The 56,614-nt window shown below is 74.6% G+C and carries 47 protein-coding genes and 7 tRNA genes (2 of these 54 only partly in view); 28 read left to right on the forward strand and 26 right to left on the reverse strand.

The annotated features are described in order from the left end of the window. On the forward strand, positions 1 to 74 hold the 3' end of the coding sequence (locus GA0070603_RS01705) for a hypothetical protein (protein WP_091306091.1). It extends 319 nt beyond the left edge of the window; only the last 74 of its 393 coding nucleotides appear in the window; its start codon lies off the left edge, out of view; the stop codon is at positions 72 to 74. Here the strand turns inward: GA0070603_RS01705 and GA0070603_RS31045 are convergent. Continuing rightward, entirely contained in the window at positions 62 to 211 is a 150-nt protein-coding gene (locus tag GA0070603_RS31045; RefSeq protein ID WP_244282348.1) for a spore photoproduct lyase family protein, read from the reverse strand. The genes GA0070603_RS01705 and GA0070603_RS31045 overlap by 13 nt on opposite strands. Before the next feature lie 364 nt (positions 212 to 575). Here GA0070603_RS31045 and GA0070603_RS01710 point away from each other — a divergent pair, with 364 nt between their 5' ends. Beyond that, the gene (locus GA0070603_RS01710) at positions 576 to 2,576 is read left to right on the forward strand and encodes an elongation factor G (protein WP_091306093.1); all 2,001 of its coding nucleotides are present in this window, start codon (positions 576 to 578) and stop codon (positions 2,574 to 2,576) included. On the opposite strand, the gene GA0070603_RS01715 is transcribed toward GA0070603_RS01710, so the two are convergent. After that, positions 2,560 to 3,165, reverse strand: coding sequence for a DUF6058 family natural product biosynthesis protein (locus GA0070603_RS01715; RefSeq protein WP_091306095.1), 606 nt, complete (start codon positions 3,163 to 3,165; stop codon positions 2,560 to 2,562). The genes GA0070603_RS01710 and GA0070603_RS01715 overlap by 17 nt on opposite strands. Positions 3,166 to 3,517: 352 nt before the next feature. On the opposite strand from GA0070603_RS01715, the gene GA0070603_RS01720 reads away from it, so the two are divergent. From GA0070603_RS01720 to GA0070603_RS01745, 7 genes are all read left to right on the forward strand, one after another. Continuing rightward, positions 3,518 to 3,589, forward strand: a tRNA-Trp gene (locus tag GA0070603_RS01720). A 106-nt stretch (positions 3,590 to 3,695) separates the two neighbouring features. Next, positions 3,696 to 3,768, forward strand: a tRNA-Pro gene (locus tag GA0070603_RS31360). A 29-nt stretch (positions 3,769 to 3,797) separates the two neighbouring features. Then, positions 3,798 to 3,870, forward strand: a tRNA-Glu gene (locus GA0070603_RS01725). A 28-nt stretch (positions 3,871 to 3,898) separates the two neighbouring features. Next, positions 3,899 to 3,972 (forward strand) — tRNA-Gly (locus tag GA0070603_RS01730). A gap of 30 nt (positions 3,973 to 4,002) precedes the next feature. Then, on the forward strand, positions 4,003 to 5,202 hold the full coding sequence (locus GA0070603_RS01735) for an RtcB family protein (RefSeq protein WP_091306097.1): 1,200 nt from the start codon (positions 4,003 to 4,005) through the stop codon (positions 5,200 to 5,202). 41 nt (positions 5,203 to 5,243) lie between these two features. Then, positions 5,244 to 5,316, forward strand: a tRNA-Arg gene (locus tag GA0070603_RS01740). Positions 5,317 to 5,340: 24 nt separating this feature from the next. After that, positions 5,341 to 5,413: transfer RNA gene (locus GA0070603_RS01745), tRNA-Gln, on the forward strand. Positions 5,414 to 5,419: 6 nt separating this feature from the next. Here GA0070603_RS01745 and GA0070603_RS31365 read toward each other — a convergent pair. From GA0070603_RS31365 to GA0070603_RS01755, 3 genes are read right to left on the reverse strand one after another with little or no spacing between them, the layout of a single operon-like run. Beyond that, positions 5,420 to 5,584, reverse strand: coding sequence for a hypothetical protein (locus GA0070603_RS31365; RefSeq protein WP_167544465.1), 165 nt, complete (start codon positions 5,582 to 5,584; stop codon positions 5,420 to 5,422). After that, entirely contained in the window at positions 5,581 to 5,802 is a 222-nt protein-coding gene (locus GA0070603_RS01750; protein ID WP_091306100.1) for a helix-turn-helix domain-containing protein, read from the reverse strand. The genes GA0070603_RS31365 and GA0070603_RS01750 overlap by 4 nt, the downstream gene beginning before the upstream one ends. Next, on the reverse strand, positions 5,802 to 6,281 hold the full coding sequence (locus tag GA0070603_RS01755) for a DUF2975 domain-containing protein (protein WP_091306103.1): 480 nt from the start codon (positions 6,279 to 6,281) through the stop codon (positions 5,802 to 5,804). Before GA0070603_RS01755 ends, GA0070603_RS01750 begins: the two co-directional genes overlap by 1 nt. 57 nt (positions 6,282 to 6,338) lie before the next feature. Between GA0070603_RS01755 and GA0070603_RS01760 the strand changes: the two genes are divergently transcribed. After that, positions 6,339 to 6,411: transfer RNA gene (locus GA0070603_RS01760), tRNA-Arg, on the forward strand. Positions 6,412 to 6,444: 33 nt separating this feature from the next. Here GA0070603_RS01760 and GA0070603_RS01765 read toward each other — a convergent pair. The 5 genes from GA0070603_RS01765 to GA0070603_RS01785 form a co-directional block, all read right to left on the reverse strand. Then, positions 6,445 to 7,341 (reverse strand): Gmad2 immunoglobulin-like domain-containing protein, encoded by an 897-nt coding sequence (locus GA0070603_RS01765; protein ID WP_091306106.1) that lies wholly within the window; start codon positions 7,339 to 7,341, stop codon positions 6,445 to 6,447. Continuing rightward, positions 7,329 to 8,720, reverse strand: coding sequence for an ATP-binding protein (locus GA0070603_RS01770; protein ID WP_091306109.1), 1,392 nt, complete (start codon positions 8,718 to 8,720; stop codon positions 7,329 to 7,331). The genes GA0070603_RS01765 and GA0070603_RS01770 overlap by 13 nt, the downstream gene beginning before the upstream one ends. 7 nt (positions 8,721 to 8,727) lie before the next feature. After that, entirely contained in the window at positions 8,728 to 9,408 is a 681-nt protein-coding gene (locus GA0070603_RS01775) for a response regulator (protein WP_091321391.1), read from the reverse strand. Between the two features lie 92 nt (positions 9,409 to 9,500). Further along, positions 9,501 to 10,055: an AMIN-like domain-containing (lipo)protein gene (locus tag GA0070603_RS01780; protein WP_091306112.1), complete on the reverse strand. Its 555-nt coding sequence runs from the start codon at positions 10,053 to 10,055 to the stop codon at positions 9,501 to 9,503. 108 nt (positions 10,056 to 10,163) lie between these two features. Beyond that, positions 10,164 to 11,423, reverse strand: coding sequence for an MFS transporter (locus GA0070603_RS01785; protein WP_091306115.1), 1,260 nt, complete (start codon positions 11,421 to 11,423; stop codon positions 10,164 to 10,166). A gap of 73 nt (positions 11,424 to 11,496) precedes the next feature. Here GA0070603_RS01785 and GA0070603_RS01790 point away from each other — a divergent pair, with 73 nt between their 5' ends. Further along, positions 11,497 to 12,492 (forward strand): ArsR/SmtB family transcription factor, encoded by a 996-nt coding sequence (locus tag GA0070603_RS01790; protein WP_208862778.1) that lies wholly within the window; start codon positions 11,497 to 11,499, stop codon positions 12,490 to 12,492. 8 nt (positions 12,493 to 12,500) lie between these two features. On the opposite strand, the gene GA0070603_RS01795 is transcribed toward GA0070603_RS01790, so the two are convergent. Next, positions 12,501 to 13,094 (reverse strand): HD domain-containing protein, encoded by a 594-nt coding sequence (locus GA0070603_RS01795; RefSeq protein ID WP_091306120.1) that lies wholly within the window; start codon positions 13,092 to 13,094, stop codon positions 12,501 to 12,503. Between the two features lie 135 nt (positions 13,095 to 13,229). Between GA0070603_RS01795 and GA0070603_RS01800 the strand changes: the two genes are divergently transcribed. From GA0070603_RS01800 to GA0070603_RS01830, 7 genes are all read left to right on the forward strand, one after another. Then, complete coding sequence (locus GA0070603_RS01800) at positions 13,230 to 14,183, forward strand: TolB family protein (protein WP_091321393.1); 954 nt, start codon at positions 13,230 to 13,232, stop codon at positions 14,181 to 14,183. A gap of 199 nt (positions 14,184 to 14,382) precedes the next feature. Further along, positions 14,383 to 15,339, forward strand: coding sequence for a TolB family protein (locus GA0070603_RS01805; RefSeq protein ID WP_244282349.1), 957 nt, complete (start codon positions 14,383 to 14,385; stop codon positions 15,337 to 15,339). Positions 15,340 to 15,479: 140 nt separating this feature from the next. After that, on the forward strand, positions 15,480 to 16,271 hold the full coding sequence (locus GA0070603_RS01810; protein ID WP_091306126.1) for a class I SAM-dependent methyltransferase: 792 nt from the start codon (positions 15,480 to 15,482) through the stop codon (positions 16,269 to 16,271). Between the two features lie 55 nt (positions 16,272 to 16,326). Continuing rightward, complete coding sequence (locus GA0070603_RS01815) at positions 16,327 to 17,328, forward strand: hypothetical protein (RefSeq protein WP_091306128.1); 1,002 nt, start codon at positions 16,327 to 16,329, stop codon at positions 17,326 to 17,328. Continuing rightward, positions 17,325 to 17,978, forward strand: a complete 654-nt coding sequence (locus GA0070603_RS01820; RefSeq protein ID WP_091306131.1) for a hypothetical protein — start codon at positions 17,325 to 17,327, stop codon at positions 17,976 to 17,978. The genes GA0070603_RS01815 and GA0070603_RS01820 overlap by 4 nt, the downstream gene beginning before the upstream one ends. Positions 17,979 to 17,999: 21 nt before the next feature. Next, complete coding sequence (locus GA0070603_RS01825) at positions 18,000 to 18,896, forward strand: inositol monophosphatase family protein (protein WP_244282350.1); 897 nt, start codon at positions 18,000 to 18,002, stop codon at positions 18,894 to 18,896. Between the two features lie 16 nt (positions 18,897 to 18,912). Beyond that, positions 18,913 to 19,551 (forward strand): M23 family metallopeptidase, encoded by a 639-nt coding sequence (locus GA0070603_RS01830; RefSeq protein WP_091306135.1) that lies wholly within the window; start codon positions 18,913 to 18,915, stop codon positions 19,549 to 19,551. Between the two features lie 12 nt (positions 19,552 to 19,563). Here GA0070603_RS01830 and GA0070603_RS01835 read toward each other — a convergent pair whose 3' ends face one another. Then, positions 19,564 to 20,025 carry a hypothetical protein gene (locus GA0070603_RS01835; RefSeq protein ID WP_091306138.1) on the reverse strand — a complete coding sequence of 154 codons (462 nt, stop codon included), beginning with the start codon at positions 20,023 to 20,025 and terminating at the stop codon, positions 19,564 to 19,566. Between the two features lie 267 nt (positions 20,026 to 20,292). Between GA0070603_RS01835 and GA0070603_RS01840 the strand changes: the two genes are divergently transcribed. Beyond that, on the forward strand, positions 20,293 to 21,024 hold the full coding sequence (locus tag GA0070603_RS01840) for a dienelactone hydrolase family protein (RefSeq protein WP_091306140.1): 732 nt from the start codon (positions 20,293 to 20,295) through the stop codon (positions 21,022 to 21,024). Positions 21,025 to 21,151: 127 nt separating this feature from the next. On the opposite strand, the gene GA0070603_RS01845 is transcribed toward GA0070603_RS01840, so the two are convergent. Then, positions 21,152 to 21,946 carry an SDR family oxidoreductase gene (locus tag GA0070603_RS01845; protein WP_091306142.1) on the reverse strand — a complete coding sequence of 265 codons (795 nt, stop codon included), beginning with the start codon at positions 21,944 to 21,946 and terminating at the stop codon, positions 21,152 to 21,154. 159 nt (positions 21,947 to 22,105) lie between these two features. Between GA0070603_RS01845 and sigJ the strand changes: the two genes are divergently transcribed. Further along, a complete protein-coding gene (gene sigJ, locus GA0070603_RS01850; RefSeq protein ID WP_091306144.1) occupies positions 22,106 to 22,984 on the forward strand; it encodes an RNA polymerase sigma factor SigJ in 879 nt (292 codons plus the stop codon). Positions 22,985 to 23,036: 52 nt separating this feature from the next. Here the strand turns inward: sigJ and GA0070603_RS01855 are convergent, their stop codons facing one another. Together GA0070603_RS01855 and GA0070603_RS01860 are read right to left on the reverse strand one after the other, a co-directional pair. Further along, the gene (locus GA0070603_RS01855) at positions 23,037 to 23,933 is read right to left on the reverse strand and encodes a GNAT family N-acetyltransferase (RefSeq protein WP_091306147.1); all 897 of its coding nucleotides are present in this window, start codon (positions 23,931 to 23,933) and stop codon (positions 23,037 to 23,039) included. Positions 23,934 to 24,030: 97 nt separating this feature from the next. Further along, on the reverse strand, positions 24,031 to 24,741 hold the full coding sequence (locus tag GA0070603_RS01860; protein ID WP_091306150.1) for an SDR family oxidoreductase: 711 nt from the start codon (positions 24,739 to 24,741) through the stop codon (positions 24,031 to 24,033). A gap of 58 nt (positions 24,742 to 24,799) precedes the next feature. On the opposite strand from GA0070603_RS01860, the gene GA0070603_RS01865 reads away from it, so the two are divergent. Next, complete coding sequence (locus tag GA0070603_RS01865) at positions 24,800 to 25,162, forward strand: MerR family transcriptional regulator (protein ID WP_091306153.1); 363 nt, start codon at positions 24,800 to 24,802, stop codon at positions 25,160 to 25,162. A gap of 69 nt (positions 25,163 to 25,231) precedes the next feature. Here the strand turns inward: GA0070603_RS01865 and GA0070603_RS01870 are convergent, their stop codons facing one another. Genes GA0070603_RS01870 through GA0070603_RS01880 form a run of 3 tightly spaced genes read right to left on the reverse strand, consistent with a single transcriptional unit; the run spans position 25,232 to position 27,284 of the window. After that, positions 25,232 to 25,894 carry a methyltransferase domain-containing protein gene (locus tag GA0070603_RS01870; protein WP_091306156.1) on the reverse strand — a complete coding sequence of 221 codons (663 nt, stop codon included), beginning with the start codon at positions 25,892 to 25,894 and terminating at the stop codon, positions 25,232 to 25,234. Next, the gene (locus GA0070603_RS01875; RefSeq protein WP_091306159.1) at positions 25,891 to 26,613 is read right to left on the reverse strand and encodes a TIGR04282 family arsenosugar biosynthesis glycosyltransferase; all 723 of its coding nucleotides are present in this window, start codon (positions 26,611 to 26,613) and stop codon (positions 25,891 to 25,893) included. Before GA0070603_RS01875 ends, GA0070603_RS01870 begins: the two co-directional genes overlap by 4 nt. Next, the gene (locus tag GA0070603_RS01880; RefSeq protein WP_091306162.1) at positions 26,610 to 27,284 is read right to left on the reverse strand and encodes a glycosyltransferase family 2 protein; all 675 of its coding nucleotides are present in this window, start codon (positions 27,282 to 27,284) and stop codon (positions 26,610 to 26,612) included. Before GA0070603_RS01880 ends, GA0070603_RS01875 begins: the two co-directional genes overlap by 4 nt. 145 nt (positions 27,285 to 27,429) lie before the next feature. Between GA0070603_RS01880 and GA0070603_RS01885 the strand changes: the two genes are divergently transcribed. Further along, positions 27,430 to 28,992, forward strand: a complete 1,563-nt coding sequence (locus GA0070603_RS01885; RefSeq protein ID WP_091306165.1) for a hypothetical protein — start codon at positions 27,430 to 27,432, stop codon at positions 28,990 to 28,992. Positions 28,993 to 29,199: 207 nt separating this feature from the next. Here GA0070603_RS01885 and GA0070603_RS01890 read toward each other — a convergent pair whose 3' ends face one another. The 3 genes from GA0070603_RS01890 to GA0070603_RS01900 form a co-directional block, all read right to left on the reverse strand. Continuing rightward, positions 29,200 to 30,261 (reverse strand): NAD-dependent epimerase/dehydratase family protein, encoded by a 1,062-nt coding sequence (locus GA0070603_RS01890; RefSeq protein WP_091306168.1) that lies wholly within the window; start codon positions 30,259 to 30,261, stop codon positions 29,200 to 29,202. 97 nt (positions 30,262 to 30,358) lie between these two features. Further along, the gene (locus tag GA0070603_RS01895; RefSeq protein ID WP_208862779.1) at positions 30,359 to 31,441 is read right to left on the reverse strand and encodes a questin oxidase family protein; all 1,083 of its coding nucleotides are present in this window, start codon (positions 31,439 to 31,441) and stop codon (positions 30,359 to 30,361) included. Between the two features lie 10 nt (positions 31,442 to 31,451). Then, positions 31,452 to 32,033 carry a dihydrofolate reductase family protein gene (locus GA0070603_RS01900; protein ID WP_091306173.1) on the reverse strand — a complete coding sequence of 194 codons (582 nt, stop codon included), beginning with the start codon at positions 32,031 to 32,033 and terminating at the stop codon, positions 31,452 to 31,454. A 101-nt stretch (positions 32,034 to 32,134) separates the two neighbouring features. Between GA0070603_RS01900 and GA0070603_RS01905 the strand changes: the two genes are divergently transcribed. The 3 genes from GA0070603_RS01905 to GA0070603_RS01915 all read left to right on the forward strand — a co-directional run bounded on the left by GA0070603_RS01905 (position 32,135) and on the right by GA0070603_RS01915 (position 35,010). Then, entirely contained in the window at positions 32,135 to 33,166 is a 1,032-nt protein-coding gene (locus tag GA0070603_RS01905) for an ArsR/SmtB family transcription factor (RefSeq protein ID WP_091306175.1), read from the forward strand. Between the two features lie 82 nt (positions 33,167 to 33,248). Beyond that, positions 33,249 to 34,568: a molybdopterin-dependent oxidoreductase gene (locus tag GA0070603_RS01910; RefSeq protein ID WP_091306177.1), complete on the forward strand. Its 1,320-nt coding sequence runs from the start codon at positions 33,249 to 33,251 to the stop codon at positions 34,566 to 34,568. After that, entirely contained in the window at positions 34,561 to 35,010 is a 450-nt protein-coding gene (locus GA0070603_RS01915; RefSeq protein WP_091306179.1) for a hypothetical protein, read from the forward strand. Before GA0070603_RS01910 ends, GA0070603_RS01915 begins: the two co-directional genes overlap by 8 nt. Positions 35,011 to 35,019: 9 nt before the next feature. On the opposite strand, the gene GA0070603_RS01920 is transcribed toward GA0070603_RS01915, so the two are convergent. Both GA0070603_RS01920 and GA0070603_RS01925 read right to left on the reverse strand, forming a co-directional pair. Next, the gene (locus tag GA0070603_RS01920; RefSeq protein ID WP_208862780.1) at positions 35,020 to 35,343 is read right to left on the reverse strand and encodes a nuclear transport factor 2 family protein; all 324 of its coding nucleotides are present in this window, start codon (positions 35,341 to 35,343) and stop codon (positions 35,020 to 35,022) included. A gap of 87 nt (positions 35,344 to 35,430) precedes the next feature. After that, entirely contained in the window at positions 35,431 to 36,663 is a 1,233-nt protein-coding gene (locus GA0070603_RS01925; RefSeq protein WP_091306181.1) for an ArsB/NhaD family transporter, read from the reverse strand. Positions 36,664 to 36,771: 108 nt separating this feature from the next. On the opposite strand from GA0070603_RS01925, the gene GA0070603_RS01930 reads away from it, so the two are divergent. Beyond that, positions 36,772 to 42,567, forward strand: a complete 5,796-nt coding sequence (locus tag GA0070603_RS01930) for a WD40 domain-containing protein (protein WP_091306183.1) — start codon at positions 36,772 to 36,774, stop codon at positions 42,565 to 42,567. A 281-nt stretch (positions 42,568 to 42,848) separates the two neighbouring features. Then, complete coding sequence (locus GA0070603_RS01935; RefSeq protein WP_091306185.1) at positions 42,849 to 52,514, forward strand: calcium-binding protein; 9,666 nt, start codon at positions 42,849 to 42,851, stop codon at positions 52,512 to 52,514. Between the two features lie 52 nt (positions 52,515 to 52,566). On the opposite strand, the gene GA0070603_RS01940 is transcribed toward GA0070603_RS01935, so the two are convergent. The 3 genes from GA0070603_RS01940 to GA0070603_RS01950 form a co-directional block, all read right to left on the reverse strand. Then, entirely contained in the window at positions 52,567 to 53,406 is an 840-nt protein-coding gene (locus GA0070603_RS01940; protein ID WP_091306187.1) for a PhzF family phenazine biosynthesis protein, read from the reverse strand. 16 nt (positions 53,407 to 53,422) lie between these two features. Then, entirely contained in the window at positions 53,423 to 53,941 is a 519-nt protein-coding gene (locus GA0070603_RS01945; RefSeq protein ID WP_091306189.1) for a GNAT family N-acetyltransferase, read from the reverse strand. Between the two features lie 97 nt (positions 53,942 to 54,038). Further along, entirely contained in the window at positions 54,039 to 55,277 is a 1,239-nt protein-coding gene (locus GA0070603_RS01950) for a glycoside hydrolase family 16 protein (protein ID WP_091306191.1), read from the reverse strand. A 223-nt stretch (positions 55,278 to 55,500) separates the two neighbouring features. Between GA0070603_RS01950 and GA0070603_RS01955 the strand changes: the two genes are divergently transcribed. Further along, positions 55,501 to 56,614, forward strand: partial view of a glycoside hydrolase family 3 N-terminal domain-containing protein gene (locus GA0070603_RS01955; protein ID WP_091306193.1) — the beginning only. 1,532 nt of this gene lie beyond the right edge of the window; 1,114 of the gene's 2,646 nt are visible here — the first part of the coding sequence; its start codon is at positions 55,501 to 55,503; the stop codon falls past the right edge of the window.

Consider the following 56,614-nt stretch of genomic DNA (forward strand, 5'->3'; position numbering starts at 1 on the left):
CGCTCGCCGAGCTGGCCGCGCGCTACCCCTTCATGGAGGAGATGAAGCGCCGCCCGGTGGCTCAGGTCCAGTAGAGCACCCGGCAGGTCGGCAACCGCGCCGCCAGCTCACGGTCGAACCAGGACCGCAGCTCCGCCATTGTCTCCGGCGGGTAGACGTACTTGACCGCGCCGAATTTGCCGTGCCTGCGGGTGCGCGACGCCTCGTCCATCGCCAGCCGCGTCCAGCGCCGCGGGCCCGGTCCTCCGCCGGGCCGGCCGCGGGGGCGGCGCCAGGCCCGACAGGTCGCGGGTGGGCACGCGTTCGCCGCTCGCGTCGTGCGGCGCCGCCGGTACGCCGACCGCGAGCGGCTCGTCGACGTCCACCGGCCCCGCGTCGTCCCGACTCATCCGGGCCGTCTACCCGCTGTGCCGCCGATGCAACGCCCCACCCGGCCGGGTTAATCGGTTGCCGGCGCAGGCGCCGGTTGCTGCAATCGACCACGACGTCCACCGAGGGGAGGAGCCCGAGAATGCGAGCCGCGTCGATGTCCCACCCGATGGCACTGATCGCCTACCCCGAGGACATGACGCTTCGTGAAAACCCTCAATCTCGGCATCCTCGCCCATGTCGACGCCGGTAAGACCAGCCTGACCGAACGGCTGCTGCACAGTGCCGGGGTCATCGACGAGCCCGGCAGCGTCGACGCCGGCAACACCCGCACCGACACGCTGGCGCTGGAGCGGCAGCGGGGCATCACCATCCGCTCCGCGGTGGTCTCGTTCGCCGTGGCCGGCACCACGGTCAACCTCATCGACACCCCGGGCCACCCCGACTTCATCGCCGAGGTGGAACGCGTGCTCGGCGTGCTCGACGGCGCGATCCTCGTGGTCTCGGCCGTCGAGGGCGTCCAGGCCCAGACCCGCCTGCTGGCCCGCACCCTGCACCGCCTCGGCATCCCCACCCTGTTCTTCGTCAACAAGGTGGACCGGGCCGGCGCGGACCCGGACCGGGTGCTGCGCCAGATCGCCGACCGGCTCACCCCGGAGGTCGTGGCCCTCGGCCGGGTCGACGCCACCGGCACGCCGGCCGCCCGCTGGATCCCGCACCCGCCCGGGGACCCCGGCCACCGGGCCCGCCTGGTCGACCTGCTCTCCGCGCACGACGACGCGCTGCTGGCGGCCTACGTGGCCGACGAGCGGGCGGCCACCCCGGACCGGCTGTGGGAGGCGCTCGTCGCGCAGACCGCCCGGGCCCGGGTGCACCCGGTGCTCGCCGGCTCCGCCGTCACCGGGGCCGGGGTCGACGCGCTGATCGACGCCGTCACCGCGCTGCTCCCCGCCACCGCGGGCGACGACCACGCCCCGCTCTCCGGCACCGTCTTCAAGGTCGAGCGCGGCCCGGCCGGGGAGAAGGTCGCGTACGCCCGGATCTTCGCCGGCACCCTGCGGGTCCGCGACCGCATCCGCTTCGGCGGCGGCCGGGAGGCCCGGATCACCGCCCTGGCCGTCTTCGACGGCGGCGACGCCACGCCCGGCGACGCGGCCGGGGCCGGCCGGATCGTCCGGCTGCACGGGCTGGCCGACGTCCGCGTCGGGGACGTGCTCGGCGTCCCGCCCGAGCGGCCGGCCGGCCGGCGGCACTTCGCCCCGCCCACGCTGGAGACGGTTGTCGAACCGGTGCGCCCGGCCGACCGGCCGGCCCTGCACGCCGCCCTGGCCCAGCTCGCCGAGCAGGACCCGCTGATCAACCTGCGCCAGGACGACCGGCGCCGGGAGATCGCCGTGTCCCTCTACGGCGAGGTGCAGAAGGAGGTCATCGAGGCCACCCTCGCCGGCGACTACGGCGTGCCGGTCACCTTCCGGGAGACCACCACCGTCTGCGTGGAGCGGGTGGTCGGCGTCGGCGCCGCCGTCGAGTGGATCGGCCGGGACCCCAACCCGTTCCTGGGCACCGTCGGCCTGCGCGTCGAGCCCGGGCCGGTCGGCGGCGGCGTCGAGTTCCGGCTGGGCATCGAACTCGGCTCGATGCCACTGGCCTTCCTCAAGGCCGTCGAGGAGACCGTCCGGGAGACCCTGGGGCAGGGCCTGCACGGGTGGGCCGTCATCGACTGCGTGGTCACCCTCACCCACGGCGGCTACTGGGCCCGGCAGAGCCACGCCCACGGCGTGTTCGACAAGAGCATGTCCAGCACCGCCGGGGACTTCCGGAATCTCACCCCGCTGGTGCTCATGACCGCGCTGAGCCGCGCCGGCACCCGGGTCCACGAGCCGGTGCACCGGTTCCGGCTCGACCTCCCCGGCGACGTGGTGGGCGCCGTGCTGCCCGTGCTCGCCGGACTGGGCGCGGTGCCCCGCGGCAGCACCCTGCGCGGCACGTCCTACCTGATCGAGGGGGAGGTGCCCGCCGGGCGGGTGCACGCGCTGGAGCAGCGGCTGCCCGGGCTCACCCGCGGCGAGGGCGTTCTGGAGGCCGAGTTCGACCACTACCGCCCGGTGCGCGGGCCCGCCCCGAGCCGGCCGCGCTGGGACCACGACCCGCTGCACCGCAAGGAATACCTGCTCGCCGTGGCGCGTCGGGTCACCGGCCCGCGCTGACCCGCCGCGGATACCGGGCCCGCACCGCGTCCACGCAGGTGTCCCGGGAAGTCGGGCCGCCGAACCGGAGCCGGTCGTAGCCGGTGAACGCCGGCTCCAGCGCGTCCAGCTCGTCGACCAGGGCGTGCAGCCGGTCGAGCCAGGCCGCCGACCCGGCGTCCGGCTCGGCCGGCGCGGCCCCGATCGCCGCGGTCAACTCGTCCTTGCGCCGGATCGACCCGGGCGTGACCGCGCGCAGGCAGACGTACCGGCCGCTGAGGTAGGCGTCCCACTCCGCCGTGCCGCGCTCCGGGTCCGCCCAGTGCCCCACGAACCACCCGGGCAGCGCGTCCACCCCGCCGGCCCGCTCGGCCAGCGCGAACAGGTCCGCCGGCACCATCTCCGCGCCGTCCGAGCGCAGGTAGCCCGGCAGCGGCAGCCGCCCGTCCAGCATCAACCGGCGTACGCCGTCCGCGTCCCGCCCGGACGCCGCGCAGAGCGCGTCGAGCGTGACGAACTGCCCGCTGACGTACGCGTCGTCCGCCGCCGTCATCGGATGCTCCCCGTTGACCTCCCGGAACCGCTCCGCCACGCGCCGCCGCCAGTCCATCCCGTGCCCCTTCCGTTCGCCCTGGCCAGAGGCTAGGCGCGGCACCGTTCGGCGCGGGCCGAAACGTCCTCGCGAAATACCGTTGCGGGGCTCGCGGCCCCGCCCGTACCGTGAACGGGCCAAGGTCAACCGGAGCCACCACCCAGGAGCACACCGTGTCGCAGCAGAACCGCACCCGAGCCGAGCGGCCCGCGCCGCGCGGCGGTGCCCTGCCGCGCGAAGCGGGCCAGGGTCGCTGCCGACGGCAGCAGTGGCAACCGGGGTGGTGGCGCGACTAGCGCCGGCGCGACAGACACGCGCAGCCGCCCGCCCCCGACCAGGGACCGGGCGGCTTTTCTCGTCACCGGGTCCGAGGGGCGTAGCTCAACGGAAGAGCACCGGATTCCAAACCCGACGGTTGCAGGTTCGAATCCTGCCGCCCCTGCATCACCCCGTCCCGACCTCCGGCCGGCGACGTCGCATCTTCTCAACTCCACAGTGGACGGCATGAGCACGACTCCCGGCCGGCGCGCCCAGCGCCGGCCGGGCAACCGGGACGAGGGAGCTGGCTGACCCGCTCGCCTTGGGCGCGAGAGACACGCGGTTCGATTCCGCGGTCCCGGACATCACGCGGACGGCATCCGTCGTCCCGCGGGCCGTTGGAGCAATGGGCAGCTCACCCGGTTCTCACCCGGGAGGCTACGGGTTCGAGTCCCGTACGGCCTACGCCTGGTCCCGGCCTCGGGACCAGCACGCGGTTGTAGCGCAGTCAGGCAGCGCGTCACCTTGCCACGGTGAAGATCGCCGGTTCGAATCCGGCCAGCCGCTCGACAACACCCCTGAACCGAGGAGACGACGATGGGTTTCACCCCGCTGGCCGGTACCCGGGCGCCGGTCCGGGTCTGGACCGACCCGTACACGATCGAGGCGCAGGCGGCCCGGCAGCTGCGCAACATCGGCGCGCTGCCCTGGGTGCAGGGCGTCGCCGTCATGCCGGACGTGCACTTCGGCAAGGGCGCCACGGTCGGCTCGGTCATCGCCATGCGGCAGGCCGTCTCGCCCGCCGCGGTCGGCGTCGACATCGGCTGCGGCATGTCCGCGGTCCGCACCTCGCTCACCGCGGCCGACCTGCCCGACGACCTCGGCCCGCTGCGGAGTGCCATCGAGGCGGCCATCCCGGTCGGCTTCGCCATGCGCGACGACGCCGTGGACCCGCGCCGGGTCCGCGGCCTGGAGCAGGGTGGCTGGGACGAGTTCTGGCGGCGCTTCGGCACCCTCGACCGGAAGGTGGCGCAGCTGGAGACCCGGGCGCAGCGCCAGCTGGGCACCCTCGGCGGCGGGAACCACTTCGTCGAGGTCTGCCTGGAGCAGGGCGGTCCCGACGACGGCCGGGTCTGGCTGATGCTGCACTCCGGTTCCCGCAACATCGGCAAGGAACTGGCCGAGCGGCACATGGCGGTGGCCCGCGGGCTGCCGCACAACGTCGACCTGCCCGACCGGGACCTCGCGGTGTTCCTGGCCGGGACCCCGGAGATGGACGCCTACCGCCGGGACCTCTGGTGGGCGCAGGAGTACGCGCGCCGCAACCGCGCCGTCATGCTCGCCCTGCTCTGCGGGGTGGTCCGGGACGAGTTCCCGCGGGTCGCGTACGACGAGCCGATCTCCTGCCACCACAACTACGTGGCGGAGGAGACCTACGACGGGGTCGAGGTGCTGGTGACCCGCAAGGGCGCCATCCGGGCCGGCCGGGGCGACCTGGGCATCATCCCGGGGTCGATGGGCACCGGGTCGTACATCGTGCGCGGCAAGGGCAACCTCGACGCGTACTGCTCGGCGTCGCACGGGGCCGGGCGGCGGATGTCGCGCGGGCAGGCGAAGCGGACGTACAGCACCGCCGACCTGGCAGCGCAGACGGCGGGCGTCGAGTGCCGCAAGGACGCCGGCGTGGTCGACGAGATCCCCGGCGCGTACAAGGACATCACCCAGGTGATGGCCCAGCAGGAGGACCTGGTCGAGGTGGTCGCCCACCTCAAGCAGGTCGTCTGCGTGAAGGGTTGAACCGACCGGCGCCCCGGGAGGGGGCGGGGCGCCGGTCGTCCGCCCCGGTGGCGCAGCGGAGAGCGCGCCGGTCTACGAAACCGGAGAGCCCAGGTTCGAATCCTGGTCGGGGCACGGTCCGCGGTCCGCGGACACCCATGCGAGCTGGTGCAACCAGGCAGCACATCCGACTCTGGATCGGAGAATTGAGGTTCGAATCCTCAGCTCGCAGCGACACCTACCGGCTGCGTCGGACGATCCGCACGCCGATCGCGACGGCGCCGATGACCAGCAGGCCGGCCAGGAGTTGGAGGCCGGGGGAGTCGTCGGCCTCCCCGTACACGATGCCGGCGACGCCGAGCGCGACGGCGAGGACGGCGACGAGGCCGAGCACGTACCTCATCGGTTCTCTCCCTCGTCCTCGACCCACTCGAGCAGGTCGCCGGGCTGGCAGTCCAGCACCCGGCACATGGCCTCCAGGGTGCTGAAGCGGACGGCCTTGGCGCGACCGTTCTTCAGCACCGCGACGTTGGCCGGCGTGAGGCCGACCCGCTCGGCGAACTCCCCGACGCTCATCTTGCGTTTGGCCAGCTCGACGTCGATGCGGACGACGATGGGCATCAGATCACCGCTTCCATGTCGGTCCGGAGCGTGGTGGCCTGCCGCAGCAGCGCGCGCATCACCACCATCAGGAGCCCCAGCGCGGTGACCCCGGTGACCAGCAGGAACAGCAGGAGCGGCAGCCCCGGGTCGTCGGCCTTGAAGCCGACGTAGAGGAACACGCCGACCAGCACCACCCACGCGGCGGCGATGGCCCACACGATCGCGTCGACCCAGCCCAGCGACGCCTCGCTGAAGATGCGGTCGTTCTTGACCAGGGTGAGCAGTTTCCAGGTGCACACGATCACCACCTGGACGCAGAGCACCCAGAACACGGTCACCGCGGTCGCCGGCCATCTCAGGTAGGCCATGTCCGGGTCCTCCCGGGCCATGTGGGCGAACTGCCCCGGGAGCGACATGGTCTGGAACAGGACCAGGATCCCGAACAGCAACGCGAGGAAGACTCTGAGCGGGAGAACCGCTCGCTGGGCTGTGAGCATGCATCGACTATCGCTCGTAACCTATCGAAAGTCAATCGGTTTCTCGCGACAATCCATGCCCCCGTGGCGCAGCGGAGAGCGCGTCGGATTCCGGATCCGAAGGTCGCTGGTTCGAATCCAGCCGGGGGCACGCACCGACCATGCCGTCCACTGTGGGGACCGTTCACCGGCTGGCGGCCATGTCGACCGGGATGCGGACCACGTTGATGCGGGACCCGTCGCGCGCCGACACCTCGTACACCTCGATCGTGCCCGGTCCGGCCGCCGGGCGCCGGTAGCGGACCTCCACCCGGTAGCCGCCGCGGCAGCCGGAGCCGCAGGAGGCCGTCGTGAACGCCGTGCCGATCTCCTGGCCCGCCGCGTCCAGGACCCGGACGCTCACCGTCGCCTCGTACACGTCGGCGGTCCCCGTGACGGCGACCGGACTGCCGACCCGGTCGCCGATGGCCGGGGCGGTCACCACGATCGACGGCAGCAGGTCGGCGTAGTCGTCCCGCCCGGTCGCGGTGTCGGCCGGGGCGAAGGCGACCCGCCGCACGGTGGGGAACTGGGTGAGCGTCCAGACCACCTGGGCCCGGCGCAGCCGCGCGGTGGCCGCCCCGCCGGCGTCGAAGCCGGCCGGCGGCAGCAGCGTCGCCACCCCGCCGGCGATGCGGGTCACCTGCGTGCCGGCCGGGACCAGGGTGGTCAGGCCGGCGGCCGTCTCGGCCGCCGAGGGGCCGGCGGCCAGTTCGGTGAGGGCCAGCCGGGACGTGGCCACGGTGGCGGGCAGCGTGCGCCGGGTGGGCACGAGCTTCCCGGTCCGCGCGAACCAGAGCTGCACGGTCAGCGTCCCGTCCGGTCCGGTCGGCGCGGCGGTGGTCGGCGTACCCGTCGTGGCAGGTGCCGTCGGGGTGCGCGACGCGGACGGCGTCGGCGCGGTGGGCGAACCGGTCGGGGCGGTGACGGTGGTGGGTGACGGGCCGGCCGGGGCGGGGCCGAGGGTGCCGGTGCGCGGCGGGGCGCAGCCGGCGGCGAGCAGCAGCAACAGCGCGGCGAGTGGCGGGATCAGGCGTCGCATGGCGGGCCCCCGGGGTCGAGGGGGAGGGTGAGACGGAAGCGGGTGCCGCGGCCGACCTCGCTGGCCACGTCGAGCCGGCCGCCGAGCAGCCGGGCGTTCTCGCGGGCGATGGCCAGGCCGAGCCCGCTGCCGGGGCCGGTGCGGGCCGGGTCGACCTTGTAGAACCTGTCGAAGACGTGCGCCAGGTGCTCGGCGGGGATGCCGGGCCCGCGGTCGGCCACCTCGATGACGAGTTCCGCTCCGGTGTGCCGGAGTTCGGCGCGCAGGTCGCCGCCGCCGTGTTCCACCCCGTTGGCCACCAGGTTGGTGAGGATCCGTTCGAGCCGGCGCGGGTCGGTGACCACCGGCGGGGCGTCGCCGGCCACGGTGGCCCGGGCGGCGTCCCCGTGGGCGGCGACGATCCGGCGCAGCAGCGCCCCGGCGTCCACCGGGCGGGTGGCGAGCACCTCCCGCCCGGCGTCCAGGCGGGAGATCTCCATCAACTCCTCGACCAGCCGCCGCAGCCGGACCACGTCGGCGACGAGCAGTTCGGCGGCCCGGCGGGCGTCGGCGGGCAGGGTGTCGAGCTGGTCGGCGAGCAGCGAGGCCGCCGCCACCAGGGCGGTGACCGGGGTACGCAGCTCGTGCGCCACGTCGGCGGTGAACCGCCGCTCCCGGGCCTGCGCCTGGGACAGCGCCTCGATCTTGGTCTCCAGCGCCTCGGCCATCTCGTTGAAGGAGGTGGCCCAGGCGCTGAACTCGTCCCGGCCGCGCACGGGCAGCCGGGTGTGCAGCAGCCCCTCGGCGACGGCCCGGGCGGCCCGGCTGGCCCGGCCGACGGGTTCCAGGGTGCGGCGGGCGAGGGCGTTGCCCACGGCGGCGGCGACCAGCACCACCGCCGCCCAGCCGATCACCGAGGCGGTGCGGAGCTGGTCGAGGGCGTCGACGAGGTCGTCCTCGACGGTCACCACGTACAGCTCGGCGGTGGAGCCGGGGATGCGGCCGCCGACGACCAGCAGGTGCGGCCGGCCGGGGCTGCGCTGGAAGCCGAGCTGCCCGGCGGCGACTGTCGCCCGCAGGTCCGGGTCGGGGGTGGGCGCGTACCGCGGGTTGGACGCCTGGGTGTCGCCGGCGACCAGCACGACGTGCCGGCCGGACTCCTCGAAGCTGGCCAGCAGGTCGGCGCGGCGGGCGTCGGTCAGCGGCAGGAACTGCGCGGCGACCACCAACTGGTAGCGGGCGTCGGCCGCGGCGCGTTGCAGCGAGCCGTCGAACCGGGCCTGCCGCAGCATGACGTAGGACCCGGTGGCCAGGGCGCCGGCGGACATGCCGGCGACCAGGACGAACGCGACGACGAGCCGGCGTCGCAGCCGCCCGGGTACGACTGTGCCGGCCACCATGGCGCGCTCACCCCGTCGAGAGCTTGTAGCCGGCCCCGCGGACCGTGCGGATCAGGGTGGGCGCGCCCGGATCGTCCTCCACCTTGGCGCGCAGGCGCTGCACGGCGACGTCGACGAGCCGGGAGTCGCCGAGGTAGTTGTGTCCCCAGACCCGGTCGAGCAGCAGCTCGCGGGTGAACACCTGGCCGGGCCGCCGGGCCAGTTCCAGCAGCAGCCGGAACTCGGTGGCCGTGAGGGTCAGCTCCCGGCCGTCCTTGCGGGCCACGAAACGGGCCGGGTCGATCTCCAGCGGCCCGGCGGACACGGTGGTCTCGGGAGCCGGGGCGACGGTCCGGCGGAGCACGGCGCGGACCCGGGCCACCAGCTCCGGCAGGTCGAACGGCTTGCGCAGGTAGTCGTCGGCCCCGCATTCCAGGCCGACCACCACGTCGATGGTGTCGGTACGGGCGGTGAGCATGAGGATCGGCACCTGACTGGTGCGCCGGATCTCCCGGCACACCTCGAATCCGTCGAGGCGGGGGAGCATCACGTCGAGCACGATGAGGTCGACCGGGCCGGCCCGCCACGCGGTGAGGGCGGCCACGCCGTCGGCGGCGGTGTCCACCCGGAACCCGGCCCGGCGCAGGCCGAGGGCCGTCACCTCCCGGATGGAGGCGTCGTCCTCGACGACCAGCACGCGGCCCTCCATGACCACTCAGGGTAGTCCGGCGCCACGCCGCGGGGCGTGGGCGCAACGGACGGTGAAGAGGGGCCGGTCGGCCCCTCCCACCTGCGGAACTGTCACGCCTGCCACTGGTGGGCCACGTCGATCACGATGCGGCTGTGCGTGCCCGGGCCGCTGAGTACGAAGACCCGGAACGGCAGTCGGGCGCGGACGCCGACGGCGAAGGTGGTGTAGCCCTCGAAGCTGCCGCCGAAGACGACGTCCCGCAGCGTGCGGTAGCCCAGCACCGTCGCGGCGTGCTCACCGGCGCGGTACGGCACGGTGGCGAGGTGCGCCTCGTCGTACGCGGGCGCCCGCAGCGACACCGACAGCAGCGCGCCGCCGGCGGTGTACGGGCTCAACGCGAGCCCCTGCCCCTCGGTGTACGTCTCGCCATAGGCGACGGAGTAGCCGTTGGCCGGTCCGGCGAACTCGAAGACGACCCGGTCCCAGCAGTCGTGCCGGCCGGTGCGGACCTCGATCAGCGGGTGGCTGCTGAGGGCGCCGGCCGACCTGGCCGTGCTGCCCCAGGTGATCCCGCAGTACGGCGCCGCCGCGGTCGCGCCGCCCGTGCCGGCGACCAGCCCGCCGAGCACGACGACAAGCGCCAGCAGTGTTCTCCTCAGTCTCATGGTGGCCTCCCTGGCGGTGTGCCGGGACCCCGTCCGGTGTTCCTGCCCCGACGGTCGGCGCGCCGTGCCACAGCGGCTTCGCAGCCGGGTAACCGCCGGGTAACAGAGTCAGCCGGCGGCCGGGGGCAGCCGGTCCGGGTCGGGCAGGGTGCGCACCGGGGACCGGTACAGCGGCAGCCAGGTGAGCGCGGCGCCGATCGCGCCGACCCAGAGCGGGGTACGGGGGCCCGCGTACTGGCCGAGCAGGCCGGCCAGCCCGGCGCCGACCGCGATCGCGCCGGTGAGCAGGAACCGGAAGGTGGCGTTCATCCGGCCGAGCAGCGCGTCCGGGGTGGCCCGCTGTCGCAGGCTGACGCCGATCACGTTGCCGATCCCGGTCCGCCAGGCCAGGGCCAGCCAGCCGAGGCCGGCCAGCCACAGCCACGCTCCGGTGTCGACCAGGGCGACCAGTGCGCCGGCGGGGGCCACCAGCAGCCCGGGCACCCAGAGCGCGCGACCGTGCCCGATCCGGGCCGCCAGCGGACGGGCGGTCACGGCGCCGAGCAGAGCTCCGACCCCGCCGACGCCCAGGAAGATGCCGAGGGCGCCGGCGCCGAGGCCCAGGTCGCGCAGGAAGACGACCGGCAGCATCGTGGTCATCAGGTTCACGGTGAGGTTGATGCCGGCCAGCGACACGGCCAGCGGGCGCAGCAGCGGGCTGCCCAGCACGTGCCGGACGCCGTCGGCGAGTTGCCGGCCGAAGCCGCCCGCCGGACGGTCCCGTCCGGTCCCGGCGGTGGCGACGGGGCGTACCCGGGTGAGGGCGAGCGCGGACAGGAGGTGGGTGACCGCGTTCAGCGACAGGGCGAGCGGGGCGCCGAGCCACTGCACGAGCAGGCCGCCGAATCCCCGGCCGCCGATCTGGACGGTGGCGTTGGTGGTCATGAGCAGCGAGTTGGCCGCCACCAGGCGGTCCCGGCCGATCAGCTCCGGCAGGAAGCTCTGCGCGGCCACGTCACCGAAGACCGTGCCGACGCCGGCGAGCAGCACGACCGCGTAGAGCTGGGCGAGGGTCAGCGCGTCCGCCCACCAGGCCAGCGGGACCGAGGCGTACAGGGCGGCGCGGGCCAGGTCGGCGGCGACCATCACGGTGCGGCGGGGTGACCGGTCCACCCAGACTCCGGCGGGCAGCCCGACCAGCAGGAAGGCGGCGGTGCCGAGCGCCGCGAGCAGGCCCACCTGGCCGGGGGTGGCGGCGAGCACCGACACCGCCAGCACCGGCGCGGCCAGGTAGCCCACCTGGAAGCCCAGGGCGTCGGCCATATTGGCCGCGTAGACGTAGCGGAACGGGCGGGGCCAGCGGGTGGCCGCCGGGACGGTGGTGGTCATGACAGGGACCCTGGTCGGGGCCGCCGCCGAGGTCGATAAGTTTGAGCCCTGTCGAATCCGTCGGGAGGTGCGGGTGCTGAGTGTCGCGGTGGGGGTGCGGGACCTGGCCGGGATCCGGTTCGCGATCTCGCCGCTGTGGGAGGCGGTCGCCAGCGTGCGGGTGCTCCGGAGCCCCGACTGGTTCCCCGCGCACCAGCTCTGGCACCGGCAGGTACGGCCCCGCCTGTCCACGGTGGACTGGCAACTCCTCGCCGATCTCGTGCCGATGCCGACAGTGGTGATCCCCAGCTTCGTCTGCCCGCCCCCGCCGTCGGCCCTGCCCACCATCGACTGGGAACTGGCCGTGCTCGCCGCCACCCCGCCGGAGGTGGTCCGGGCCGGCCTGGACGAGCTGCCGGGGCCACGCCCGCACCGGCTCGCCGCCCTGTACGACGACCCGCCGGCCGGGCTGGCCCACCTCGCGCGGGTGATCGCCGACTACGTCGAGGTGGCGATCGCCCCGTACTGGCCCCGGATGCGGACCCTGCTGGAACGCGAGGTGCTCGTCGGCGCCGGGCGGATGGCGGCCGACGGCGTGCGCGGTCTGCTCAACCGGATCGACCCGTACGTCTCCTGGGACGACGCGACGTTGCACGTCGACCACCTCACCCGCGCCGGGACGGTCGACCTGGGCGGGCGGGGCCTGCTGCTGGTCCCGTCGGTCTTCGGCGGCGCGCGGGTCTGGTCCAACCTGTCCGAGCGGACCTCGCAGCCTCTCCTGCGCTATCCGGCCCGCGCGGTCGGGACGCTCTGGGAGCGCAGCGCCGCCCCGGCCAGCGCGGCGCTCGCCCGGGTGCTGGGGCGGACCCGGGCCACCCTGCTGCACGAACTCGCCGTGCCGGCCGCCACGACCGAGCTGGCCCGGCGGTGCGGCCTCAGCGCCGGCACGGTCTCCCACCACCTGACCGCGCTGCGCGACGCCGGCCTGGTCGGCACGCACCGGGCCGGGCGGTTCCTGCTGTACGCCCGGACCAGCTCGGCCGAGGCGCTGCTGGCCGGCGCCGGGTCGCCCGAGCCGGCCGGCGGCTGAGTCCGAGGTCAGCCGTGCACCGGGTGCTCGGCCTGGAAGGCGAGCCGGTGGTCGGCGCCGGCGGCCAGCCCGGCGAGCACGTCGTCGAGGTCGAGGAACGCCTGCCAGGCCGGCTGCCCGGTGATCCCGGCGAGCCGGTCCACCACCAGCTCCTCCAGGTCGGTGACGCGCCTGCCCTTCCACACCTTGTCGGCGAGGCTGACCAGCAGGTCCTCCAGTTGCACGCCCGGCGCGTGCCAGGCCGCGTGCGTGACGGCGAAGCGGGCCCGCTCCTCGGGTACGCCGAAGCGCAGCAGCAGCTGGTAGCCCGCCTCCTCGTGTGCCGAGCCGGGCCCGGACAGCTCCCCGGGGTGCTCGACCTTGCCCAGGTCGTGGATGGCCGCCCCGAACAGCACCGCCTGCCTGTCGAACGGCACCAGCGGGAAGCGGTCGGCGAACGCCACGGTGAGCTGCCGGGCCACGTCGTGCACCAGCCGCAGGTGCGCCGCGAGCCGGGGCGGCGCGTCCAGGGCGGCGAGCAGTTCGGCGGCGACACCGGGCAGGGGGAGCACCGGCGGGTCGCCCGGGTCGGTGAGGGCGCGGCGCAGCGCGTCGGAGGTCACCGGGGCGAGGGTACGCGCCCGCGGCCCGTGACCACACGGGATGACCGTGTGGCCGACGTCGGACCGGCCACTCGTCCGATCCCGCGGTGAGCGTCCGTTCAGGAGGGTGGGGCGACGTCTATCACGGGGGTGTACATGACCGATTTGAATCGCCGTGCCCTGCTGCGCGCCGCCGCGCTGGCCGGGGCGGCCACGGCGACCGGGCTGGCCGGCGGGCTGACCGCGGCGGCGCCCGCCGCGGCGGCGGAGTCCACCGAGGTGGTCAACGGGCCGTGGCTCGTCACCGGCAGCGCGGGGCTGCTCCAGATCAACCCGGGCCACACCACGCCGCAGGTGCTGCTGCCCTACGCCTACGACGCCACCACCTCGCCCGACGGCCGGTACGTGGCCGTGAACCACGTGCCCTACGCGGGCGAGACCGGACCGAACCTGTCGCTGTACGACCGGGTGACCGGCGAGGTCCGGAAGCTGATCAGCGACCCGTTCGGCGTCTACTACGAGTGGCCGACCTGGTCCCCGGACGGGACCGAGGTCGCCCTGGTCGTGAACCACGACACGCTGGTCGCGGTGAACGTGGCCACCGGCGCGCGACGGGTGCTCGTCCAGGGACACACCATGTACCGCCCCAACTGGTCCCGGGACGGCGCCCTGATCGTCATGGAGTGGATCAGCCGCTCCGAGGGGCACCAGCTGCGGATGCTCGAGGTGGCCACCGGCCGGGTGCGCCGGGTCTACCAGCCCGAGGAGGGCGAGCGGTTCGGCTGGCCGGTCTTCATGCCCAACTCCGAGCGCGTCGTGTTCTGCACCAACCGCTGGACGCGGGACGTGGACATCGTCGGCGGGTCCCTCGGCTCGGTGCGGATCGACGGCACCGGCGTGAAGCGGCTCACCGACGAGCCGCGGGTGTACCTGTCGCCGGTGTTCTCGCCGGACGGCCGCTACTGCGCGGCGCTGTCGGTGCCGCCGACGAACGAGTACCCGGACGGCGGCAACATCATCGTCTCGACCAGCGGCTTCGGCGAGCCCTGGTGGATCCCGGGCGACGAGTACGACGACAGCATGCGGGTGGACTGGGCCCGCGCCATCTGAGCACGACCCGCGACGCGGCGGCCGCTGCCGGCCGCCGCGTCGCCGTGTCCGGGGCCGGACCGCGCTCCCGGGCGGGCGCGCCAACGCGGCGCCCGGTGACCGCACGGCCGAGCGCGGACCGGCTGCTCGTCCGATGCCGCCCCGGTCCTCCCTTCAGGAGGGTGGAGCGACGTCTACCACGGGGGTTTGCATGACTGGAATGAATCGACGGGCCCTGCTGCGTACCGCCGCGCTGGCCGGGGCGGCCACGGCGACCGGGCTGGCCGGCGGGCTGACCGCGGCGGCGCCCGCCGCCGCGGCGGAGTCCACCGCGGTGGTCAACGGGCCGTGGCTGGTCAGCGTCGGCTGGGGCGTGCTCCAGGTCAACCCCGGCCGCACCACGCCGCAGCGGCTGCTCGACGACGGCGACCAGGCCACGACGTCGCCCGACGGCCGCTACGTGGCCTGGATCAACAACGCCCGGTCGGGCGACGGCAGCCTCGAGCCGTACGTGCAGCTGTTCGACCGGGTGACCGGCGAGACCCGCAAGCTGCTCGCCGACCCGTTCGGCACCCACTACGGCGCCCCGACGTGGTCCCCGGACGGCACGCAGATCGCCCTGGTCATCGGGTACGACACCCTTGTCGCGGTCGACGTGGCCACGGCCGCGAAGCGGGTGCTCGTCCAGGGTCACACGATGTCGTACCCGAACTGGTCGCGGGACGGCTCGATGATCGTCACGCGCTGGGTCAGCCGCTCGGAGGGGCCGCAGCTGCGCACGCTGGAGCTGGCGACCGGCAAGGTACGGCCCATCTACACCCCGGAGGCGGCCGGCGAGCTCTTCCACGGGCCGGTCTTCATGCCCAACTCCGAGCGGGTGGTGTTCTGCACCAACCGGTGGACCCGGGACACCGAGGTGCCCGGCGGGCAGGCGCTCGGCTCGGTGCGGATCGACGGCACCGGCCTCAAGCGGCTCACCGACGAGACCCGCTACTACCAGTCCCCGGTCTTCTCGCCCGACGGGCGCTACTGCGCCGCCCTGTCGATCCCGCCGACCAACGAGGCCCCGGACGGCGGCAACATCATCGTCTCGACCAGCGGCTTCGGCGAGCCCTGGTGGATCCCCGGCGACGAGTACGACGACAGCAGCCGGCTCGACTGGGCCCGCGCCATCTGACCCGACACTCGCGACGCGGCGGCCGGCATGCCGGCCGCCGCGTCGGCGTACCCGGGTGGATTTCCGGGCCGCCGGCCGGCAGCGGTGCGAGGCTGGAGACGGGCGCCGCCGACGGGGGCGACGACCGCAGTGGAGGTACGATGGCCGAGCCGCCGACCGGGACCTCGTCGCGCAGCGCGCAGGCGCACGGCCGCCGCGCCAACCGGCGCAGCTACCACGACGGCGCGCAGGTCAACGGGTACGTCGACGACCCGTACCACCGGATCCGCCGGGCCGTCGCGGCCCGGCTCATGGTCGACGGCGTGCCACCGGGACGGCCCGTGCTGGAACTGGGCTGCGGCCCGCGCAGCATGCTCGACCCGGCGGCGCTGCCCGGCCCGCTCGTGGTGGCCGACATGGCCGAGACCGCGCTCGGCGCGGCCCGGCGGGCCGCCGGCGGGGCGGCCCTGCCGGTCTGCCTGGACGCCACCCGCGGCCTGCCGTTCCGCGCCGGCAGCTTCGCCGGCCTGCTCACCGGCGAGCTCATCGAGCACGTCTACGACCCGCTCGCGCTGCTGCGGGAGTGCCACCGGGTCCTCGCCCCGGGCGGCCTGCTCGTGCTGACCACCCCCAACCTGGCGCCGGCTCAGGACCGGCTGGCCTTCCTCGCCGGGCGGGCGCCCCGCCAGGTGGACCCGCTGCACCCCTACCTGTGGCTGCACATCCGGCCGTTCACCGCGTCGCTGCTGCGGCGGGTGCTGTGCCGGGCCGGCTTCGCGCCGCTGGCGATCCGGTCCAACGAGGTCGGTTGGCGGCTCCCGGGTGGACGGTGGGTCGCCTCCCGGCTGCTGGCCCGCGTCGCGCCGGGGCTCGGCGGCTCGCTGATCTGCGCCGCCCGGCGCACCGCGGAGACGCCGTCACCGCGGGGTACGGGCCACCCGAACAGCGCGTGATTGTGATATTGACAAAGGGCTATCATGGAGGTTCCGTCGTCGACCGGGGGATGTCATGGCGCGCCTGTTCACCTGGGTCGTCAACAATCTCGACGCGTTCATCGGCCTGCTCCTCGCCGTGACCGTGGCCGTTCTCGGCCTGACCAACACGGTCAGCCAGGACGTGGTCAACAGCGCCATCCTGCTGGTCCTCGCCGTCCTGGCGCAGGCCGTGCTGCGCGACCGGCTGCGCCGGGAGACCGCCCAGCAGCAGGTGCGCGAGGTCATGCGGGACACCCGCGACCGGCTCACCGAACTGGTCCCGCAGATGCACGAGATCACCGGCCCGGACGGGGCGCTCAACCGGGCCCGCGACGCGATCGACAGCGTCTCCATGGTGCGGGTGCTGCACGGCAGCGAGGTCGGCCGGGCCCTCGCCGAGGCCCGCCAGCACACCGACTCGTGGGCGTTCAAGGGCGGAACGGGCACCTTCACCCGGGCGGTCACCCTGCCGCAGTGCCTGGAGCACGCCCGTCGGCGCAACGCCACCCTGAGCTTCGCCATCGAGATCATCGACCCCACCGACGAGGACGTCTGCGAGCGCTACGCGCGGTTCCGGCGCAGCCTCGACCCCGACGCGCCGGGGGAGCGGTGGACCGTCGACCGCACCCGCAAGGAGTCCTACGCCACCGTGCTGGCGGCCTGCTGGCACCTGCAACGCTCCGGGCTGCTCACCGTCGAGGTCCGGCTCTCCGCGCAGATGACCACCTTCCGCTACGACCTCTCCTCGTCCTGCGTCATCATCACCCAGGAGAACCCGCAGACACCGGCCCTGCGGATCGACCGCCGGGAGCTCTACTACAACCGGTTCAACATCGAGCTGGACTACAGCCGCAAGCAGAGCCGGCGGGTGCCCATCGAGGCCGCCGCGACGGTGAAGCTTGACGACGAGCCCTCCGTCGAGCAGGTGCGCAAGCTGTTCGCCGCGCTCGGGCTGCCGCTGCCCCGGTCCTTCGGCGACCGCGAGGTCGCCGACATCGTGAGCCGGGCCATCCAGGCGAGGAACCCGTACGAATGATGACCTACGCCGACCTCGAACGGGAGATCGACCGGGGCGCCCGGCCGGAGTTGCTGCGCGGCTGGGTGCTCGACGTCCTCGACGACGTCGCCGAGGGGCGGCGACCGCTGCTGGCCGTCCGCCACCCGCTCGGCTTCACCTGCCTGCCGGTGGAGCGCACCGGTCCCGACGGCATCTGCGTACACGCCTGGCCGGCCGACCCGCCGCCGGTGCGGCCCACCACCTCGACCATGCACTCGCACAGCTGGGACCTGCTCAGCCACGTGCTGCACGGCACGGTCCGCAACGAGCTGATCGAGGTGACCGACGCCCCCGCCGACCCGGCGTGGCGGATCTACGAGGTGCACAGCCGCGGCGACGTCGACGAGATGGCGGCCACCGACCGGCTGGTCACCGCCGTGACCGCCACCGTGGAGACGCACACCGCCGGCGACTCGTACGCGCTGCGCGCCGGCGGCTTCCACACCTCGGAGGTCGACGCCGGCGAGCCGGCGGTGACCGTGGCGCTCGGCCGGACCACGCCCGGCGTGTGCGACCTGAGCCTCGGCGCGGTGGACGGGCGCAGCCACCGGATACGCCGGGACCGCTGCGACCCGGCGGAGACGGCACGGATGGCGCGGGACATCGCGCGACTGGTGGCACGGGGCTGACTGGCTGGAGGAGCCATGGAGATGGAGCCGAACAGAGGCGGGCCCGACCTGCGCGACGCGCACCGGTTCGCGGTGGAGGCGGCCCAGGCGGCCGGGCGGCTGCTGCGCCGGGGCACCCGGGGGGAGCTGCACGCCCGGGCCAAGAACGACTCCGGTGACCTCGTCACCGACCTGGACCTGGCCGCCGAACGGCTGATCGTCGACCGGATCCGGGCCCGCTGGCCCGAGCACGGGGTGATCGCCGAGGAGGGCGGCGAGTACGCGGCCGACACCTCCTGGGCCTGGCTGGTCGACCCACTCGACGGCACCAACAACGTGGCCATCGGGCTGCCCGCGTACGTGGTGGGGATCGCCCTCTGCGACCAGGGCTCGCCCGTGCTCGGCGTGGTGCACGACCCGGTCGCCGGCCGCACCTGGTCGGCCGTGCGGGGCGGGGGCGCCTTCGTCCACGAGTCCGGGCCCGCCGGCCGACCCCTTGCCGCGCCCCGCCGCCCCGTGCCGACCGCGCCGGTGCTGGCCTGGACGCAGGGACACGAGGTGGCCCGGGACGACAGCACCGCCCGCGCGCTGAAGGTCGTGCTCGACACCACCGCCCGCCGGGTGCTGCAACTGTGGGCGCCACTGCTGTCCTGGGTGATGCTGGCCCGCGGCGACATCGACGGCATCGTCGGCTACCGCCCCGAGGCGGTCGACCTGCCGGCCGGGATGCTGCTGGCCGCCGAGGCCGGCATGGTGGTCCGCGCCCTCGACGGCGGCTGCTTCGACGACCGGTACGGCTCCCCGGCGGACCGGCGCAGCTTTGTGGCCGGACCACCGGAGACCATCGACCGGCTGGTCAAGCTGGTCACCGCGGCGCAGTGGATCGAGCCGCAGGTCCGCCAGCTCACCCCGATCAGCCTCTCCACCGTCGGCTGGTAGGGGCATACTCGGGGCGGTGACGACCGGCAGGCCAGACAGATCCCGCGACCGACGCCGCGTCGCACGCGTCGTTCTCGCGCTCGGCGGGGCCGCGGCCGTTCTCGCCCTCGCCGTGGTCGTCGCACCCCTGCTGCGGCCGCCGGGTCCGCGCCCGCCCTTCCAGCTCCCCGTGTCCTGCGGCGAGACCTGGCGGCTGGGCACGTACCCCGGCCACGACGACTTCGACGTCGACCTGTTCCCCGCCGAAGGCGACGCGTGGGGGCGGCCGGTGCTCGCGTCCCACGCCGGCACGGTCACCGTGGCGGGGATCAACGGGTCGCTGGGTGGGCGTACCCCGGACAACCCGAAGGGTCCGCGCGGCCGTGGCGGAGGCTACTGGGTGAAGATCGACCACGGTGGGCGGTGGGAGACGCAGTACCTGCACCTGCTCGAACCGCCCCTGGTCCGGGCCGGGCAGCGGGTCGCCCAGGGTGAGCAGCTGGGGCGGGTGGGCAGCACCGGAAACTCCGGCGCGCCGCACCTGCACTACGAGCAGCACCGGGGCCGGGAGAAGGTCGAGACGTGGTTCGACGGTGTGCCGTCGGGCATCACCGACGACGACACCGAGTACAGCGTCACGCTCACCAGCGGCAACTGCCCGGCCGATCGGCCCTAGGTGGTGACCTGCCTACTTGATGACGTGAAAGTCGGGGTGCGCGATCCAGGCGGCCATCGCCGCCGCGTCGAGATAGACCGCGTCGCCGACCGGGATGCAGCGGCCTGCGTCCGCGAGACGGTGCAGCAGCTCTGCGGCGGGCGGGTCGTGAAACTCGACGAACACCCAGCCGTCGGTCCGCCGCGCCACTCGCTGAGCCATCCGGGCGAGCGCGGGACGACCGCCGACGTTGCTGACGAAGATGTGCAGCCCGACGTCGCAGCGCATGGTCACCCCACTTGCCCGCTCCACGACTCGCAGCTCCTCGGGATCGGTCTCGGCGTCCGGAGACTGGAGGTGGTAGCCGTAGGGCAGGCCGTCAGTGGAGTGCCAGTCGCTCGGGTCCGGCTCATACCGGATCAGGCCTTCGGCGGTCATCTCGTCCATCAGGATCGGTTCGACCCGCTCGGCCGGGTAGGGAGTCAGGACGCTCAAGGCTGTTCCACCCACAGGCGAGGAGTAGACAGCACTCCGGCTCGCCTTGCCACCCGTATCGGGCGGTCCGCCACCGCTCGGCACGCCGTCCGCCCTGTCGGTCGATCTTGCACCCACACAGTGAGCGATTCGTGCTAGCTTCTGCGTCGCTGTGCGCTACGGCGATTCGAGGAGGTGAGACCCATCAACGGTGTGACAGGTCGGGGCTCCCTCCCTCGCACGGCCTAGGGAGTGCCCGGAGAAGGCATCCCGAAAGGCTCGACAGCCATGCGCGTGAACCCCGCGACGTCGTCGGACGGCGTCTCCGAACAGCTCTTCACCCTCGGCGAGATTCCCGGCGTGCTGTGGACGCCGGACGGCGCCGCCGGCACCCGCGCCCTCGTCCTCATGGGACACGGCGGCGGCCAGCACAAGAAGGCCCCCGACATCGTGGACCGCGCACGCCGCTTCGTGGCGGAGTGCGGTTACGCGGTCGTGGCGGTGGACGTGCCCGGCCACGGTGACCGGCCCACGGATGAGCGGTACGACCGGATCGCGACCGAGAACCAGGCCCGCGTGGCCGCCGGAGCGGAACCGGCTCCGCTCATCGCCGGGTTCCAGGCGCTTGTGGCCCGCCAGACCGTGCCGGAGTGGCAGGCGGTCCTGGACGCGGTCCAGGGTCTCCCACACGTCGGCGCCGGCCCCGTGGGCTACTGGGGCGTGTCGTTGGGGTGCGGCCTCGGTGTGCCGTTCGTCGCCGCCGAGCCCCGCGTTCGCGCGGCGGTGCTCGGCCTGGGCGGTGCGCTGGCGACGGCGGAGGTCGCCGCGCGGATCACCGTCCCGGTGGAGTTCCTGTTGCAGTGGGACGACGAGCGGGTGCCGCGCGCCCAGGGCCTGGCGCTGTTCGACGCCCTGGGCTCGGCCGAGAAGACCCTGCACGCCAACACCGGCGGGCACGGCGAGATGCCGGCCTTCGAACTGGACAGCACGCTGCGTTTCTTCGCCCGGCACCTCGGCTGACCGCCGGCCCGCGACCCCCGGTCCATCCGGGAGTACATCCAGTTCCCGCCCTCCCGGAGCACCTCGTCGACTCCCTGCGCCACCTGACCGAGCTCGCCGCGACCTCCCCGGCCCCGCAGCCCCGCGGTTAGGCGGCGCGGCCGCGCGCCTCGGCCGCCGGCTGCCGCAGCCGCTCCGCCAGGAACGCCTCCCAGGTGCGGACGCCGAGGGTGGCGCCGGGGCCGGTGAGGTTGTCCCCGTTCCGGTACGCCCGGCCGGCCTTGCCGGGCAGCCGGACCGGCAGCCGCAGCCGGCGCCGGCCGACGGCCGTCAGGTAGCCGGTGAGCAGCTCGTCGAGGCCGTACACCCGGGGGCCGGCCAGCTCGGGCGCGAGGCCGGCGGGCGCGCCGAGCGCCAGCTCGACCATCCGGGCCGCCACCTCGCGGGCGTCGACCGGCTGGAGGCGCAACCCGCCGGGGACCGGGACCACCGGCAGCTTCGCCATCTTCTCCACCATGGTCAGCGTCAGGTCGTGGAACTGGGCGGCGCGCAGCGTGGTCCAGGGCACGCCCGACCCGGCGACGGCGCGTTCGGCGTCCCGCTTGGACCGCAGCCAGGCCAGCGGCACCCGGTCCGCACCGACCACCGAGATGAACACGAGGTGCCGCACGTCGGCGCGCCTGGCTGCGTCGACCAGGTGGCGGGTGGCCACGTCGTCGCCCTTGGGGCCCCCGGCCAGGTGCAGCACGGTGCCGGCCCCGCGTACCGCCGGGTCGACGCCCGCGCCGCTGAGCAGGTCGGCGGTGACGTGCTCGACGCCGTCGGCGGGCCGGCCACCGCGGCGGCTGAGCACCCGCACCGGCTGGCCGGCGTCGCGCAGCAGCGGCACGACGAGCCGGCCCAGGGTGCCGGTGCCGCCGGTGACCAGGATGGGTGCGTTCATGTCGTCCTCCGTGTCTGGCAGGTCCGTTACGGTTCGGGCTTCACCGGCTCGACCCGTGGCGGGTCGCAGGTGTGACAGACGTGATCGGCGCCACACGCCGTCACGCCGGCGGGCCGGCCCGGGTCGGTCAGGCGGGACCCCGCGAGGAAGGACTGGGACATGGGCGAGGACACCTGGCTGGCCGAGCGGTTCGAGCAGCAGCGCCCGCAGCTGCGGGCCGTGGCGTACCGGATGCTCGGCTCGCTGAGCGAGGCCGAGGACGCCGTGCAGGAAACCTGGCTGCGGCTGGCCCGGACCGACACCACCGAGGTGGACAACCTGGCCGCCTGGCTGACCACGGTGGTGGCCCGGGTCTGCCTGAACACCCTGCGGGCCCGCACCACCCGGCGTGAGGACCCCCTCGACGTACGCCTGCCCGACCCGGTCGTCGACGTCGCCGAGGCGGACGCCGATCCCGCGCACGCCGCGGTGCTGGCCGACTCCGTCGGGCTGGCGCTGCTGGTGGTCCTGGACACCCTCAACCCGATCGAGCGGCTCGCCTTCGTGCTGCACGACATGTTCGGCGTGCCCTTCGAGGAGATCGGCGCGCTCGTCGACCGGTCGCCGGCCGCCGCCCGGCAGCTCGCCAGCCGGGCCCGCCGCCGGGTACGCGGGCAGGCGCCCGCACCGGACCCGGACCTGGCCCGCCAGCGGGAGGTGGTCACCGCGTTCCTGGCGGCCGCCCGGGACGGCGACTTCGACGGGCTGGTCGCCGTGCTGCATCCCGACGTGGTGCTCCGCTCCGACGGCGGTACGGCCCGGGCCCGGCACTCCACCGTGCTCACCGGCGCGCGGGTGGTGGCCGCTCAGGCCACCACGTTCGGCCGGTTCTCGCCGTTCGCCCGGCCGGTGCTGGTCAACGGCGCCGCCGGGGTGCTGGTCAGCGCGGCCGGCCGGCCGCTGTCGGTGATGGCGTTCACGGTCACCGGCGGGCGGATCGCCGCCATCGACGTGATCGCCGACCCGGAGCGGCTGGCCGCGCTCGACCTCGGCCACTGAGCCTGCTCCCGACCGGCGGCCCCGCGACGTCGGCCGGCCGTCGGGGCCGGTGTCAGGGGACGACGACCAGGTTGGCCATGTCGACCACCGGCCGGTAGCCGAGGTTGGCGTAGATCCGGTTCGAGGTCGGGTTGGCCTGGTCGGTGAAGAGGCACACCCGGGCGCCCTCGGCCCGCAGCAGCCGGGAGACCTCCGCGACCGCGTTGCTGGCCCAGCCGCGCCCGCGCTGCTCCGGCGGGGTGTAGACCGGGCCGATCCGGGCGACGCCGAACGACGGCGGGTTGGCGGCGGTGAGATGCACCCGCCGGCCCGCCTCGTCGGTCCAGAACCACACCCGTCCGCCCCGGATCCGGCGCAGCAGCTCGGCCCGGTCGGGGGTCTCGTGCGCGCTGACGCCGCGCGGGCGGCCCGCCTGCTCGTCGGCGTCGGCCATGAACGCGTCGAACCACTCGGCGGTCAGGTCGACGTCCTCGTCGGTGGCGACCCTCAGCGCGCCGGGCACCCGCGCCGGCTGCACGAGGTCGCCGAGCTCGTGCAGCCGGGTGTGCTGGGCGACCTCGACCCGGCCGCCGCCGAGCCGGGTCACCTCGGCGGCGCACCGCCGGACCGTGGGCAGCGCGCCGTTGACGGCGCGTACCTCCTCCCCGCGCTCGTGCCACACCCGGGCCAGCGCCACGGCCGCCTCGTCGGGCATCGGCAGGAGGAACGGCGGCCGCGGCGCGAAGGGAGCCGCCCGCATCCCGGCGCCCACGACCGCGCCGGACGCGTCCCGGACCACCAGCCACCAGTCGTCGTCGGGCGGTGGGAACCCGTCGGCGCGCCGGGCCACCATCCGGTGCGCGAGGGTGGCGACGACCGTGCCGACCACCGGGTTGGCCGCCAGGTAAGCGCCGGCGGCGGCGAGGAACTCGCCCGGATCCGTGCAGAAGTGCAGGGTCGGCTCGCTCATGCGCCGCACGGTAGCCCGCTGCCGGGCCGCGGCCGTACCCGATTTCCGGCGCCGCGTCGGGCTGGTGCTCTGATCGAGAACTTTTGAGGCGGTGGTATCAGCCGAAGAGGGCGGCGGGGATGTCGGCGTAGAAAAGGGCCGGATCGCGGGAGAGCGACGCCTTGACATTCGCGGTGGGACGGTCGGCGACGACTTCGAGCCTGCCCGCTTCCAGGCCGTCCAGAGCCAGGGAGACCACCTCGTGGGGCGGAAGTTTGGGGATGTCCACGCCGGCCATCATGTCGGTGTCGGCGATGGCGAGAGCCAGGGCGGTGACCTGCGTCCTCTGGCCGGCCAACTCGAGTCTGATGCCGTTGGTGAGAGACCATTCCGCGGCTTTGGAGGCGGCGTAGCCGTTGCTGCTGGGAGCGAAGGCGTACCAGCTCAGCGCCGAGATGACGTTGAGGATCGCGCCACCGGCAAGTCTCGGGGCGAAGGCGCGGGTGACGTTGAGGGTGCCCCAGAAGTTGGTGTCGAACTCGCGGCGGATGTTCTCCATGGACGGCCCGAGCAGGGGTGCGTCCGTGGAGATGCCGGCGTTGTTGATGAGGACGTCGAGGTCGCCCACCTCGGCTGCCGCGGCGTCGATGGACCTCTGGTCGGTGATGTCCAGCCGCAGGGGGACGACGCCGGGAATGTCGATCTGGTCGGGGCGGCGCGCGGTCGCGTAGACGGTGGTGGCGCCGCGGGCGAGCAGAGCCTCGGCGAAGGCCCTGCCGAGCCCGCGGTTGGCGCCCGTTACGAGTGCTTTTGTGCCTTTGATCTGCATGCTGCTACCCTAAAACCTGACGTTGACGTCAGAGGCAAGTATTGCGAGGTGGGTCACTGTGCGGATCGGCGATCTGGCGACCCGGACCGGGGTGAGTGTTCGCGCGCTGCGGTACTACGAGGAGCAGGGGTTGCTGGCCTCGACGCGGAGTGAGAGCGGGCAGCGGCTCTATGGGGAAGCGGCCGCCAACCGGGTGCGGCTGATTCAGCAGTTGTACGGTGCGGGACTGTCCAGCAAGACGATCGCGGAACTCCTGCCGTGCGTGGACGCCAAGGTCAGCACGCCGGAGTCGCGCGAACGGCTGGCGGCGGAGCGGGACCGGATCAACACGCAGATCGCCGAGCTGATCATCGCCCGGGACAGGCTCAACGACATCATCGACGTGGCGTCGGGGCCGAACCCCGACTGTGACTACGTATGAGCACGGGGTCTGCCAAGGCCCCTCCTGATCACTGAGCCGCCGCCCTCGAACGGGATCTGCCACCGACTGTCACCCGACACCCTGAACCTTGTGGTCAGGGCACAAGCCGGTGGCCAGCTCGGCGAACCAGCGCCGGCCGGCCCGGTGCAGTTCGCGGACCACGAGACCGGCCGTCGCGGCGGGCTCGTGCACGGCCCGGGTGTCCAGCCGCGCCCAGCCGAAACTCGGCCCCAGGCGCCGCCCGGACACCACGCGCGCCCGGCCCTGCCAGGTGCCGCTGCCGGGCGGGTCCAGCTCGACGAGGACCGTGCCGTCCGGGCGGAGCAGTTCCCGGCACCGCCGCAGCAGCCGTGCCGGGTCACCGCCGATGCCGATGTTGCCGTCCAGCAGCACCACGTGCCGCCACCGGCCCTCGGCGGGCAGCGGGTCGAAGAGGTCGGCCTGGACCGCGACGGCACCCCGCGCCCGGGTCAGCGCCACCGCCCGGGCGGAGACGTCGACTCCCACGGTGGTCAGCCCGGCCCGGGTCAGTGCCACCGTGAGCCGGCCCGGCCCGCAACCCAGGTCCAGCGTCGGGCCGGCGCACCGGGACACCACCGCGCCGGTCGCCGGCTCGGCCGGGCCGTGCCACCGCTCCACCGGCAGCCGGCGGCGGGTCCCGTCGGCCTGCACCAGCCAGTGCGCGTCGGCGTCCCGGTGGCGCAGCGCGGTGCCGAAGCCGTCGGCGGTCACCGCCGGCCCCCGCCCGGCCGGGCCGCCTCCCGGGTCCGCCGCGCGACGGCGACCTCCCCGGCCCGCACGGCGGCGACCTCGCGGGCGAACCGGCCGGTGGGGGCGAGGCCGGTCACCGCGAGCGCGTCGGTCCAGTCGTCCACGTCGCGCAGCACCGGCAGCGTCCCGATCCGCAGGCCGCGGCCGGCCAGCGCGGCCCGGGTCCGCCGACCCGTGTCGGGGGTGGACATGGGCACCCCGCGCAGCGCCGCCGCCTGCCGGGGGTCGCGCAGCCCCAGCGCCCACCAGCCGCCGTCCGCGGCCGGGCCGAGCACCGCGTCGGTCGCCGCCGCGCCGAGCCGGCGTACGGCGGCGGCCAGCCCCGCCGCGGTGAGCTGCGGGGTGTCCATGCCGATCTGGAGCACCGGCCGTCCCGGGTACGCGCCGGCCACGTCGGCGTGCGCGTGGGCGAGCCGGTCGGCGAAGTCGTCGCCGCGCTGCGCCAGCACCGGCCAGCCGGCGACCGCGGCGGCCAGGTCCGGCCCGTCCTCGGCGTCGGCGAACCGTCCGGCCAACGCCAGCACCGGGACGACGCCCGGAGTGGCGGCGACCGCGTCGAGCGTGTCACGCAGCGCGGCGGCGGCGATCCGGGCCGCCTGCGCGGGCTCGGCGGGCGGGCAGAGCCGGGTCTTGACCGCCCCGGCCACGGGCGCCTTGGCCACCACCAGCAGGACGGTCACCGCGGGCCGTCCACGCTGCGCAGCACCGCCAGGAAGTCCCGGGTGGCGCGGACCGTGCCGCGGACCGAGCCGGAGACCTTGGATCGGGTCCCGGCCGCGCGGGGCGCGTAGCGGACGTCGCGCTCGTGGATCCGCCAGCCCGCCGCGGCGGCCCGGATCATCAGTTCGAGGGGGTAGCCGAAGGCCCGGTCGGTGACCCCGAGGGCGAGCAGGGCGTCCCGCCGGGCCACCCGGATCGGGCTGAGGTCCCGCAGCGGCACCCCCCGCTGCCGCAGCAGGGCGGCGACCAGCGCCGTGCCGGCCCGGGCGTGCCACGGCCAGACCCCGGCGGACACCGGCCGGCGCCGGCCCACCGCCAGGTCGGCGGCGCCGGACGCCACCGGGGCGACCAGGGCGGGCAGCTCGCCCGGGTCGAAGGAGCCGTCGGCGTCGAGCACGCAGACCAACTCGGTCTCGGCGTGTTCGAGGCCCGTGTGCACGGCCGCCCCGTAACCGCGGCGGGGCTCCCGCACCACCCGCGCGCCGTGCCGGGCGGCCACCTCCGGCGAGCCGTCCCGGGAGCCGTTGTCCACAACGATCGCTCGGTAACCGGGCGGCAGTGCGGTCAGCACACCGGGCAGGGCGGCGGCCTCGTCCAGGCACGGCAGCACCACGTCGATAGGTGTCGGCATGCCGCCGACGCTAGGCGGGTACGCGCCCGGCGAGGCCCCGATCGTGCTTACGGAACCCTTACCGAGCAGGCATTTCTTACCATCCGGTGACGTGAGTGCGGTTCCGCCCGTCCGGTGGCCCGGCGGGCCGTACCGTCCGGTCGTCATGAGACCCGCAGCCACCCTGCCCCGCGTCACCGGCCCGCGGCGGACCACCTCCGGACACCGGGGCGACCTGGTCGCGCTGGCCGTCGAGGCGGTGCTGCTCGCCGCCGCGGTCGCCGTCGGGCTGGTGCTCAACCGGCGGGGCGCGGGACTGCACGCCGACGCCGCGCCGCTCTACGCCACCTGGCGTCCGCACGCCGGCTGGGGCACCCCGCTCGCGGTGCTGGTCGCCGTGGTCGTGCTCGGGCCGGGCCTGCGCTGGGCGCGGACCGCCCGCTGGGGCGCGCTGCTGGCCGCCGGCTGGCTGGCCGCGGTCGCCTGGACGCTGTCGCTGGCCCTGGTGGACGGATGGTCGGCCGGCCTGACCCGGCGCCTCACCCCGCAGGCGGAGTACCTGCACGAGGTGCCGGGCGTCGCCGACATCCCCCGGATGCTGGCGGGCTTCACCGACCGGATCCTCGACTTTCAGCCCGACTCGTGGTCCACCCACACGGCCGGGCACCCGCCGGGCGCGCTGCTGGTCTTCGTCTGGCTGGACCGGGTCGGCCTGGGCGGCGGCACCGCTGCGGCGCTCTGCTGCGTGCTGGTCGGCGCGACCGCCGCGGTCTCGGTGCCGGTCACCCTGCGCGCGCTGGACGCCGCCGAGGCGGCCCGCGCGGTGCTGCCGTTCCTGGTGCTGCTGCCCGGCGCGGTCTGGCTGGGCGCCTCCGGCGACGCCGTCTTCACCGGCGTGGTCGCCGCCGGGCTGGCCCTCCTGGCGGTACGCGGGCCGGTCGCGGCGCTGGCCGGCGGGCTGCTGCTCGGCTTCGCGCTGCACCTGTCGTACGGGTTCGTGCTGGTCGGCGCGCTCGCGCTGGCCGTGCTGGCGCTGCGCCGGGACCGCCGCCGCGCCGCGCTGCTCGCCGCGACGGCCGGCGTCGCCGCCGTCACGGCGCTCTTCGTGCTGGCCGGCTTCCGCTGGTGGGAGGGGTACGACCGGGTCGTCGAGCGCTACTACCAGGGCTGGGCGGCCGAGCGCCCGTACGCCTACTGGGTCTGGGCGAACCTCGCGGCGCTACTGCTCTCCGCCGGGCCGGTGCTCGGGCCGGCGCTGCGCCGCACGGCACTGGCCGCCTCGCCGGTAGTCGGTCCGGCGCTGCGGCGCACGGCACTGGTCGCCGGCCCGGTGGTCGGTCAGGCGTTGCGCCGCACGGCGCTGGCCGCCTCGCGGGCGGTCGGCCCGGCGCTGCGGCGTGGCGCCCTCGCCGCCCGGCCGGTCCGGCGCGCGGACGCGCAGGGGGCCGACGGGCCGGTCGCGGGGACGACCGGGACCGGCGGTGACGGCCGCGCCTGGGTGCGGGTGCTCGGGCCGACCGTGCTGCTGCCGGCCGCCGCCGCGCTGGCGGTGGCCGCCGCCGACCTGTCCGGGATGAGCAAGGCCGAGGTGGAGCGGATCTGGCTGCCGTTCGTGGTCTGGCTCCTGGCCGCCGCCGCACACCTGCCGCCGCCGGCCCGCCGCTGGTGGCTTGCCGCGCAGGCGCTCACCGCCCTGGCGGTCAACCACCTCCTCTTCACGGTCTCCTGACCACCGACCGCACGCGCCACCGTGTGGCGCCCCACCGGGCGGCGCCGTGCCGCGCCTCGCCCGCCTTGCCCCGCCCGCCTCGGCGATCATGAGGTTGGCGGCGCGATCCGCTCGAACTGCCGCCGCCAACCTCATGATCGACGGAGGCAGGGCGGGATCGACGGGAGCGAACGGGAGGGACGGGAGCGCGCGGGGGAGCGGGCGGGGTTAGGCGGCCAGGGCGGCGGGTTCGCGGAGGGGGTCGGTGGCGAAGGCCGTCACGCCCTCGGTGAAGGTGACCCGGGCGGTGTAGCCGAGCAGGTCGCGGGCCCGGGTCGGGTCGGCCACCACGTGCCGGACGTCGGCCGCCCGCGCCCCGCCGACCACCTCCGGCTCGGGGCCGCCCATCGCCCGGGCCAGGGCGGCCGCCAGGTCGCCGACGGTGTGCGGCTCGCCGGAACAGACGTTCACCGGGACCAGCCCCTCCGGCGTGGGCGCGGTGAGCGCCAGCAGGTTGGCCCGGGCCACGTCGGTGACGTGCACGAAGTCGCGTCGCTGCCGGCCGTCCTCGTACACCCGGGGCGGCCGGCCGTCGGCGAGCGCCGAGCGGAACAGCGAGGCGACCCCGGCGTACGGGGTGTCGCGCGGCATCCGGGGGCCGTAGACGTTGTGGTAGCGCAGCGCCCACACCCCGCCCCCGGTCTGCCGCGCCCAGGCCGCGGCGTAGTGCTCCTGGGCGAGCTTGCTGGCCGCGTAGGTGCTGCGCGGCTCCAGCGGGGCGTCCTCGGGAACCAGGGCCGGGTCGAGGGTGCCGCCGCAAGCCGGGCAGGTCGGGTCGTACCGGCCGGCGGCGAGGTCGGCGGGCCGGCGCGGGGCGGGGCGGACCACGCCGTGCCGGGCGCAGGTGTAGCGCCCCTCGCCGTAGACCACCATGGAGCTGGCCAGCACCAGCCGGGACACCCCGGCCCGGTGCATGGCGGCGAGCAGCACCGCCGTGCCGTGGTCGTTGTGGCCGGCGTAGTCGGGGGCGTCGGACGGGTCCAGCCCGTGCCCCACCATGGCCGCCTGGTGGCACACCGCGTCCACCCCGGACAGCAGCCGGTCCAGCAGCGCGGCGTCGCGGACGTCGCCGACCACCGGGTCGTGCGGCCGGGACCACTCGGGCAGCGCGCCGCCGTGCGCCTGGGGCAGCAGCGCGTCCAGGCAGACCGGCTCGTGGCCCTCGGCGGCCAGCAGGTCGGCGATCTGTGATCCGATGAAGCCGGCCGCGCCGGTGACCAGTACCCGCATGCGGCCAGGCTAGGGCACCTCGTGGTCTGGTTCGGGCGGTTCGCGGTGGACGTCAGCGGTCCGTAAGAGCCTGGCGGCGGCTCCCTGCCCCCTCGCGTCAGGGACGGCCGATCAGCGCGCCGGCGTGCAGGGTCGCGGCGAGCAGGTCGGGATCGCCGGTGCGGTCGTACGCCTCGACGGCCGTGTCGGCGAACTTCAGGACGTGCTCGTCGCCGTGCTCGGCCGCCCGCTGGAGCGCGTCCTCGCGGGTCGGCTCGGGCCAGCGCCGGGCGATCTCCGCGGACGGCGCCGGCCGGGCCGGGGCGTAGGTCGCGATGACCGCCGACACGGCCGCCCAGGCCGCCGTGAGGCTCGGCAGCCACTGTTCGGACGGCAGGACCGGGAGCACGTGCCGCACGGCGTTGGGCGCGGTGGCGGCGTGGACCAGCAGGACCGGCGAGCCGTGGCCGAGCCCGAGGTAGGCCTCGGCGGCGGCGTCGACGAGCGACTCCAGCCGCGCCGGGACCTCCTCGGCGGAGGCGGCCGGCTCCAGCGCGCGCAGGCTCGCGGTCCAGCCCGGGCTGCGCTCGAGCCGGTCGAGGCGGTGGGCGATGAAGCCGCTCTGGTCCGTGAGCCGGGTGACGGCCGGCAGGGCCCGTCGCGGTGTGAGTGCGCCCTCCGGCGCCACCACCCCGGCGAGCTCGCGGTGGCGCGCCGCCCAGAACGCCAGCCCGTGGGCCAGCTCGTCGAGGGTCTGGCGGGCCGGGGCCGCGCTGGTGCCGCACAGCGCACGCACCGCGTGGCCGACCCGGATCACGCCGTGGGTCGAGCCGGCCACGATGCCGGGCAGCAGTCGGGGCCACCACTCGGCGAGCACGTCCCGCCAGGGGCGCTCGGTCAGCTCGTGCCGGAAGTACGCGGCCCAGTCGGGCAGCCGTCGCGCCTGGCCCAGCGCCGAGCGCCACTCGCCGGGCCGGATGGGCGCGCTCGTGCCGGGCAGCTCCGCCAGGCGGCGTACGTAGCGGTCGAGCCACGCCTCGACGTCGACGTCGAGCCCGCGCCGGACCATGACCTCCACCGCCATCGGGCCGTGGTTGGTGAGCCCGTGGTTGCCCTCCTCGTCGCCGCCGAACTCCGGCCCGTACGCGTGCAGCCGTTCGTACGCCGCGGGCAGGAATTCGGCCATCGCTCCGTGTGTCATGGCGGCCACCTCAGCGGACCACGTCGTAGACGAGCTTGACGATGCCGTTGGCGTACGTCTCGGACTCGACCACCTTGAGTATCTGCTTCGCCTTGTCGGTGTCGCTGAACATCCGCTTGCCGGCGCCGAGCAGGATCGGGAAGACCAGCAGGTGGTAGCGGTCGATGAGGCCGGCATCGGAGAGGTTCCGGGCGAGGGTGGCGCTGCCGTGGACGACGATCGGGCCGCCGTCGGTCTCCTTGAGCCTCGCGACGTCCTCGAGGGAGCGCAGGATCGTGTTCTCACCCCAGTTGTCGACGAGGGCCGCCTGGTCGAGGGTGCTCGAGACGACGTACTTCGGCAGATCCTTGAGGGCGGCGAAGTCCGCCATGTCCGGCCACAACGGCGAGAACGCCTCGTAGCTGGCCCGGCCGAACATGAGCGCGGTGGCCTCGTCGGTCTCCCGGCCCTTGAGCTCGTACGCCTCGGGCACGAACTCGATGTCCCGGTAGGTCCAGCCCCCGCTGCGGTGGGCCTCCGTGGGGGTGCCGCCGCCGGGCGAGTCGACGACGCCGTCCAGCGAGACGAACGCGGTGTAGATCAGCGTGCGCATTGTCGTTGTCCTTTCCGTGGACCGGTGCGATGTCCTCAGTCTTCGGTGGTGTCCCGCGCCCGGCCACGATTAGGCTGAGCCCTAATCGGAAGGGCGCCCGCGTGATTCACCTGCATTTCACGGCAACGGATCTGAGCCGCGTGCGCTTCGCCGCCTCGCCCCTCACGGAGACCGTCGCCAGCCTGCGCGCGCTCGCCGCCGGCCGGCGGGGGCCGCACCTGCACCGTCCCTGGATCGACCGGTTCGCCGGGCGAGCGGACCGGCTTCGCGAGCGCGACCTCGACCTGCTGCGGGCGCTGGTGCGTCCGGAGGGCTACATCCCCGACTTCCTGCTGCCGCCACCGGGTCGCCGGTCCTCGACCTTCGCGGACGCGCTCGCGCAGGTCGCCGACGCCGATCCGGCGATCGTGGCGCGGGAGTTGGCGCACCTGGCGGCCCACCGGATCGCCCAGCGCGGGCCCGGCCGCGAAGACCGGCGAGCCCTGCTCCAGGCGCTGGTGGATCGTCCGGACGCGGGCCTCGGCCCGGTCACGGAGGCACTCGAGGCGTACCACCGGGTCGCGATCGCGCCGGTCTGGCCGCGGATCGACGCGTTGCTCAACGACGACATCGCCTACCGGCTCGACGCCCTGGCCGACGGCGGCGTCGACCGGATGATGAGCAATCTGCACCCGTCGGTGACGTTCGCCGGCGAGACGCTGAGTGTCGTCAAGTACTACGACGGCCACGCCGACTGCGGCGGGCGTGGCCTGCTCCTCGTGCCGTGCGCCTTCGCCTGGCCGGACGTCCTGGTGCGGACCGCGCAGCCCGAGCCCCCCAGCATCTCCTACTCCCCGCGCGGCCTCGGCCGGCTCTGGGCGGAGCAACCCGCGCAGGCCGGCTCCGCGCTCGCCGGCGTGCTCGGCCACACCCGGGCCGCCCTGCTGGCCCAGCTCGACCTGCCGATGTCGACGAGCCAGGCCGCCACCCAGATGGCGCTCGCCGCGCCCACGCTCAGCGTGCACCTTCAGGCGCTGCGCGCCGCCGGGCTGCTCACCTCGCGCCGCGCCGGCCGGCAGGTGCTCTACGCGCGCACCGAACTCGGCGAGCGACTGCTCAGCGAGGCGGGCCGGGCAGCGGTAAGCGTTCGGTAATGCGGCAAACCGGGCCGGTGAGCGGGCGCGGCGTCTAGCGTCCTGCTGGAGACACCAGCAGCGCGGACCGGGAGGAGGAGACGTGCCCGCCAGCCCGCCCCCACCGGACGACGCGCCGTCGGCCGCTCCGGCGGCGCTGTGGCGCGGTCTGGCCCGGCACCGCCCGCCCGGGGTCGACGCCGCTGACCGCGCCTGGCGCAGCCCGGTCCGCGGACCCTGGCTGACCTCGGTGCTCGGCGCCGTGCTGCTTGCCACCCTGCCCCTGGTGATCGTCACCGGGCTGCTCGACTGGATCGCCTACGGGCCCCGCCTCGACCAGGCGTTCCCCCGGGACGTGGGCTGGCTGCACCCGCCCGTGTTCGACTGGCCGACCCGGCCCGCCTGGCTGTTCCGCCTCACCCAGGGGCTGCACGTGACGCTGGGGATCGTGCTGGTCCCGGTGGTGCTGGGCAAGCTCTGGTCGGTGGTGCCCAAGCTCTTCGACTGGCCGCCGGCCCGCTCGGCCGCCCAGGCGCTGGAGCGGCTGTCGCTGCTGCTGCTGGTCGGCGGGATCCTCTTCCAGACGGCCACCGGGCTGCTGAACATCCAGTACGCGTACCTGTTCGGCTTCGACTTCTACACCGCGCACTGGTACGGCGCCTGGATCTTCACGGCCGCGCTCGTCACCCACGTGGCGATCAAGCTGCCCCGTCTGGTCACCGCGCTGCGCGGGCCGGGCTTCGCGCGTACCCCGGTGGAGCGGACCCGGCCGGAGCCGCCGGATCCGGACGGCCTGGTGGCGCTGCGGCCCGGGCCGGCGACGATGAGCCGGCGGGGGGTGCTCGCCCTGGTGGGCGGCGGCGCGCTGCTGCTGGCGGCGCTGACCGTCGGGCAGAGCGTCGACGGGCTGCGCCGCACCGCGCTGCTCCTGCCGCGCGGCCGGCGCGTCGACGACGGGCCGACCGGCTTCCCGGTCAACCGCAGCGTCGCGGCGGCCGGGGTGACCCCGGAGCAGACCGGGCCCGGCTGGCGGCTCACGCTGCGGGCCGGGAACCGGACGGTCGCCCTGGACCGGGCCCGGCTGCTCGCCCTGGCGCAGCACACCGCCGTCCTGCCGATCGCCTGCGTGGAGGGCTGGTCCACGTCGCAGACCTGGACCGGGGTGCGGCTGCGCGACCTCGCCGCGCTGGTCGGGGCGGACGGTCCGGCCACCGCGCGGGTGCGGTCGCTGGAGCGCGCCGGCCTGTTCCGCGAGGCCGTCCTGCACGGCGGCCAGGTGACCGATCCGGACGCGCTGCTCGCGCTGCGGGTCAACGGCGTCGACCTGAGCCCCGACCACGGCTACCCGGCGCGGATCATCGTGCCGGCGCTGCCCGGGGTGCACTGCACGAAGTGGGTGGCGGAGATCGTGTTCGATGGCTGAGTTCCGGCGGGCCTACGGCGCCGCGCCCTGGCACCTGCTGCTGCTGGCCGGCTGTTTCGCCGTCACCGGCTGGATCGCCCTGCGGCTGGCCGGCGAGGCGTCGGCCCTTCGCATGCTGCTCTGGTTCCTCGGCGCGGTGATCGCGCACGACCTGGTGCTCTTCCCGGTGTACGCGTCACTCGACCGGGTGCTGCGCGGCGCCCTGGGGCGGGCGGGCGCCCCGTCGGCGCTGAACCACGTCCGGGTCCCGGCTCTCGGCGCCGGCCTGCTGTTCCTGGTCTACCTGCCCGGGATCCTCGGCCTCGGTGACGGCACCTACCTGGCGGCGACAAGCCTGGCGCCCCGGGCCATGCTCGGCCGGTGGCTGGCGGTCAGCGGGGCCCTGTTCGCCGCGAGCGCGCTGCTCTACGCCGCCCGCCGGCTGGCCGGCCGGGCCCGCTGAGCGGGACGGTCAGGGGGCGATGCGCAGCTTGCGGATCTTGGCGTCGTCGTAGTCCTCGAACCGGAACCGCAGCCCGGCGAACGGGCTGCCCGGGAAGTCGCCGCTGATGGTGGCGGTCACCACCGTGCCGGCCGGGCTGTCCTCGACGTCGGTGATCTCGTACGAGACCAGCGGCGTCTCGCGGCGCCATTCGCGGATCGCCTGGATGCCCCGGTGGGACCGCCCCTCGTCCTCGACCACGGCGTCGTCGGCGAAGAGGGCGAAGTAGGCCTCCTTGTCCGGCTGGCCGGCCAGCGCGAAGTAGCGGCGGATCATGTCGGGTGCGGTGTTCACGGTGCGGGCTCCTTGCCGGTCGTGGCGGGTCGTCCTGATCCTGCCCGGCGGGTACGACGGACACGCCCGGTTCGCGGGTTCCGGGGGTCAGGAGCCCGGGCCGACCAGCAGGGCGGCCACGGTGGCCGTGGTGGCCAGGACGGCGAGCGCCGCGCTGGTGGCCACGAACCGGCCCAGCGGCACGGCCACCCCGGCGGCCCGGCAGCGCTCGTACCAGATCAGCGTCGCCAGCGAGGCCCACGGGGTGGCGAGCGGGCCGACGTTGGTGCCGACCAGCAGGGCCAGCAACTGGGTGTGGTTGCCGGTGGCGATGACCGCCTCGCCGGCCAGGTACGCGGGCAGGTTGTTGACCACGTTGGCGAAGAGCGCGCCGACGCCACCGGCCCGCAGGGCGCCCGCCGCGCCCGTGTCGCCGCCGATCAGCGTGCCCATCACGGTGTCCAGGCCGTGCCGGCCGATGGTCTGCACCACCAGGAACAGCCCGACCACGAAGACCAGCAGCCGCCACGGGACGAGGGCGAGCCGCAGGCTGCCCCTGGCGCGCACCGCGAAGCCGGCGACCAGGATCGCGGCGGCCACCCCGGAGGCGACGCCGATCTCGACGCCGACCAGGATCCCGGCGACGAAGAGCAGGCAGGCGACGAGCGCGGTGCGGTAGAGCAAACGGTCCGGCGGCACGTGCGGCGGCGGCGGGACGAACGGGTCGGCGCCGGCCCGGGCGGGCCGCCAGTACCACCACCAGAGCAGCACCATGGTGATCACGATGGCCACGAGCTGCGGCCACCACATCCGGGCCGCCCAGGGCACCGGGTCCAGGCCGACGCGGTCGCTGGCCAGGATGTTGGTCAGATTGGACACCGGCAGCAGCAGGCTCGCCGTGTTGGCCAGCCAGACGGTGGTCATGGCCAGCGGGGTCGGCGGCACGCCCAGCTTGCGGGCCAGGGCGATCATCACCGGGGTGAGCAGGACGGCGGTGGTGTCCAGGTTGAGCGCGATGGTGGTCACCGAGGCGAACCCGACGCAGAGCCAGAACAGCGCCCGGTAGCTGCCCCGGGCGGTGATCGCCACCCGGGCGGCGAGCGCGTCGAAGACACCGGCCACCGCGGTCAGTTCGGCCAGCACCACCACCGTGCCCAGGAAGATCAGGATGGGCACGATCCGGCGTACGGTGGCCTCGGCGTCGGCCCGGGGGAGCAGTCCGGTGAGGACGCAGAGGACGCCCACCACGGCCAGCCCAAGCGCGATCCAGTCCAGGACGTGCAGGCGGCCCCAGCGGCTCCGGTCCGGTGCGGCGGACGGCGGCTCGCCCACGGTCTCCACGAGGGATGATCCTCGCACACCCGCGCCCGCCCGGACCGGCCCGACGCGACCGCCCGAGCGGCTGCCGAGGGTGTCCACGAATTGACGGTCGGTGGCCATAATGATCGGGTGGCTGTAGGCGCGCACCCGACCCGGTCCGACCGCCCCATCGACTTCTTCATCAGCTACTCGCCCGCCGACGAGCGCTGGGCGACGTGGCTGGCGTGGGAGTTCGAGGCGGCCGGCTACCGCACCCTGCTCCAGGCGTGGGACTTCGTGGCCGGCACCAACTTCATCGACTTCATGGACCGCGGGGTCCGCGAGGCCGAGGTGGTGGTGGCGGTCCTGTCCGAACGCTACCTGCACTCCACCTACGGCAAGCTGGAATGGCAGGCCGCGCTGCGCGCCGACCCCGACGGCACCGGCAACAAGCTGGTCACCGTGCGGGTCGAGGACTGCCCGATCGACGGCCTGCTCGCCACCATCACCTACGTCGACCTGGTCGGCGTGAGCGACCCGGCGCAGGCGCGGGGCCGGGTGCTCGACCGGATCCGGCAGACGCTCGACGGCCGCGCAAAGCCCATGCGGCAGCCGGCCTTCCCGCACCATCCTGCCGACCCGCCCGGGGTGCTCGCCGCGCCCGCCACCGGTGCGCCGGCGCCGCGCCGCGCCCGGCGTACCCCCATCAACCCGCCGCCGTTCCCGCCGGCGGCGGCCGTGCCCACCGCGCGCGGCGCCCTGAGCGTGCTCCACGTCGCCGGGCCGCGCTTCGGGCGGGGGGTGATCGAGCCGGGCGCCCCGGTCACCCCCGGGGAGTTGCAGGAACACCTGATGGGCGACCTCACCCTGCTCATGAACGACGGGGTGCCCCGGCCGGACCTGCTGGTGGTGGCCGGCAACCTCACCGAGTCGGGCAGCCCCCGGGAGTTTTCCGACGCGCTGAGCTTCCTCACCGGGCTGCGGGTGCTGCTCGGCCTGGAGCCGCACCGGCTGGTCGTGGTGCCCGGCCCGCGTGACGTCACCATGGCCGCGAGCCGGGCCTACTTCGCCACCTGCGAGGCCGACGACGTCGACCCGCAGCCGCCCTACTGGCCGAAGTGGCGGCACTACGCGCGGCTGTTCGACGAGCTCTATCAGGGCCTCGAGGACCGGATCTTCGACAGCGAGCAGCCGTGGACCCTCTTCCCGGTGCCGGACCTGCGCGTCGTGGTGGCCGGGCTGAACTCCACCGTCGCGATCACCCATCGCGAGGAGGACCGCTACGGCTTCCTCGGCGAGGCGCAGTCCACCTGGTTCGCCCAGCGGCTGCGCCACTACCAGCAGTCCGGCTGGCTGCGGCTGGGCGCCATGGCGCACGCCCCCGGCCCGCGCACCCCGTACGCCGACGAGGTGGCCGTGCCGGACCGGGCGTCCCTGCGCGACCGCGGCTCGTTCAACCGGCTGGTCGGCCCGATGCTCAACCTGCTGCTCGCCGACGCCGCGCCCGGCGCCCGGGTCGACCCGGTGGTGCCGCTGGCCACCGCCTCCCGCGACGGCCGTGCCCAGGTGCTCCGGCTCGACGCCGGCGGGATGACCCGCTGGGTGCTCGGCCGCGACGACAGGCACGAGGTGGGCGAGCCGACCAGCCTGAGCTGGCCGCGCGCCGAGGCGACGTTCGGCGCGGCCGGCCCGGCCCAGGTGCCCGATCCGCGGCGGCCCGCCGTGGTGGAGGGGCCCACCCAGGGCGAGGCCGTCGACCCGCCGGCCGCCGCGCCGGCGGTGGCCCCGCCCGCCCCGCTGGAGCGCCTGCTCGACCGGCTCGCCGAGGTCTGCGAGGCGCGCCACGACCGGGTGCTGCTCCGCCGGGTCGAGGCCGACCCGCCGCACCTCTACGTCACCTACCGGGCGGACGGCGTGGTCCGGCAGCAGCGGGTCGGGGCGTACGTGGGCACCCCGGCCCCGGCCGACGTCGACCACTTCGCCCGGCGGGTGCACGCCACCGACCCGGACATCCCCTCGGAGCTGGTCTACGACGGCGACCGGGTGCCGCGCGGGCTGGCCGAGGCGGCGCAGCGGCGCGGTGTGCGGCTGCTGCACCTGACCGAGTTCCAGGGCCTGCTCGACCTGCGCGAATACGTGGCCGCGCAGACCGCCCGGCTCCAGGCCGACCGGCTCTACCCGCCCGGCCAGTACGTGCCGCAGCGCTACCGGCACCTGGTCGGCGCCGACCAGCGGGTCCGCGAGGACGTCGTGGACGAGCTGCTGGAGCTGATCTCCGCGCCGGACGGCCGGTTCGTGCTGGTGCTGGGCGACTTCGGCCGGGGCAAGACCTTCGCCCTGCGCGAGGTGGCCCGCCGGCTGCCCACGGCCGCCCCGGACCTCATCCCGATCCTGGTGGAGCTGCGCGCGCTGGACAAGGCGCACTCGGTCGACGGCCTCGTCGCCGCGCACCTGGCCAACCACGGCGAGCAGGTGATCGACCTCAAGGCGTTCCGCTACATGCTCCGGCAGGGGCGGATCGTGCTGCTCTTCGACGGTTTCGACGAGCTTGTCGCCCGGGTGACCTACGACCGGGCCGCCGACCACCTGGAGACCCTGCTCCAGGCCGCCGAGGGCCACGCGAAGATCGTGGTGAGCAGCCGGACCCAGCACTTCAAGACCAACTCGCAGGTGCTGACCGCGCTGGGCGAGCGGGTGGGGCTGCTGCCGCACCGCCGCGTGCTGGCCATCGAGGACTTCACCCCCGGCCAGATCGAGACCTTCCTGCGCAACCGCTACGGCGGGGACGAGCGGGCCGCCCGGGAGCGGCTCGACCTGCTGGCCGGGGTCAAGGACCTGCTCGGCCTGTCCCGCAACCCGCGGATGCTCGGCTTCATCGCCAACCTCGACGAGGGGCGGCTGGCCGCGGTGGCCGGGGCCGGCGGCACGTTCAGCGCCGCGGCGCTCTACCGGGAGATCCTGGAGTCCTGGCTGGACTTCGAGGAGCGGCGCACCCAGGGGATCCCGGGCGCGCCGGTGAGCCTGCGCCGGCCCGAGCTGTGGCACGCGGTGAGCCGGTTGGCCTTCCAGCTCTGGGAGAGCGGCGAGTCCTACCTGCGGCTGGCCGAGCTGGCCGAGGCCGCCGGCCAGCTCGCCGGGCTGGCCGACTCCCGGCTGTCCGGGCCGCAGGCGATCCACGCGGTGGGCGCCGGCAGCCTGCTGGTCCGCACCGACGACGGGCTGTTCGGGTTCATCCACACCTCGGTGATGGAGTGGCTGGTCGCGGAGGGGATCGCCGCGCAGCTCAACCGGGGTGAGGAGCCGACCGCGCTGGCGGTGCGCCCGCTGTCCGCGCTGACCGTGGAGTTCCTCGGCGACCTCGCCGACCCGGCCCGGTGCACCGCCTGGACCGCCCGCGTGCTGGGCGACGAGACGGCCGGGGAGACGGTCCGGGCCAACGCGCTGCGGCTCAGCGCCCGGCTGCGGCTGCCCGACCGGGCCGACCTGCGCGGCGCGGTGCTGCGCGGCGAGGACCTGTCGCACCGGGAACTGGCCGGGGCGGACCTGACCGGCGCCGACCTGACCGACACCCGCCTGGTCGCCACCAACCTCACGGAGGCGCGGCTGGAGCACGCCCGGCTGCGCGGCGCCCGCCTGGACCAGGCCCGCCTCGCCGGGGCGGACCTGCGGGACGCCGAGCTGGCCGGCGCCCGGTTGTTCCGCGCCGACCTGCGCGGCGCCCGGATCACCGGCAGCCGGTGGCACCGCACCGCGCTGATCGACGTGAGCGCCGACGCGGCGCTGCTGCGCGCGCCGGAGCTGCGCGGCGCCGTGGTCGCCCCGGGCCGTCCGGTCGCGCCGGGCCTGGCCCCGCCCGCCGTGGGCGTGGCGTACGGCTTCGAGGTGGGCCGGCTCCCGGTGCCCGTGGCGTACAGCCCGGACGGTGCGGTGCTCGCGGTGGGCAGCGACGACGGTGGTGTGCTCATCTGCGACACCGCGGCCGGGCTGCCGGTCCGCACCCTCCAGGGCCACCGCGGTCGGGTCTACGCGGTCCGGTTCGACGCCGCCTCGCACCAGCTGGTCACCGGGGCGGCGGACCTCACCGTACGACTGTGGGACGCCGACCACGGCGACGTGCGGCACGTCATCGAGGACGTCTTCGCCGGCTGGGTGTGGCCGCTGCTCACCGACGGCGAGCGGGGGCGGCTCGTGGTGGGCGACGCGGCCGGCGTGGTCCGGCTCTACGACACCCGCACGGCCCGGCTGCGCCACGAGTGGCCCGGCCACGCCGCGCCCATCTGGGGCACCTCGTTCAGCCCGGACGGCCGGCGGGTCGTCGTGGTCGACAGCGCCGGCGTGGTCCGGGGCTGGGACATCCCCTCCGGGCGGCTCGCCTTCGAGGTACGCGAGCCCGAGGTGGTCTACCGGGTGGTGCACAGCCCGGACGGCCGCCTGCTGGCCGCGGTCGGCCAGCACGGACGGGTCTGGATCCGTCGGGCCACCGACGGCGAGCTGCTGCGCCAGCCGCGCGGCCACGAGGCCGACGTGTACGCCCTCGACATCCACCCCGACGGCACGCTCATGGCGACCGGCGACACCCACGGCGCGCTGCGGCTCTGGGAGGTGGAGACCGGCCGCCCGGTGCGGGTGCTCGGCCGGCAGCGCGGCGCCATCTACAGCGTCCGGTTCAACGGCGACGGCAGCCTGCTCGCCACGGCCGCCAGCGACGGCGCGATCCAGCTCTGGGACAGCGCCGACGGCCAGCTGCGGCACGACCTGACCCGGCACCGCGGCTCGGTCTGGCCGGTGGTCTGGCGGCCCGACCAGGCCCAGGTGGCGACCAGCAGCAACGACGGCACCACCCGGCTGTGGGACGTGCGCACCGGGCAGCTCCAGCACACCCTGCGCGGGCACGGCCGGCGGGTCACCGCGCTGTCCTTCCGGGACGACGGGGAGGTCCTCGCGGCCTGCGGCAACGACGGTGTGGTGCGGCTCTGGGAGCCGCGGACGGGCCGGCTGGTCCGGCAGCTCGCCAGCCCCGCCGACCGGCTGCTGTCGGCCGTCTTCTGCCCGGGTGAGTCGCTGGTCGCGGCGCCGAGCGGCGACGGTGGCGTGCACCTGTGGAACACCGACACCGGCGTCGACGAGCGGGAGCTCAACGTGGACACCGACCACGTGTGGGCGACCGCGTTCAGCCCCGACGGCGACGCCCTCGCCACCGCCAACGACGACGACACCGTGCGGCTGTGGTACCGGCGTACCGGCCGGCACTTCGCCACGCTCACCCCGCACCGGGGCCGGGTGCGCGCCATGGCGTTCAGCCCGGACGGCGAGACCATCGCCACCGGCTGCGACGACCAGCTCGTCCGGCTCTGGGACGCGGCCACCGCGACCTGCCGGCTCACCCTCGAACACCACACCGACCGGGTGTACGCGGTGTCCTTCAACACCGACGGGACGCTGCTCGCCAGCGCCAGCAACGACGGCGTGGCAGTGGTCTGGGACGCGCTCACCGGCGAGCGGCGCACGACGCTCACCGAGCACACCGGGCGGCTCTGGTCGTGCGCGTTCAGCCCCAACGGCAATCTGCTCGCCACGGCCGGCGACGACCTCGTCATCCGGCTCTGGGACCCGGGGACCGGCCGGCTGCACGGCACCCTGGCGGCGCACACCCGGCGGGTCTGGTCGGTGGCGTTCAGCCCCGACAGCAGCCTGCTGGCCAGCGCCGGTGACGACGGCACGGTCCGGCTGTGGGACGTCGCCGACCCGGAGCACGCCCAGCTGCGGACCACGCTGATCGGCCTGCCCGACGGCTGGGCGGCGGTGAGCCCCGACGGCCGGTACAAGTTGGACGGTGATCCCGGCGGCCAGTTCTGGCACGTCATCGGCACCTGCCGGTTCGAGGTGGGTGAGCTCGACCCGTACCTGACCCAGGTGCGGCGGCTGGCCGTGGACGCCCCGTTCTGACGCCGATCCGCCGGAGCGCGGGCCCGACCGGCCGCGCGAAGCCCTGTGCATCAGCGCCGGCTCCCGGCGTTTCGTTACACGGCTCGCCGGGGTCCGCCCGTGCCGGTGCGCCTGTGTGGCTGACCGCTCAGTCCGACCAGGACTACCGGCGTAGTGACGTCGACCGATCGGTCTGACGCTCTGTCACGATCTCGACACAGAAGTTGTGGGTCTCCTCAGCGATCGGTGTGCTGGCGCGGGACCAGCGCCGTCGGTGACGGTCATCGAGGAAGAGGTGGCTCATGGTGGCTCTACGACGGCTGCTCGCCGGCTTGACCGCAGCGGTGGTGACCGCCGCGCTCGCCCTGGTGTGGACGGCGGCGCCGGCCCACGCGGACGAGGCGTGGGAAAGCGCGCTCAAGACCCTGATGTCGAGGACCGCCACCTGGGCGGAGGGCGGCCTGTCGCGGGTCGGCCTGCTCGGCCAGCCGCTGCCGCTGCTCGGCGTGAGCCCGGGCGCCCTGGTGGACACCGACAAGCTCGCCCGGAAGGCGTCCGACGCCCTGGCCGGCGGCCTGACCAAGGACGACGTGGACCTCGGCGGCGGCACCCGGCTGACCAGCACGGTCACCAGCAGCGGCGGCGACCACCTGCTCGACGTGGTGGTCACCACCAAGCGGCAGGTCACCGCCAGGGACCTGGCCGTCGGCGGGGTGACGGTGGCCAAGGCGGTCGACGTCACGGGCTGGGCGACCCTGCACCTGCGGGCCCGGCACACCGCCGCGGGGGAGACCTACCTGGTCCGCGACGGGGACACCCCGCGTCTGGACATCGACGCCGCGGCGACGCTCCGCGCCGACCTGGACCAGGCCACCGCCTCGGTCGGCATCCTCGGCGTCACGCTCACGGCCGGCAGCACCCTCACCGCCCGCACCCACGTGAAGGCCACCGTCACCGACCCGAACGGCGACGGCCGGCTCGCCTTCGACACCGGCGCCGGCGCCGGGACCGGTGAGCTCGGCGCGGCCGGCTCCCTCGCCGGGCTGGTCCAGGTCGCCCTGGACAACGCCGGCGGCGGCCGGACCTCCGACACCGAGAGCGAGCCGGGCCCCGGCTCCGTGCACGGCCAGGTGAACCTCGGCGCGGCCGCCGCCGGCGCCCCCTTCGACCTGCCCGCCGTCGCCGCCACCGTCAAGGTCGACTGGAACGACATCAGCGTGGGCAGCCCGACCGTCACCACCACCGGGCTCGACGAGACCATCGCCAAGTTCCGCAACATGAGCCCGCTGGACCTGGCCTCCGGGCTGGCCCAGCTCGCCACCCTGCTGAGCGGCGTGCAGCAGAGCGGGCCGGCCGGCAACCTGAGCCTGCCGTTCCTGCGCGGCACCTTCGCCGACGCGGTAAAGGTCAACGAGAAGCTCACCGGGTTCCTCAAGAAGTACGTGCACCCCAAGCCCGACGACCCGGAGTTCAACCCGGCCACCGACGACCCGGCCAAGGCCGGCCAGCCGAAGTTCAGCTCCATCCAGGAACTGGTCAAGCTGCTCGCCGCCGAGGGGCTGCCGGTCGACAACCTCTCCTTCGCCGGCGAGAAGCTCATCTTCCGGGTGAAGCTGGAGCGGGAGTCCACCGTGGCCGTGCCGCTGGACCCTGGCGCCGCCTCGGTCTCCGGCCGCGGCGCGACCTTCACGGCCAAGGGCTTCAGCGTCGACGGGAACCGCTTCACCCCGGGTGAGCTGGTCGGTCAGCGGGTCGTCGCGGGCACCTCGGCCGGCACCATCGCGGCGAACACCGCCACCACGGTCACCCTCCAGGAGAACTGGATCGGCGGCCAGCCCGACCCGGAGAGCGTGTGGGTGATCAGCGGCTCCAGCCCGAACATCGGCGCGGTCGAGCTGGCCGGCGCGCTCACCAAGCCGGCCGGCGGGGACAAGAAGGTCGGCCTCCGGGCGGCCAACGCCCAGGCCACCTTCGCCACCGTGAAGCCGCGCTACAGCGCCGCCGTCACGCTCGTGCTCGACCTGCGCGACGACCTCGGCAGCCCGGCCGCCAACGCGGACCGGGTGCTGCTGCGCACCGACCCGGCCACGCCGCTGTTCGCCGCGGACTTCCCGATCACCACCGGGGTCGACTTCTTCGCCACCGCCGGTTTCCTGAAGGTCAAGCTCGGCGGCAATCTCGCCGTCGGACCGGCCGCGTCCGGGCAGCGGATGCTCCAGGTCAGCTTCAAGCAGGCGCAGGACGTCAGCCTCGGCGAGCTGTTCCGCCGGTTGCAGACCGAGCCGGGCAACCTGCTCACCGTCTCCTCGTCGGTGAAGACCACCGGCCGGGTCACGGTCAGCGTCCCGGGCGCCACCGGCGCCCTCGGTGACGGCGTCGGTGTGGACGTCAGCTGGAAGGCCGGCGAGCAGCCGGTGGTCGACACCAGCAGCCTCGACGGCATCTTCGCCGTCGACTTCAACCCCGACGACCCGAAGGCCTTGTTCGCCGTCGTGATCGAGGCGCTGCGGCTGGTCAACGCCGCGCTGACCCAGCCGGGCGGCGGCAGCGGGCCGCTGAACACCGAGATTCCGCTGCTCGGCCGCTCGGCCCGGGAACTGCTCGGCGCCGACGAGAGCGGCGTCGGCAAGGGCGTGACGTTCACCGCCGACGGGGCGAACTTCCTGCTCAAGGACGGCAACCGCAGCGGCGATGCCGCCTTCGACCCGCGGCTGGCCGGCCGGACCGTGGTGATCGGCAGCAAGGCGTACCGGGTGCTGGACCGGGTGGACGGGCAGACCCTGCGGGTCGACGCGGCCGGCACGCCCAAGCCGGCCGACGGCGCGGCGTACGCGCTGCGGCCCGAACTCGCCGACGCGCTGGACAAGCTCCTCGCCGCGCCCCCGGACACCCTCCAGGACGCCCTCGACCAGCTCAACAAGGCGATCGGCGCGGACAGCGGGATCCAGTTCACGCTGGACGAGCGGGCCGGTGGCCCGTACCTGCGGGTCGGGCTGGACTGGAAGCGCAACGTCCGCACCGCCGGGCCGCTCGCCTTCAAGTGGGACGGCGCCCGTGACCTGGTCAGCCTGGACAGCACCGGCACCTTCGCCCTCGACGTGGACGCCCAGGCCAAGCTGGGCCTGCTGCTGCCGCTGAAGCTCAACGCGGCGCCCCTGCTGGACAAGAGCTCCTCGGCCAAGGTCACCGTCAAGGGCGGGGTGACCGACGCGGCGCTGGCCGCCCGGGTCGGCCCGCTCGCGCTCGACCTCGGCAAGGACCCCGACTTCGCCACCGTCAAGGCCGACCTCAGCGTCGGCCTGGGCGGGCTCGCCGCCGACGGGCCGGTCACCGACCTGCTCGGCCTGACGCCGACGTTCACCACCGCCGGCGTGGACTGCGGCGGCGGGGTCGGCAGCACGACCACCCCGGTCTGCGCCCGGGCGCCGCTGTTCGTCAACAACTGCGAGCCCGCCGACGCCACCAACCTGCTCACCTTCACCATGGGGCTGGACCTGGTGCCGCACCCGCAGACCCCGGACCTCACCTCCTGCTTCGCCAACCTGTCGCTGAAGCTGACCGACTTCAACGTCGGCATCGACGGCTACCTGGCCAAGGTGGAGGAGGCGCTCCGGCTGGCCAGCTTCGACGGCAAGCTGCCACTGGTCGGCGACGACCTGCAGCAGGGCCAGAAGTTCGTCGCCCAGCTGCGGGCCGACGTCAAGGCGGCGATCGGCCCGGTGCTGGCCAACGCCACGCTGGACAGCGCCGGCATGCAGGCCGGGCTCAACGACGTGCTCAAGGACCTGGACCCCGGCGTCAGCGCGGTGGTCGGCTGCCGCAGCGGTGTGGCCACCCCGTGCCAGCCGGAGGACTTCCAGTCCATCCGGATCAAGCTGACCGCCTCGCGCGGCGCTCCCTCGGCGGCGGACGGCTGCAAGGACGCGAGCGACAGCGACAGGTGCCTCGGCGTCAACGTGCCGCTCGACCTGGGCATCCCCGGCCTGTCGCTGAAGGCGAAGAAGGGCGCCCCCGACGGCATCCAGGCCAAGCTCGGCTGGAAGCTGCACCTGGACCTGGTGCTCGACCGGGACGAGGGCTTCTACGTCCCGACCCACGACGGGGACACCGCGCCCGAGGTGCAGATCGGCGCCAACTTCGACATGACCGGCGACCTTGCCGCCCAGCTCGCCTTCATCCAGGTGAACGCCACCAAGCAGGGCACGGCACCGCTGGTGCGGGCGTACTTCGGGGTCGACCTGAAGGGCGCGGCGGGGGAGAAGAGCTGCTTCGACCCGGGGGTGGCCGCGGACTGCGCCGCCGACCCGAACGCCAAGCTCACCCTTGCCGAGTTCGCCGACCTGGGCTCGCTGCTCGCCACCGATCTCACCGCGCAGGTGAACATCGACTGGAAGCTGGCGGCGGCGGTGAACACCGGCGACGAGGTCGGCTCCGCGCTGCCGGGCATCAGCGCCCGCTTCGGCCTGAAGTGGGGCCTGGAGCACAAGCAGGGCGGGTTGAGCGCCACCGGCGGCGGGGTAACCACCCCCCTCCAGGTGACGTTCACCGACATCGCGCTGGACGCCGGCGCCTTCTTCAGCAAGATCCTCAAGCCGGTGGTGGAGAAGCTCAAGGCCGTCACCGGGCCGCTCCAGCCGGTCATCGACACCCTGTACGCGCCGATCCCGGTGCTGTCGGACCTGTCGAAGGCCACCGGCGGCCCCGACATCACGCTGGTCTGGCTGGCCAAGACGTTCAGCACCCTGACCGGCGGGCCGAAGCTGGACTTCGTCGACACCGTCCGCGCCGTGGTCACCTTCGTGAACCGGATACCGGACTGCGACGCCGGCTGTTCGATCCCGCTCGGCCAGTTCCTGGTCGACCCGGCCAGGGCGCTCACCACCGAGGCGTCACCGGCGTCCGCCGAGAGCCTGATCAAGCGGGACGACCCGTTCACCCAGGCGAAGTCGGCCGCGCAGGTCAAGTCGGCCGTGGACACCGCCGCCGGTGACGACGGCGAGAAGTTCTTCGCCGCGGGCTCCGACGGGAAGTCCAACGCCCAGAAGACCGGCTTCAGCTTCCCGATCTTCGACAACCCGGGCTCGCTGTTCGGGCTGCTCATGGGGCAGGACGTCGAACTGGTCAGCTTCGACTCCGGGCCGCTGTCGCTCGGGTTCAGCTGGCGGCAGTCCTTCGGCCCGGTGTACGCGCCGCCGCCGGTGCTGGTGACCCTCTCCGGCAGCGCCTCGGTGACCGCCCGGTTCATCGCCGGCCTGGACACCGCCGGCATCCGGCACGCCGTGGAGGCCGCCACCGACGGCACCGACCTCGACGCGGTCAGCCTCCTCGACGGCCTCTACTTCAAGACCACCGACAGCAGCGGCAAGCCCGTCCCGGTGGTCACCCTGCGCGGCGAGATCGCCGCGGGGGCCGAGGTCAGCGTGCTCATCGTCAAGGCGGGCATCCAGGGCGGCATCCGGCTCACCGTCGGGTTCAGCTGGAACGACCCGAACAACGACGGGAAGTTCCGCACCAGTGAGTTCCTCCAGGCGCTGCTGGTGAACCCGGTCTGCCTCTTCACCACCAGCGGGCAGCTGTCGGTGTTCCTCAAGGTCTACATCACCATCGACCTGTTCCTGTTCTCCAAGACCTTCGACTTCACCCTTGTCGACGCCACCCTGCTGGACTTCCGCGCACAACCCGACTGCACACCGAAGCCACCCGAGCTGGGCGGCACGACCGGGGACACCCTTGTGGTCTTCGCCGGCAGGTTCGGCAAGAAGGAGCAGCGCGGGGACAAGGCGTGGGACAACGGCGCCGGCACCTACGCCGGTGACGTGGTGAAGGTGTACGCGGTGCACTTCGCCGACACCGACCCGGACTTCGACGGCTTCGCGGTCGAGGCGCTCGGGCGCAAGCAGGAGTTCCTCGACCCCAGCCTGACCCGGGTGGTCGTCGACGGGCGCGGCTACCAGGTCGCGGACGCGGACAAGGTCTCCCTGTCGGTGCTGCTGCTCGGCGACGGTGACACCGGTGGCGACGGCACGAAGACCTCCGCGTTCGACAAGGCGGCAGTGGTCCTGGGCTCCGACGGCCGGGACCAGATCCGCACCGGCACCGGGCCGGCCTGGGTTGACGGGCGCGGCGGCGACGACGTGATCGTCACCGCGGAGGCGGCCGGCCAGGTGAGCCGGGTGGCCGGCGGCGCCGGCAAGGACACCGTCACCACCGGCGACGGCAACAACGTGGTGGCCGGTGACAGCGGGCTCGGCGCGGTGGACCGGGCCGGCGCGACCACCGTGCACACTTCGGTCGGGGACAAGAGCCTCGACGGCCTGGTCGACTGGACCAAGCTGAAGGACCCGACCGAGGAGGCGGGCGGCGCGGACGACCACGTCACCGTCGGGCACGGCGCCAGCACGGTCTACGGCAACGGCGGCGACGACGTGGTCGGCGTGGTTCTCGACGACCGGCCGAACGGGAAGAACATCCTGGTCGGCGGCCCCGGCGCGGACATCCTCAACGGCGGCAAGGGTGACGACACCATCCACACCGCCGGCAGCGCCGTCCCGGCCGACCCGGACGCCGCCGGCAGCGGCGACGCCGGGCTGACCAACAAGGTCGACACCGGCGCCGGCCAGGACACCGTGCACGGCAGCGCCGGCACCGACCTGGTGGTGTCCCACTCGGCCAACGGGCAGACCGGTCACCTGTACGGCTACGGCGGCGACGACGTGCTGGTCGGCGGCTACGGCACCGACGAGCTGTTCGGCGGCCCGGACGAGGACTACGTGATCGCCGAGCCGTCCACGGTCGGCGACCCGGACGGCACCGACGGCTACGGCCCGGCCCGCCAGGTCGTCCACCAGCCGCTGCCGGCCGGCACCCAGTCGCAGACCAAGCTGCTCGTCGGCGGCCTGGGCAGCGACCACGTGGTCGGCGGCGACGGCGGGGCGACGGTCTTCGGCGACAAGCGGCTGACCGCCGAGACCTGCGCCGACGCGAGCCTCGCCGGTGACCAGCCGGCACCCACCGACCAGGGCTCGGCCGACCTCATCCTCGGCGGCGCCGGGGTCGAGGTGGTCAGCGCCGGCAGCGGCAACGACCGCGCCGACCTCGGCGGTGGCGACGACCGGGCCTGCGGCCAGCTCGGCGACGACACCCTGCACCTGGGCGGCGGCGCCGACCGGGCCTGGGGCGGTCCGGGCGTCGACCAGCTGCACGGCGACGACGGGATCGACCTGCTCTTCGGCAACACCGGCGACGACGGCCTGTACGGCGGCACCGGCGTGGACACCGCCGAGGGCAACGAGGGTGACGACCAGGTTCTCGGCGGCCCGGACGACGACGTGCTCTACGGCGGCGGACGGGTGGCCGGCGTGGCCGACGGCCGGGACTTCGTCTACGGCGAGGACGGCGTGGACCGCATCGTCGGGGACAACGGCACCCCGCGCATCGGCGACGTCGGGCCGTACCCGCTGGACCTGGCCGGGGACGTGCCGGCCGCCGGCGCCGGGGACGTGATCTCCGGCGGCGCGCAGGGCGACATCGCGTACGGCGGGCTCGGCGACGACCGGGTCGACGGCGACGCCGGGGACGACCAGCTGGAGGGCAACAACGGCGCCGACGTCGTACACGGTGGCCTCGGGAAGGACGAGATCGTCGGCGGCTCCGCCCAGGAGCCCGTCGCCGGCACCGGCCGTCCCGACACCGGAGACCAGCTCTTCGGCGACGGCGACGCCGACCTGATCGCCGGGGACAACGCCCGGTTCACGCCGGCCACGGCCGACGCGACCCGGGTCACCCAGGCCCGGACCGTGCCGTCGCGCAAGGTCACCCTGCTCGACCTCGGGTTCACCCCGGCGGCCGGCACCAGCGGCGGTGACCTGATCTCCGGTGGCGACGCCGACGACGTCATCTTCGGCCAGGGCGGCCCGGACCGGGTGCACGCCGACGCGGGCGCGGACTTCGCCGAGGGTGGCCCGGGCTCCGACTGGGTCGAGGGCGACGCCGGTGACGACGACCTGGTCGGTGGCTCCAGCACCGCGTACGACGGGACCGGGGCGGCCACGACGGGCCAGCCGGACACCGCGGACGCCGTCTTCGGCGGACCCGGCTCCGACGCGGTCATCGGTGACAACGGCGCCGTGCTCCGCCCGCTGCCCGGCGAGCAGCCCACGGCCGTGACCGTCCGGCTCGGCGCGGACGGCGCCCCGTTCGGCCCGCGGATCGTGGTGCTGCTGGACCGGGCGGCGGTCAGCCCCAACCGGTTCGGCGCGGACCGGATCAGCGGCGGCGACGGCGTCGACACCCTCTGGGGTCAGGACGGCGACGACGCCCTGACCGGCGACGGCGACGGCGACTACCTGGAGGGCAACGGCGGCGCGGACACGCTGCGCGGCGACACCGCCCTCGGCGCGGCGGGCCGGACCACGGTCTCGCCGCTGCCCGACCCGGGCTGGCCGGGTGACCCGGCTGCCCCGGCCGACCTGGTCGGCGCCGGCGCGCCGGCCGGGCAGGACGACCTGATCGGCGGCAGCGCGGCCGCCGGGTTCCGGGACACCGGGGACGTGGTCGAGGGCAACGGCGCCGACGACGTGCTCCTCGGCGACAACGGCTCGCTGCTGCGCACGGTGACCACTGTCGACGGCAAGGCGGCCGAGCGGGTCTACACCGAGCGGTACCCGACCGGCGCGGTGCCGGCCGACGCCACGGTGGCCCGGACGCACGACCCGGCGCTGCCCGGCCCGTCCACCCGGTTCTGCACCACCGCCCAGTCCACCTGCGAGCCGGCCGGCGCCTACGGCAACGACCAGCTCTACGGGGACGCCGGCAACGACGGGGTGTGGGGTCAGGACGGCGACGACCAGATCCGCGGCGGCGCCGGCGACGACGACCTCTTCGGTGAGCTGGGCGCGGACAGCCTCTACGGCGAGGACGGCCGGGACGCCATCCTCGGCGACCGGGGCGGCGTCGTGAACCAGTACCTGAACGCCGACGACGTGGCGGCGCTGGGCTTCACGGCGACGCTTTCCTCGGTCCCGCAGGAGACGTTCACCGGGTTCCGGGCCGGCGGCTACGACCGCCGGGTGGACCTGCTGCACGACACCGACGGGGACGCCTGGATCGGCAGCGCCACCTCGGCGCCCATGCCGTACGCCGGGCTGACCGCCGGGGCGGGTGACCTGATCCGGGGCGGGGCCGGCGCGGACAACATCCACGGCGGCTTCGGCGACGACGTGGCCAACGGTGACAGCGGCGGCGACGAGGTGTTCGGCGGCGAGGGCTCGGACGTGCTCTGGGGCGGCAAGGGCTGCGACCCGGCGCTCGACGCGGCCAACCCGCAGTGCCTGGTGAACGGCGTGTTCAGCGACGCCGCCCGGGGCGACCAGGACCAGTACGTCGACCACCTGTTCGGCGGCGCCGGGGCCACCAGCGGCCCGGCGGTCACCGCGGTGCTCGGATCAGACCTGCTGGACTTCCGGCCGCGCGGCTCCTACCCGGACAACTGCGCGGCGGGGGCCTGGCCGGTGGACCTGGCGGCCGGCACGATCGACCCGTGCCGCTGGTTCGAGGCGACCAACCTGGACAACGACGTCCTCGCCGACAACCAGCACCACCACGGCACCGACTGGATCTACGGCGGCTGGGACCGGGACGTGCTCCAGGGCGACGTGACGCAGAACGGGCCGAACAACGGTGACCGGCTGTTCGACTGGAACGGCGCGTACAACCTGTTCACCCACTGCAACGCGGCGTACGGCGGGTTCAACGACGTCCGCCAGCACAGCCCGGCCATGCAGGACTTCCTGACCCGGCTGGCCTGGGCGACCGGCGCCGGTCGCAGCGCGAGCGACGTGACCACGGCGGGCACGTCGGCCTTCCTGGAACTGTCCTACGTGTACCCGCGGGACAACCCCGACCAGGGGGCCGGGGCGGCGTTCCCGAGCACCCCGGGGCACTTCGACACACCGTCCTGCACCGACTGAGCGGGGCGTCCGGGGCCCGGCTCTCCGCGAGGGGAGCCGGGCCCCGGCGTGTTCAGCCCATCGCCACGGCGGTGCCGGTCACCCGGATCCCGCCCGTGCCGGCGGGCACGTCGACCACCAGCAGGCCCGGCCGCCCCAGGTCCGCGCCCTGCTGGAGGTGCAGCGTGGTCGGCGGCTCGACCAGACCGTGGGTACGCAGGTAGCCGCCGAGCGCGGCGGCGGCCGCCCCGGTGGCCGGGTCCTCGACGACGCCGCCGACCGGGAAGGGGTTGCGGACGTCGAACCGGGTGCCGGAGGCGCGCCACACCAGCGCCACTGTCGTCCAGTCCCGCCGCAGCATGAGGTCGCGCAGCCGGTCGAAGTCGTAGTCGAGGGCGGCCAGCCGTTCCCGGGTCCCGGCGGCCAGGAGCAGGTGGTGGGCCCCGGCGTACGCGACGCGGGGCGGCAGCGCCGGGTCGAGGTCCTCCGGGTCCCAGCGCAGCGCGGCGAGGGCCTCGGCGAGGTCCTCCGCCGGCACCGGCGCGTCGGAGGGGGCCACGCTGGTCAGGGTGGCGGTGGGCCGCCCGTCGGCGTCCCGGGCGGTCGCCACCGGGATCACCCCGGCCGGGGTGCGGAAGACCAGGTCGCCGGTGCCGGCGCGTTCGGCGACGGCCACCGCGGAGGCGATCGTCGCGTGGCCGCAGAACGGCACCTCGGCCTGCGGGCTGAAGTAGCGCACGTCGTACTCGCCGGGGCCGGTGGCGGTGAGGAACGCCGTCTCGGAGTATCCGACGTCGGCGGCGATGGCCTGCATCTCCGGGTCGGTGAGCCGGCCCGCGTCGAGGACCACGCCGGCGGGGTTGCCGGCCGCCGGGTCGGTGGTGAAGGCGGCGTACCGCAGGACTTCCGTCATGGCGCCACCGTACGCGTCAGCCGCCGGCGGGCCCCGTCCACCTGATCTCGCCCTCGTGCAGGACGTCGGTCGGGGTCAGGCCGGCGGCGGTGGCGACGGCGGCGGAGGCCCGGTGCTCCGGGTGGATGTGGGCGACCACGGTGCGCACCTCCTGCCGCCCGAGCCAGGCCACCAGCGCCCGCGCCGCCTCACCGGCGATGCCCCGCCCCTGCCACGGTGTCCCCACCACCCAGGCGATCTCCGCGACGCGATCGTGGGCCGGGCCGGTGACGGTCGCCTGCACGGTGCCCACGAGACACCCCTCGTCGCGCAGCCGGATCACCCAGTTGCACCAGGACACGTCCGGGTCCGGCGATCCGGCGACGAGCCGCTCGTAGCGGGCGCGCAGGGCCGCCGGATCGGCCGGAGCCCCACCGATGAACGCGTGCAACGCCGGATCGCCTAGCACGACCGCCATCTCGACGGCGTGCTCCACCGCCAACGGCAGAAGAAGCAACCGCCCGGTCTCCACAACTTCGGCCGCAACAGCCCCCATACCCACCCCCGGCTACTCCGCGTCGATCATGAAGTTAGCGCCCGTGGCAAACGCATTCCAGGGCGTCAACTTCATGATCGACGTGACGGGGTGGGGGTCAGCGGCGCCACTTCTGGTTCGCCGCGCCGGTGCAGTCCCAGATCTGCAGGCGGGTGCCGTCGGCGGAGCTGGCACCGGTGGCGTCCAGGCACTTGTTGGCCTGCGGGTTCACGATGTCGCCGGCCGCGCTGAACACCCACCGCTGGGCGCCGGTGCCGTTGCAGTCCCAGAGCTGCACCTTCGCCCCGTTGGCCGTGGACCCGCTGGCCACGTCGAGGCACTTGCCGAGCGCGCGGACCGAGCCGTCGGCGTTCCACGTCCACCGCTGGGCGGCGGTGCCGTTGCAGGTCCAGAGCTGGACCGGGGTGCCGTTGGCGGTGTTGGCGCTCGCCACGTCCACGCACTTGTTGCCGTACCCGACGATCTGCCCGCCGGTGCCCCCGCCGCCGCCGTTGTCCCAGGCCTGGACCCGGACGTAGTCGACCGTCATGGTCTGCGGGAAGGTGGTGCTGCCGTCCGGCGAGCCGGGCCAGTTGCCGCCGACCGCGACGTTCATGATCATGAAGAACGGGTGGTCGAAGACCCACCGGTTGCTGCCCGCGTCGGCCGGGGTCTTGCGGGAGTACGCCACGCCGTCCAGGTACCAGGTGATCGAGTCGGGCGCCCAGTCGACGGCGTAGGTGTGGAAGGCGTCGGCGAGCGCCTGGCCGTTCGGGAGCGAGGTCGAGCCGCCCAGGCCGTTGCCGCCGGAGTAGCCGGGGCCGTGCAGCGTGCCGTACACGGTGGACGGCTGCTTGCCGACGTTCTCCATGATGTCGATCTCGCCGCTGTTCGGCCAGGGGTTGGTGGCGATGTCGTTGCCGAGCATCCAGAACGCGGGCCAGAGCCCCTGCCCGCGCGGGATCTTGATGCGCGCCTCGAAGCGGCCGTACGCCTGGCTGAACGTGCCGTTGGTGAGCAGCCGGGCCGAGGTGTACTGGCAGCTGCCGTACCAGCAGGAGTAGCCGGCGGGGTTCTCCTTGCGGGCGGTGATGACCAGGTTGCCGTTGCCGTCGAGGGCCGCGTTGCGGGTGCTGTTGGTGTAGTACTGCAGCTCGTTGTTGCCCCAGCCGCTGCCGCCGGTGTCGTACCGCCACTTGCTCCCGTCGGGAGCCGCGCCGGCCGGGCCGGTGAAGTCGTCGGACCAGGTCACGGCGCCGGGCCCGGCCACGGCGGGGGTGCCGGTGACGGTGGTGAGCGCGGCCGTGAGGCCCACGGCCGCGAGGGCCACGGCGGCGAGGGTGCGGATGCTGCGCACGGAAGCCTCCCTGCTGTAAACAAACCATAAAGATAGACTTCGATGAAGCTATGAACGAAGTGCGGGGCTGTCAAGAGAGCGCTTCCCGGGTGTCCGCCACCGGTTCCGGAACCGGCCGGAAATATTGACGTAATGCGATGCGGTTCGGGAGGATCCGGAACCGGGACGTGGGTGGCCCCGGGCCGACGGGGTACCGGGCGGCCGGTCCCAGGGGAGGCGCGAGATGAGACTGCCCAGACCTGTGACACTCGCCGCGGCGGGCGCGCTCGTGGTGGCCCTGCTGCCGGCCCTGCCCGCCGCGGCCGCCGACCCCCGCACGGTCACCGTCACCGCCGGCCAGTCGGTGTACGCGGCGACCGAGGGGACCCGGGTGAGGGTGGACGTCGCGGTGTCCACCTCCGACGGTCGGCCCCTGGCGGCCCCGGTCACCGTGCGCTGGGCCACCGGCGCCGGCACCGCGACCCCCGGCGTCGACTACACCGCCGTCTCCGGCACGCTCACCTTCCCGGCGGGCACCGCGTCCGGCGCCACCCGCCCGGTCGAGGTCGCCGTGCGCGCGGACGGCACGGCGGAGACCGCCGAGACCGTGCCGCTGACCGTCACGGCCGACGGGGCCACCGTCGCGGCCCGGCCCACCGTGGTGGTCGCCGCGCACGGCCTGCCGTACCTCGATCCCCGGCTGCCGGTGCGGCGACGCGTCGCCGACCTGCTGGGCCGGATGACCCTGGCCGAGAAGATCGGCCAGATGACGCAGGCCGAGCGGGCTGCGGTCGCCGACGACCCGACCGCCGTCGCCCGCTGGCAGCTCGGTTCGGTGCTCTCCGGCGGCGGCTCCACCCCGGCCAGCAACACCCCGGCGGCCTGGGTCGAGATGGTCAACGGCCTCCAGGCGCAGGCGCTCAGCACGCGCCTCCAGATCCCGCTGATCTACGGTATCGACGCCGTGCACGGCCACGGCAACGTCGTCGGCGCCACCGTCTTCCCGCACAATGTCGGGCTCGGCGCCACCCGCGACCCGAAGCTTGTCGAGCGGGTCGGGCACGCCACCGCCGCCGAGGTACGCGCCACCGGCATCCCGTGGAACTTCGCGCCCTGCCTCTGCGTCTCCCGCGACGAGCGGTGGGGCCGCAGCTACGAGAGCTTCGGGGAGGACCCTGCGCTCGTGGTGTCGATGGAGACCGTCATCGACGGCCTTCAGGGCCGGCCCGGCCGGCTCGACGACAGCGACCGCGTGCTCGCCACCGCCAAGCACTACGCCGGCGACGGCGACACCGACTACGACGAGGCCGTCGCCGCCGCGAACGAGGGCAAGCCCTGGTGGGAGCAGAAGTACCCGA

The sequence above is a fragment of the Micromonospora chersina genome, from assembly GCF_900091475.1.
Classification (GTDB): domain Bacteria; phylum Actinomycetota; class Actinomycetes; order Mycobacteriales; family Micromonosporaceae; genus Micromonospora; species Micromonospora chersina.

Excerpts from the sequence above, each read along its gene's own strand:
- GA0070603_RS31045 (WP_244282348.1), bottom strand. The coding sequence starts at position 211 with ATGGACGAGGCGTCGCGCACCCGCAGGCACGGCAAATTCGGCGCGGTC.
- GA0070603_RS01715 (WP_091306095.1), bottom strand. The coding sequence starts at position 3,165 with ATGGACTGGCGGCGGCGCGTGGCGGAGCGGTTCCGGGAGGTCAACGGG.
- GA0070603_RS01735 (WP_091306097.1), top strand. The coding sequence starts at position 4,003 with ATGGGTTTCACCCCGCTGGCCGGTACCCGGGCGCCGGTCCGGGTCTGG.
- GA0070603_RS31365 (WP_167544465.1), bottom strand. The coding sequence starts at position 5,584 with ATGAGGTACGTGCTCGGCCTCGTCGCCGTCCTCGCCGTCGCGCTCGGC.
- GA0070603_RS01750 (WP_091306100.1), bottom strand. The coding sequence starts at position 5,802 with ATGCCCATCGTCGTCCGCATCGACGTCGAGCTGGCCAAACGCAAGATG.
- GA0070603_RS01755 (WP_091306103.1), bottom strand. The coding sequence starts at position 6,281 with ATGCTCACAGCCCAGCGAGCGGTTCTCCCGCTCAGAGTCTTCCTCGCG.
- GA0070603_RS01765 (WP_091306106.1), bottom strand. The coding sequence starts at position 7,341 with ATGCGACGCCTGATCCCGCCACTCGCCGCGCTGTTGCTGCTGCTCGCC.
- GA0070603_RS01770 (WP_091306109.1), bottom strand. The coding sequence starts at position 8,720 with ATGGTGGCCGGCACAGTCGTACCCGGGCGGCTGCGACGCCGGCTCGTC.
- GA0070603_RS01775 (WP_091321391.1), bottom strand. The coding sequence starts at position 9,408 with ATGGAGGGCCGCGTGCTGGTCGTCGAGGACGACGCCTCCATCCGGGAG.
- GA0070603_RS01780 (WP_091306112.1), bottom strand. The coding sequence starts at position 10,055 with ATGAGACTGAGGAGAACACTGCTGGCGCTTGTCGTCGTGCTCGGCGGG.
- GA0070603_RS01785 (WP_091306115.1), bottom strand. The coding sequence starts at position 11,423 with ATGACCACCACCGTCCCGGCGGCCACCCGCTGGCCCCGCCCGTTCCGC.
- GA0070603_RS01800 (WP_091321393.1), top strand. The coding sequence starts at position 13,230 with ATGACCGATTTGAATCGCCGTGCCCTGCTGCGCGCCGCCGCGCTGGCC.
- GA0070603_RS01805 (WP_244282349.1), top strand. The coding sequence starts at position 14,383 with ATGAATCGACGGGCCCTGCTGCGTACCGCCGCGCTGGCCGGGGCGGCC.
- GA0070603_RS01810 (WP_091306126.1), top strand. The coding sequence starts at position 15,480 with ATGGCCGAGCCGCCGACCGGGACCTCGTCGCGCAGCGCGCAGGCGCAC.
- GA0070603_RS01815 (WP_091306128.1), top strand. The coding sequence starts at position 16,327 with ATGGCGCGCCTGTTCACCTGGGTCGTCAACAATCTCGACGCGTTCATC.
- GA0070603_RS01820 (WP_091306131.1), top strand. The coding sequence starts at position 17,325 with ATGATGACCTACGCCGACCTCGAACGGGAGATCGACCGGGGCGCCCGG.
- GA0070603_RS01825 (WP_244282350.1), top strand. The coding sequence starts at position 18,000 with ATGGAGCCGAACAGAGGCGGGCCCGACCTGCGCGACGCGCACCGGTTC.
- GA0070603_RS01840 (WP_091306140.1), top strand. The coding sequence starts at position 20,293 with ATGCGCGTGAACCCCGCGACGTCGTCGGACGGCGTCTCCGAACAGCTC.
- GA0070603_RS01845 (WP_091306142.1), bottom strand. The coding sequence starts at position 21,946 with ATGAACGCACCCATCCTGGTCACCGGCGGCACCGGCACCCTGGGCCGG.
- sigJ (WP_091306144.1), top strand. The coding sequence starts at position 22,106 with ATGGGCGAGGACACCTGGCTGGCCGAGCGGTTCGAGCAGCAGCGCCCG.
- GA0070603_RS01855 (WP_091306147.1), bottom strand. The coding sequence starts at position 23,933 with ATGAGCGAGCCGACCCTGCACTTCTGCACGGATCCGGGCGAGTTCCTC.
- GA0070603_RS01860 (WP_091306150.1), bottom strand. The coding sequence starts at position 24,741 with ATGCAGATCAAAGGCACAAAAGCACTCGTAACGGGCGCCAACCGCGGG.
- GA0070603_RS01880 (WP_091306162.1), bottom strand. The coding sequence starts at position 27,284 with ATGCCGACACCTATCGACGTGGTGCTGCCGTGCCTGGACGAGGCCGCC.
- GA0070603_RS01885 (WP_091306165.1), top strand. The coding sequence starts at position 27,430 with ATGAGACCCGCAGCCACCCTGCCCCGCGTCACCGGCCCGCGGCGGACC.
- GA0070603_RS01890 (WP_091306168.1), bottom strand. The coding sequence starts at position 30,261 with ATGCGGGTACTGGTCACCGGCGCGGCCGGCTTCATCGGATCACAGATC.
- GA0070603_RS01895 (WP_208862779.1), bottom strand. The coding sequence starts at position 31,441 with ATGACACACGGAGCGATGGCCGAATTCCTGCCCGCGGCGTACGAACGG.
- GA0070603_RS01900 (WP_091306173.1), bottom strand. The coding sequence starts at position 32,033 with ATGCGCACGCTGATCTACACCGCGTTCGTCTCGCTGGACGGCGTCGTC.
- GA0070603_RS01915 (WP_091306179.1), top strand. The coding sequence starts at position 34,561 with ATGGCTGAGTTCCGGCGGGCCTACGGCGCCGCGCCCTGGCACCTGCTG.
- GA0070603_RS01935 (WP_091306185.1), top strand. The coding sequence starts at position 42,849 with ATGGTGGCTCTACGACGGCTGCTCGCCGGCTTGACCGCAGCGGTGGTG.
- GA0070603_RS01940 (WP_091306187.1), bottom strand. The coding sequence starts at position 53,406 with ATGACGGAAGTCCTGCGGTACGCCGCCTTCACCACCGACCCGGCGGCC.
- GA0070603_RS01945 (WP_091306189.1), bottom strand. The coding sequence starts at position 53,941 with ATGGGGGCTGTTGCGGCCGAAGTTGTGGAGACCGGGCGGTTGCTTCTT.